Source organism: Thiobacillus sp. (assembly GCA_024235835.1).
Taxonomy (GTDB): Bacteria; Pseudomonadota; Gammaproteobacteria; order Burkholderiales; family Thiobacillaceae; genus PFJX01.
Genome location: JACKLQ010000004.1, coordinates 1 through 55,455, shown reverse-complemented (window position 1 = coordinate 55,455; position 55,455 = coordinate 1). Strand labels below are relative to the sequence as shown.

At 66.0% G+C, this 55,455-nt stretch carries 54 protein-coding genes and 1 pseudogene (1 of these 55 only partly in view); 22 read left to right on the top strand and 33 right to left on the bottom strand.

What is annotated here, in order from left to right; translation table 11 throughout:
* The 5 genes from H6935_15810 to H6935_15790 all read left to right on the top strand — a co-directional run.
* Positions 1-1,063: the 3' portion of a glucose-6-phosphate dehydrogenase gene (locus H6935_15810; protein MCP5279800.1), read on the top strand. It extends 419 nt beyond the left edge of the window; 1,063 of the gene's 1,482 nt are visible here — the last part of the coding sequence; its start codon lies off the left edge, out of view; the stop codon is at positions 1,061-1,063.
* Entirely contained in the window at positions 1,045-1,350 is a 306-nt protein-coding gene (locus tag H6935_15805; GenBank protein MCP5279799.1) for a hypothetical protein, read from the top strand. The genes H6935_15810 and H6935_15805 overlap by 19 nt, the downstream gene beginning before the upstream one ends.
* Positions 1,351-1,588: 238 nt before the next feature.
* Positions 1,589-2,440 carry a phosphate/phosphite/phosphonate ABC transporter substrate-binding protein gene (locus tag H6935_15800; GenBank protein ID MCP5279798.1) on the top strand — a complete coding sequence of 284 codons (852 nt, stop codon included), beginning with the start codon at positions 1,589-1,591 and terminating at the stop codon, positions 2,438-2,440.
* 2 nt (positions 2,441-2,442) lie between these two features.
* The gene (locus tag H6935_15795) at positions 2,443-5,757 is read left to right on the top strand and encodes a PAS domain-containing protein (GenBank protein MCP5279797.1); all 3,315 of its coding nucleotides are present in this window, start codon (positions 2,443-2,445) and stop codon (positions 5,755-5,757) included.
* Positions 5,750-6,667 (top strand): diguanylate cyclase, encoded by a 918-nt coding sequence (locus H6935_15790; GenBank protein MCP5279796.1) that lies wholly within the window; start codon positions 5,750-5,752, stop codon positions 6,665-6,667. The genes H6935_15795 and H6935_15790 overlap by 8 nt, the downstream gene beginning before the upstream one ends.
* 277 nt (positions 6,668-6,944) lie before the next feature.
* Here H6935_15790 and H6935_15785 read toward each other — a convergent pair whose 3' ends face one another.
* The 7 genes from H6935_15785 to H6935_15755 form a co-directional block, all read right to left on the bottom strand.
* Positions 6,945-8,846, bottom strand: a complete 1,902-nt coding sequence (locus H6935_15785) for a response regulator (protein ID MCP5279795.1) — start codon at positions 8,844-8,846, stop codon at positions 6,945-6,947.
* A 135-nt stretch (positions 8,847-8,981) separates the two neighbouring features.
* The gene (locus tag H6935_15780; GenBank protein ID MCP5279794.1) at positions 8,982-9,710 is read right to left on the bottom strand and encodes a cytochrome c biogenesis protein CcdA; all 729 of its coding nucleotides are present in this window, start codon (positions 9,708-9,710) and stop codon (positions 8,982-8,984) included.
* A 9-nt stretch (positions 9,711-9,719) separates the two neighbouring features.
* Positions 9,720-10,295 (bottom strand): thioredoxin family protein, encoded by a 576-nt coding sequence (locus H6935_15775; GenBank protein ID MCP5279793.1) that lies wholly within the window; start codon positions 10,293-10,295, stop codon positions 9,720-9,722.
* 26 nt (positions 10,296-10,321) lie between these two features.
* Positions 10,322-10,957 carry a response regulator transcription factor gene (locus H6935_15770; protein MCP5279792.1) on the bottom strand — a complete coding sequence of 212 codons (636 nt, stop codon included), beginning with the start codon at positions 10,955-10,957 and terminating at the stop codon, positions 10,322-10,324.
* A 51-nt stretch (positions 10,958-11,008) separates the two neighbouring features.
* The gene (locus H6935_15765) at positions 11,009-11,503 is read right to left on the bottom strand and encodes a DsrE family protein (GenBank protein ID MCP5279791.1); all 495 of its coding nucleotides are present in this window, start codon (positions 11,501-11,503) and stop codon (positions 11,009-11,011) included.
* Between the two features lie 75 nt (positions 11,504-11,578).
* Entirely contained in the window at positions 11,579-14,761 is a 3,183-nt protein-coding gene (locus tag H6935_15760) for a hypothetical protein (GenBank protein ID MCP5279790.1), read from the bottom strand.
* Positions 14,758-15,972 (bottom strand): outer membrane protein transport protein, encoded by a 1,215-nt coding sequence (locus H6935_15755; protein ID MCP5279789.1) that lies wholly within the window; start codon positions 15,970-15,972, stop codon positions 14,758-14,760. Before H6935_15755 ends, H6935_15760 begins: the two co-directional genes overlap by 4 nt.
* Positions 15,973-16,303: 331 nt before the next feature.
* On the opposite strand from H6935_15755, the gene H6935_15750 reads away from it, so the two are divergent.
* On the top strand, positions 16,304-16,618 hold the full coding sequence (locus H6935_15750) for a c-type cytochrome (GenBank protein ID MCP5279788.1): 315 nt from the start codon (positions 16,304-16,306) through the stop codon (positions 16,616-16,618).
* Positions 16,619-16,711: 93 nt separating this feature from the next.
* Here H6935_15750 and xerD read toward each other — a convergent pair whose 3' ends face one another.
* Both xerD and H6935_15740 read right to left on the bottom strand, forming a co-directional pair.
* The gene (gene xerD / locus H6935_15745) at positions 16,712-17,635 is read right to left on the bottom strand and encodes a site-specific tyrosine recombinase XerD (protein ID MCP5279787.1); all 924 of its coding nucleotides are present in this window, start codon (positions 17,633-17,635) and stop codon (positions 16,712-16,714) included.
* Positions 17,619-18,098 (bottom strand): methylated-DNA--[protein]-cysteine S-methyltransferase, encoded by a 480-nt coding sequence (locus H6935_15740; protein MCP5279786.1) that lies wholly within the window; start codon positions 18,096-18,098, stop codon positions 17,619-17,621. The genes xerD and H6935_15740 overlap by 17 nt, the downstream gene beginning before the upstream one ends.
* Positions 18,099-18,244: 146 nt before the next feature.
* Between H6935_15740 and H6935_15735 the strand changes: the two genes are divergently transcribed.
* A complete protein-coding gene (locus H6935_15735) occupies positions 18,245-18,478 on the top strand; it encodes a hypothetical protein (GenBank protein ID MCP5279785.1) in 234 nt (77 codons plus the stop codon).
* Positions 18,479-18,569: 91 nt separating this feature from the next.
* On the opposite strand, the gene H6935_15730 is transcribed toward H6935_15735, so the two are convergent.
* From H6935_15730 to H6935_15715, 4 genes are all read right to left on the bottom strand, one after another.
* Positions 18,570-19,676 carry an aromatic ring-hydroxylating dioxygenase subunit alpha gene (locus H6935_15730; protein MCP5279784.1) on the bottom strand — a complete coding sequence of 369 codons (1,107 nt, stop codon included), beginning with the start codon at positions 19,674-19,676 and terminating at the stop codon, positions 18,570-18,572.
* A 111-nt stretch (positions 19,677-19,787) separates the two neighbouring features.
* On the bottom strand, positions 19,788-20,582 hold the full coding sequence (locus H6935_15725; GenBank protein ID MCP5279783.1) for a ferritin-like domain-containing protein: 795 nt from the start codon (positions 20,580-20,582) through the stop codon (positions 19,788-19,790).
* A 10-nt stretch (positions 20,583-20,592) separates the two neighbouring features.
* Positions 20,593-20,952 (bottom strand): VanZ family protein, encoded by a 360-nt coding sequence (locus H6935_15720; GenBank protein MCP5279782.1) that lies wholly within the window; start codon positions 20,950-20,952, stop codon positions 20,593-20,595.
* Between the two features lie 8 nt (positions 20,953-20,960).
* The gene (locus tag H6935_15715; protein ID MCP5279781.1) at positions 20,961-21,584 is read right to left on the bottom strand and encodes an NAD(P)H-dependent oxidoreductase; all 624 of its coding nucleotides are present in this window, start codon (positions 21,582-21,584) and stop codon (positions 20,961-20,963) included.
* A 41-nt stretch (positions 21,585-21,625) separates the two neighbouring features.
* Here H6935_15715 and H6935_15710 point away from each other — a divergent pair, with 41 nt between their 5' ends.
* The 5 genes from H6935_15710 (at position 21,626) to mog (ending at position 25,948) form a co-directional block, all read left to right on the top strand.
* Positions 21,626-22,744 (top strand): M48 family metallopeptidase, encoded by a 1,119-nt coding sequence (locus H6935_15710; GenBank protein MCP5279780.1) that lies wholly within the window; start codon positions 21,626-21,628, stop codon positions 22,742-22,744.
* A gap of 20 nt (positions 22,745-22,764) precedes the next feature.
* Positions 22,765-23,457 (top strand): Crp/Fnr family transcriptional regulator, encoded by a 693-nt coding sequence (locus H6935_15705; protein MCP5279779.1) that lies wholly within the window; start codon positions 22,765-22,767, stop codon positions 23,455-23,457.
* Between the two features lie 11 nt (positions 23,458-23,468).
* Positions 23,469-24,173, top strand: a complete 705-nt coding sequence (gene sfsA / locus H6935_15700; GenBank protein MCP5279778.1) for a DNA/RNA nuclease SfsA — start codon at positions 23,469-23,471, stop codon at positions 24,171-24,173.
* A gap of 82 nt (positions 24,174-24,255) precedes the next feature.
* Complete coding sequence (locus tag H6935_15695; protein MCP5279777.1) at positions 24,256-25,371, top strand: methyltransferase domain-containing protein; 1,116 nt, start codon at positions 24,256-24,258, stop codon at positions 25,369-25,371.
* A gap of 25 nt (positions 25,372-25,396) precedes the next feature.
* Complete coding sequence (gene mog / locus H6935_15690; GenBank protein MCP5279776.1) at positions 25,397-25,948, top strand: molybdopterin adenylyltransferase; 552 nt, start codon at positions 25,397-25,399, stop codon at positions 25,946-25,948.
* Here the strand turns inward: mog and H6935_15685 are convergent.
* The 7 genes from H6935_15685 to H6935_15655 form a co-directional block, all read right to left on the bottom strand.
* A complete protein-coding gene (locus H6935_15685; GenBank protein MCP5279775.1) occupies positions 25,926-26,645 on the bottom strand; it encodes a tRNA threonylcarbamoyladenosine dehydratase in 720 nt (239 codons plus the stop codon). The two genes, mog and H6935_15685, sit on opposite strands and share 23 nt — an antisense overlap.
* Entirely contained in the window at positions 26,642-27,505 is an 864-nt protein-coding gene (gene ubiA / locus H6935_15680) for a 4-hydroxybenzoate octaprenyltransferase (GenBank protein MCP5279774.1), read from the bottom strand. Before ubiA ends, H6935_15685 begins: the two co-directional genes overlap by 4 nt.
* Positions 27,506-27,512: 7 nt before the next feature.
* Positions 27,513-28,034, bottom strand: coding sequence for a chorismate lyase (locus H6935_15675; GenBank protein ID MCP5279773.1), 522 nt, complete (start codon positions 28,032-28,034; stop codon positions 27,513-27,515).
* Between the two features lie 115 nt (positions 28,035-28,149).
* Positions 28,150-30,270, bottom strand: coding sequence for an ATP-dependent DNA helicase RecG (recG, locus tag H6935_15670; protein ID MCP5279772.1), 2,121 nt, complete (start codon positions 30,268-30,270; stop codon positions 28,150-28,152).
* 21 nt (positions 30,271-30,291) lie between these two features.
* A complete protein-coding gene (locus H6935_15665; protein MCP5279771.1) occupies positions 30,292-30,672 on the bottom strand; it encodes a RidA family protein in 381 nt (126 codons plus the stop codon).
* 76 nt (positions 30,673-30,748) lie between these two features.
* The gene (locus H6935_15660) at positions 30,749-31,387 is read right to left on the bottom strand and encodes a tetratricopeptide repeat protein (protein ID MCP5279770.1); all 639 of its coding nucleotides are present in this window, start codon (positions 31,385-31,387) and stop codon (positions 30,749-30,751) included.
* A 91-nt stretch (positions 31,388-31,478) separates the two neighbouring features.
* Positions 31,479-32,066: a superoxide dismutase [Fe] gene (locus H6935_15655; GenBank protein MCP5279769.1), complete on the bottom strand. Its 588-nt coding sequence runs from the start codon at positions 32,064-32,066 to the stop codon at positions 31,479-31,481.
* Positions 32,067-32,236: 170 nt separating this feature from the next.
* Here H6935_15655 and H6935_15650 point away from each other — a divergent pair, with 170 nt between their 5' ends.
* Positions 32,237-32,569 carry a TusE/DsrC/DsvC family sulfur relay protein gene (locus H6935_15650; protein ID MCP5279768.1) on the top strand — a complete coding sequence of 111 codons (333 nt, stop codon included), beginning with the start codon at positions 32,237-32,239 and terminating at the stop codon, positions 32,567-32,569.
* Positions 32,570-32,620: 51 nt separating this feature from the next.
* On the top strand, positions 32,621-32,908 hold the full coding sequence (locus H6935_15645; protein ID MCP5279767.1) for a hypothetical protein: 288 nt from the start codon (positions 32,621-32,623) through the stop codon (positions 32,906-32,908).
* Between the two features lie 59 nt (positions 32,909-32,967).
* Here the strand turns inward: H6935_15645 and H6935_15640 are convergent, their stop codons facing one another.
* The 3 genes from H6935_15640 to moaC all read right to left on the bottom strand — a co-directional run bounded on the left by H6935_15640 (position 32,968) and on the right by moaC (position 34,798).
* Positions 32,968-33,333, bottom strand: a complete 366-nt coding sequence (locus tag H6935_15640) for a TusE/DsrC/DsvC family sulfur relay protein (protein MCP5279766.1) — start codon at positions 33,331-33,333, stop codon at positions 32,968-32,970.
* A 116-nt stretch (positions 33,334-33,449) separates the two neighbouring features.
* Positions 33,450-34,322, bottom strand: a complete 873-nt coding sequence (locus H6935_15635; GenBank protein MCP5279765.1) for a formylglycine-generating enzyme family protein — start codon at positions 34,320-34,322, stop codon at positions 33,450-33,452.
* A complete protein-coding gene (moaC, locus tag H6935_15630) occupies positions 34,319-34,798 on the bottom strand; it encodes a cyclic pyranopterin monophosphate synthase MoaC (protein MCP5279764.1) in 480 nt (159 codons plus the stop codon). The genes H6935_15635 and moaC overlap by 4 nt, the downstream gene beginning before the upstream one ends.
* 160 nt (positions 34,799-34,958) lie before the next feature.
* Here moaC and H6935_15625 point away from each other — a divergent pair, with 160 nt between their 5' ends.
* The 8 genes and pseudogenes from H6935_15625 to H6935_15590 all read left to right on the top strand — a co-directional run bounded on the left by H6935_15625 (position 34,959) and on the right by H6935_15590 (position 44,649).
* Positions 34,959-36,350 (top strand): M48 family metallopeptidase, encoded by a 1,392-nt coding sequence (locus tag H6935_15625; protein MCP5279763.1) that lies wholly within the window; start codon positions 34,959-34,961, stop codon positions 36,348-36,350.
* Positions 36,351-36,542: 192 nt separating this feature from the next.
* Positions 36,543-36,911 carry a sulfur oxidation c-type cytochrome SoxX gene (gene soxX, locus H6935_15620; GenBank protein MCP5279762.1) on the top strand — a complete coding sequence of 123 codons (369 nt, stop codon included), beginning with the start codon at positions 36,543-36,545 and terminating at the stop codon, positions 36,909-36,911.
* A gap of 23 nt (positions 36,912-36,934) precedes the next feature.
* The gene (soxY, locus tag H6935_15615) at positions 36,935-37,402 is read left to right on the top strand and encodes a thiosulfate oxidation carrier protein SoxY (protein ID MCP5279761.1); all 468 of its coding nucleotides are present in this window, start codon (positions 36,935-36,937) and stop codon (positions 37,400-37,402) included.
* Between the two features lie 52 nt (positions 37,403-37,454).
* Positions 37,455-37,769 carry a thiosulfate oxidation carrier complex protein SoxZ gene (gene soxZ, locus H6935_15610; protein ID MCP5279760.1) on the top strand — a complete coding sequence of 105 codons (315 nt, stop codon included), beginning with the start codon at positions 37,455-37,457 and terminating at the stop codon, positions 37,767-37,769.
* Between the two features lie 69 nt (positions 37,770-37,838).
* A complete protein-coding gene (soxA, locus tag H6935_15605) occupies positions 37,839-38,666 on the top strand; it encodes a sulfur oxidation c-type cytochrome SoxA (GenBank protein ID MCP5279759.1) in 828 nt (275 codons plus the stop codon).
* Positions 38,667-38,843: 177 nt separating this feature from the next.
* A complete protein-coding gene (gene soxB / locus H6935_15600) occupies positions 38,844-40,565 on the top strand; it encodes a thiosulfohydrolase SoxB (GenBank protein MCP5279758.1) in 1,722 nt (573 codons plus the stop codon).
* A 427-nt stretch (positions 40,566-40,992) separates the two neighbouring features.
* Positions 40,993-42,356: pseudogene (ltrA, locus tag H6935_15595) on the top strand (group II intron reverse transcriptase/maturase).
* Positions 42,357-42,543: 187 nt separating this feature from the next.
* Positions 42,544-44,649: a response regulator gene (locus tag H6935_15590; protein MCP5279757.1), complete on the top strand. Its 2,106-nt coding sequence runs from the start codon at positions 42,544-42,546 to the stop codon at positions 44,647-44,649.
* Between the two features lie 21 nt (positions 44,650-44,670).
* Here the strand turns inward: H6935_15590 and egtB are convergent, their stop codons facing one another.
* The 10 genes from egtB to H6935_15540 all read right to left on the bottom strand — a co-directional run bounded on the left by egtB (position 44,671) and on the right by H6935_15540 (position 55,198).
* The gene (gene egtB / locus H6935_15585; GenBank protein ID MCP5279756.1) at positions 44,671-46,020 is read right to left on the bottom strand and encodes an ergothioneine biosynthesis protein EgtB; all 1,350 of its coding nucleotides are present in this window, start codon (positions 46,018-46,020) and stop codon (positions 44,671-44,673) included.
* A gap of 88 nt (positions 46,021-46,108) precedes the next feature.
* Complete coding sequence (locus H6935_15580; protein MCP5279755.1) at positions 46,109-46,816, bottom strand: glutamine amidotransferase; 708 nt, start codon at positions 46,814-46,816, stop codon at positions 46,109-46,111.
* A gap of 154 nt (positions 46,817-46,970) precedes the next feature.
* Positions 46,971-48,155: a radical SAM protein gene (locus tag H6935_15575; protein ID MCP5279754.1), complete on the bottom strand. Its 1,185-nt coding sequence runs from the start codon at positions 48,153-48,155 to the stop codon at positions 46,971-46,973.
* Between the two features lie 172 nt (positions 48,156-48,327).
* Entirely contained in the window at positions 48,328-49,260 is a 933-nt protein-coding gene (locus H6935_15570; GenBank protein ID MCP5279753.1) for a TauD/TfdA family dioxygenase, read from the bottom strand.
* A gap of 439 nt (positions 49,261-49,699) precedes the next feature.
* Positions 49,700-50,539, bottom strand: a complete 840-nt coding sequence (locus H6935_15565) for a DUF3365 domain-containing protein (GenBank protein ID MCP5279752.1) — start codon at positions 50,537-50,539, stop codon at positions 49,700-49,702.
* A 263-nt stretch (positions 50,540-50,802) separates the two neighbouring features.
* The gene (locus H6935_15560) at positions 50,803-51,519 is read right to left on the bottom strand and encodes a methyltransferase domain-containing protein (protein ID MCP5279751.1); all 717 of its coding nucleotides are present in this window, start codon (positions 51,517-51,519) and stop codon (positions 50,803-50,805) included.
* Positions 51,520-51,649: 130 nt separating this feature from the next.
* Positions 51,650-52,786, bottom strand: coding sequence for a cysteine desulfurase (locus H6935_15555; GenBank protein MCP5279750.1), 1,137 nt, complete (start codon positions 52,784-52,786; stop codon positions 51,650-51,652).
* Complete coding sequence (locus tag H6935_15550; protein ID MCP5279749.1) at positions 52,783-53,562, bottom strand: class II glutamine amidotransferase; 780 nt, start codon at positions 53,560-53,562, stop codon at positions 52,783-52,785. Before H6935_15550 ends, H6935_15555 begins: the two co-directional genes overlap by 4 nt.
* A gap of 6 nt (positions 53,563-53,568) precedes the next feature.
* Positions 53,569-54,741: an aminotransferase class I/II-fold pyridoxal phosphate-dependent enzyme gene (locus tag H6935_15545; protein ID MCP5279748.1), complete on the bottom strand. Its 1,173-nt coding sequence runs from the start codon at positions 54,739-54,741 to the stop codon at positions 53,569-53,571.
* Positions 54,742-54,778: 37 nt separating this feature from the next.
* Positions 54,779-55,198, bottom strand: coding sequence for a DsrE/DsrF/DrsH-like family protein (locus H6935_15540; protein MCP5279747.1), 420 nt, complete (start codon positions 55,196-55,198; stop codon positions 54,779-54,781).
* Positions 55,199-55,455: the final 257 nt, after the last annotated feature.

The following is a 55,455-nucleotide window of genomic DNA, read 5'->3' as shown; positions in this document are numbered from 1 at the left end:
CAAACCCCGGGGCCTGCATCGCATCGTGGTGGAAAAGCCCTTCGGCGTGGACATCGAATCCGCCCAGATGCTGAACCAGCTGCTGCACCGGTATTTCGACGAGTCCCAGGTGTTTCGCATCGACCATTACCTGGGCAAGGAGACGGTGCAGAACCTGCTGGTATTCCGCTTCGCCAACACCCTTATCGAGCCCCTGTGGAACCGCAACTTCATCGACCACGTGCAGATCACCGTGGCGGAGGACGTGGGCATCGGCAAGCGCGCCGACTACTACGACAAGGCCGGCGCCCTGCGGGACATGCTGCAGAACCACCTCATGCAGCTCCTCACCCTCGTGGCCATGGAGCCGCCCCCTGCCCTGGAGGCGGACGCCCTGCGGGACGAGAAGGTGAAGGTGCTGCGCTCCATCCGCCCCATCGCCAAGCGTTCGATCCATGCCCATGCCTTCCGCGCCCAGTACAAGGCGGGGCTGGTGGCAGGCAACCAGGTGCCGGGCTACCAGGACGAGATGGGGGTGGAGCCGGACTCGGTCACCGAAACCTTCGTGGCCGCCAAGATGTACGTGGACAACTGGCGCTGGCGGGGCGTGCCCTTCTACCTGCGCACGGGCAAGCGGCTGAAGGACCAGCTCTCCATGATCGCCATCCGCCTGCGCCACCCGCCCCAGCAGCTGTTCCGGGAGACGCCCCTGGAGGTGCTGGAGCCCAACTGGATCGTGCTCTCCATCCAGCCGGACGAGAGCATGCACATGGAGATCCACGCCAAGCAGCCGGGCCTGGACATGAACACCCGGGTGGTGAAGCTCAACGCCAGCTACCGCACTGCCGACGAGAATCCCCTGGATGCCTACGAGGCCCTGCTGCTGGACGTGATCGAGGGAGATCGCACGCTCTTCATCCGCTTCGACGAGGTGGAATGGGCCTGGCGGGTGGTGGATCCCATCCTGAAGTACTGGGCCCAGGAACGGGACTTCATCCACACCTACCCGGCGGGCACCTGGGGGCCCCACGAATCCAATCGCCTGTTCGACGCCGAGGAGACGGAGTGGCGCAACAAGGTGTGAAGGTTTTGGCCTGCTGCCTTGCCCTTTTGGTGGCACCCGTCGCCCGGGCCGGCTGGGTGGCCGCGGGCCAGGGAGACTGTCCCGGCCCCCAGGTGTGGGGCAGCGCCGGCGAGCAGCCCGAGGCGGAGCGCTGCACTCCCGATTTCGCCGGCAAGACGGCCTTGTGCTTCACCCAGGTCTGCTACCCCGGCTGCCAGTACATCGATGTGCCCACGCGGGAATGCCGGGGCGGCGCGGAACTGGCCCACGTCTACACCTGCGTGCCTGAACAGGTTGGGCCACGCTGATCAGCGTCATACGGCGGCGGATCGGTCCAGGCCCAGGGGTCTTGCAGGCGGCCGGACAAGGCATGGCGGGGGGGCTGCACCTGGCCTGGCCAAGTGGATATCAGCCCGTGGGCAACCGGGTGGAGGTGCCCGGAGACGGGCTGCCGGTACGATCAAGTTATTGCCCCGGATGCCGATAATTCCTTGCAGGGCCCAGGCCTGGGCGCCCAATCCACTTGTTCTTTGCACGGAGGCAAAAGTGCGCATCATTCCTCGATTCCTGCTGGCCCTGGCTGTAGTGATCGTGGGCGGGTTTCAGGCCGGCACGGCCATGGCGGAGGCCTATTCCTTCGGCGTCCTGTCCCAGCGCAGCGCGGTCCTAACCGCCCAATACTGGAATCCCATCCTGGACTACGTTCAGCGCAAGACCGGGCTGGTGTTGGCCCTGAAGGTGGCCCGCACCGCGCCGGAATCCAACGATGCCACCGAGCGGGGTGCCTACGACTTCGTGTATTCCAACACCATCTTTCTGCCCAAGATGGCCCAGGCGGGCTATCAGGTCATCCTCAGGCCCCGGGCAGAGGCTATCACGGGCCAGATCGTCACCCTGGCAAACTCGCCAATCACGAGCCTGGCCCAACTGGAAGGCAAGGAAGTGGGCTTTCCCTCCCAGGCAGCCTTCGTCGGCTATGCGGTGCCCATGGACCAGTTGCTGCGCCAGGGCATCGGAGTGACGCCTGTGTTCGGGGGCAACCAGGAGGGCATCATGGGGCAGCTCAAGGCAGGGCGGGTCATCGCCGCCGGGGTGAACAATCAGGTCATGCGTGCATTTGCCCACCGGGAGGGCATGAAATTCCGGGTCCTGTGGGAGTCCGTTCCCTTTCACAACCTGCCCATTTCCGTGCATCCCAGGGTGCCCAGGGACGTGGCGGACAGGGTGAGGAGTGCCATCGACGGCATGGAGAACGACCCGGAGGGTGCGCGCATCCTGGAACAGACCGGCCAGTCTGTCGGCCAGAAGCCGCCCTATGGCTTTCGTGCCTCCGGCCAGGCGGACTACCGCAGCTACTCGGATTTCTACAGGAACACCCTGGTGAAGGACATCAAGTAGCCATGAGCGCGGTGCCGGGGATTTGGCAACGTCTGCCGTTCATCGGCCGGTTGCTGGTCACCGCCAGTATCGCGCTGCTTGTGGCGGGCAGTGCCATGCTCATGCTTTCGGCCCGCCAGGAGGCACGGGAGGTCGAGGCCGATCTGAAGAGCGTTCTGGCCACCGAACTGGAAACCCTGCCCGCAGCCCTGGCCGAGACGGTGGTGATCGGCGATTTTTCCACCCTGCAGCAGACACTGGACCGCTATGTGGGACGGCCCCTGATTGCCTCGGCCCAGTTCGTGGACCTCACGGGCACCACCCTGAAAAGCCAGGACACCCGCGTCCCCGCCATTGCGCCTGGCTGGTTCATGGCGATGTTCCGCTTCCAGGATGTCCAGGGCACTGCCCGTGTGGTGGTGGGGGGACGCACCTACGGCGAACTGAGCCTGACCCTCACGTCCCAGCGGCTGGCGAACAGGGCCTGGTCCCACCTCACTCGCCATCTGCAGATTCTCATGCTTGCCGTTCTGCTGGATTTCGTCGGCATTTGGCTGGTATTGCGCCAGGGGCTGGCGCCCCTGCGATTGGTCGAGTCAGGCGCCCAGGCCATGGCGGCGGGCCAATATGACGTGCAATTGCCCTCCCTGGGCAGTGCCGAACTGCGGTCGGTGATAGAAACCTTCAACCGCATGGCGGCCTCCATCCGTCAGGCCCAGGCGGACATCAGGGATTCCCGGGAGCGATACCAGCTGGCCATCGCCGGTTCCAACGACGGGATATGGGATTGGGACCTGCGCACCAACGAAACGTATTTTTCGCCCCGCTGGAAGGAGATGGTGGGCTACCGGGACGACGAACTGGAAAACCATTTCGCTACCTTCGCACGCCTGCTCCATCCCGACGATGCCCCACGGGTCAATGCCGCCATCGAGTCCTACCTGGGCGGGCAATCCCCAGCCTACAGCCTGGAATTCCGCTTCCACCACAAGGATGGTTCCTGGCGCTGGATACTGTCCCGGGGCGTGGCGGTTCGCGACCCCTCCGGCAAGCCCTACCGCATGGCCGGATCCCATACCGACATCACCGAGCGCAAGCACCAGGAGGAAGAACTGGCCCTGGAGCGCAGGCGCCTCTCGGACATCATCGAGGGCACCCGGGTAGGCACCTGGGAGTGGAATGTCCAGACCGGCGAGGTGATGTTCAACGATCGATGGGCAGAGATCACGGGTTACACCCTGGAAGAACTGGCCCCCCTGGGCATCGACACATGGCTCAACATGGTGCATCCGGAGGATCTGGGGCGCTCGGGAGTGCTGCTGGAGCAGCATTTTGCAGGGGAGTTGGATTACTACGAAATCGAAGCCCGCTTGCGCCACAGAGACGGCCATTGGATCTGGGTGCTGGATCGGGGCAAGGTATCCACCTGGACGGAACAAGGCCAGCCCCTGCTCATGTCCGGCACCCATCAGGACATCACCCTGCGCAAGCAGGCCGAAGAGCGGCTGCTGGAAGCGGAACAGCTGCTGCGATCCAGCATCGAGACCATAGGAGAGGCCTTCGTCATCTACGATCCCGATGACCGGCTGGTGTTCTGGAACGATGAATATGCCGACATATATCGCACCACGGCGCCCGTCATCGAGAAGGGGCGCACCTTCGAGGAGATCGTTCGCTACGGCGTCGAGCGGGGCCAGTATCAGGCGGCCCTGGGCCATGAGGAGGAGTGGATTGCGCATCGCCTGGAACTCCACCGCCAGGGCAAGACGGAACTCCTGCAGAAACTGGACGATGGCCGTGTGCTGAAGATCAGGGAAAGGCGGACACCCACCGGCCACATCGTCGGCTTCCGGGTGGATGTCACGGATATGATCCAGGCCAAGGAGGCCGCGGAGGCTGCCAACATCGCCAAGAGCCGCTTCCTGGCCACCATGAGCCACGAAATCCGCACGCCCATGAACGGCATCCTGGGCATGGCCCAGGTGCTGCTGCAATCCGATCTGGACAAGGCCGAGCGGGATGACTGCGTGCGGACCATCCTGCATTCCGGCCAGGCCCTGCTGACGCTGCTCAACGATATCCTCGACCTGTCCAAGGTGGAGGCCGGCAAGCTGGAGCTGGAAAACGTGACCCTGGCCCCGGATCAGATCATGCACGAGACCCGTTCCCTCTTCTCCGGACCGGCCGGGCTCAAGGGCCTGGAACTGGAAGTGGCATGGGAAGGGCACCACCAGCGCTATCGAGGGGACCCCCATCGTCTGGCCCAGATGCTTGCAAACCTGGTGAGCAATGCCATCAAGTTCACCAATCAGGGCCACGTGCGTATAGAGGCACGGGAGTTGAACCGCACCGGGCCCATCGCCCAGGTGGAGTTCTCCGTGCGGGACACGGGCATCGGCGTGGACCCGGAGCGGCAGCACATGCTGTTCCAGCCCTTCTCCCAGGCGGACAGTTCCACGACCAGAAAATACGGCGGCTCAGGCCTGGGCCTTTCCATCGTCCGCAGCCTGGCCTTGGCCATGGGCGGCGAGACGGGCGTGGAGAGCCAGGCGGGAAATGGCGCCCGGTTCTGGTTCCGCGTGCCCCTGGCCCTGGAGGAGGCAGGCAGTGATGCCCGTCTGTTGCCCCGGCCTGCGGAAGCCAAGGGGAAAGCCGCCGCCCAGCGCGGCGGCTTGTCCGGTCGGGTGCTGCTCGTGGACGACGACGCCACCAACCGCAAGGTGGCCGGCATCATGCTGGACAAACTGGGCTTGAGCGTCCACGCGCTGGAGAACGGGGCCCAGGCCGTGGAAACGCTCGGGAGCGGGGATGCGGCCGACCTGGTGCTCATGGACGTGAACATGCCCATCATGGATGGCCTGGCCGCAACCCGGCAGGTCCGGGCATGGGAGCAGGTTCATGCACGCCCCCGCCTGCCCATCATCGCCCTGACGGCGGATGCCTTCGAGGAGGATCGACAGCGCTGCCTCAAGGCAGGCATGGACGACTATATTGCCAAGCCGATGTCGCTGGCCGTCCTGCAGGAAAAACTCACCCTGTGGCTGCCCAGGAAGGGTCAGGCTGGCGATGACGGAGGAGGTGGCGCGAAGGTCCAGGGCTCCGGCGACACGTCCACTATCCGGAGGCTGATGGCCGGCCTGGAGCCCTTGTTGGAGCAACGGAAATTCGACGCCATCAACCATTTCAAGACCCTGCTGGCCGCTGCGGCAGGCACGCCTCTCAGCGAGGAGGTAAAGGCCATGGACTACCTCATGGCCGATCTGCAATTCGCCTCGGTATTGGATAGACTGCGTGCTCTGAGACGGTCCCAAGGCTGGGAAGACACGACACATGAGTGATACAAGGCCGAGGATACTCGCCATCGACGATACCCCCGCGAACCTCATGACCCTGGGGGCGGCGCTGGCATCGGACTATGACCTCCAGGTCGCCACCTCCGGTGAAGCCGGCCTCGAATTGGCGGCTGCCCGGCCACCCGACCTGATCCTGCTGGACGTGATGATGCCCGAGATGGATGGATACGAGACCTGCGGGCGCCTCTTGGCCGATCCCCTTACCAGGGATGTCCCAATCATCTTCATCACTGCCCAGAACAGCCCGGAGGACGAAACCCGAGGCCTGGAGGCCGGAGCGGTGGATTACATCACCAAGCCCGTGAACCCGGCCGTGGTGAAGGCCCGCGTGCGGGCCCACCTGACCTTGAAGCTGCAGGCCGACCAGTTGCGTGCCATGGCATTCCTGGATGGACTGACCGGGCTTGCCAACCGCCGCCGCTTCAATGAAGCCCTGGACAGCGAGTGGCGGTTTGCCCGCCGCACCGGTGCCCCCCTGTCCCTGATCCTTACGGACATCGATCATTTCAAGCCTTTCAACGACACCTATGGCCATCAGGCAGGAGATGCCTGCCTCCAGGCCGTTGCCCAGGTGTTGATGCGAAGCGTGACCCGCTCCCATGACCTCAGCGCCCGGTATGGCGGGGAGGAGTTCGTGTGCCTGCTGCCGGGGACCGGCCTGGCCGGCGCCCAGGCCAAGGCCGAGTCCCTGCGGCTTGGCGTACAGAAATTGCAGATTCCCCATCATGCTTCGGATGTAGCGCCGGTGGTGACAGTCAGCCTGGGGGTGGCCACGGTGTCACCCCGCGAGGGCATCGACTCCGCAGCGCTGGTGGGTCTGGCCGATGCACAACTCTACGAAGCCAAGCGGAAAGGGCGCAATCGGGTCTGCGCCATGGAGATTTCCTCCGTCTAGCCGCTGGAGTGGTGCTGGTCCGGGTGCGCAACCACATGGCTTTGGCCCAGGCACGAAGGGAACTGAAACACCACAACCGGGAACCGGGCCGGACGGCGTAGGAGAGTACCCAGGAGGTGGGGCGAAAGTCGGAGGAACTGGCCCATCGCTCATGTCAGGTTATCTCCGCCCAACAGGCCACCACCACCGTCATGTGTGTCCTGGTGCAATGCCGGGGCGGCGTGGAACTGGCCTACGTGTCCACCTGCGTGCCTGAACAGGCGCGGGGTGCGTTGTCTCAAATACGGGAATTCTTGACTGAATAGGCGTTGAGCAGCAGGCGAGTGACCAGGGCGCGCAATCTGGCGGGGCGTACCGGCTTGTGCAGCACCGGGTAACCGCTGGCTTGCAGGAGTCGCACGTTTTCGGGCGAGGTGTCGCCGGTGATGACGATGACCGGAAACTCCGTCCCGGTCCAGCGGTCGCGCAGGGCCTGCGCCAATGCCAGACCGTCCCGATCCGCCAGGCGATAGTCGGTGACGAGCAAGTCGGGCGGGGATTCCAGTTCGGCGAGCGCCGTCGTGCTGTTGCTCCTTGCTATCACCGTCAAGCCCCAGATGGTCATGAGAGACGTCAGCGCGTCCCTGACCGCGATGTCGTCGTCAACCAGCAGCACCAGGCCTTTCAAACGGGTAATGTCCTCCAGGGCGGGCACGTCCGGCATGGCTTCATCCGTCGCGCCGGAGGCGAGGGGCACATCCAGGCTGAATACCGTACCCTGGCCGGGAACGGAACGGAGCGACAAGTGATGGCCCAGCAGCCGGGCCAGCCGCTCCACGATGGCAAGGCCCAGCCCCAGGCCTTTGGAACGGTCGCGTTCCGGGTTGGCGATTTGCACGAACTCCTGGAAGACCCGCTCCTGGTCCTCCGCGCAAATGCCGATGCCCGTGTCCCAGACCTGGAGGCGCAGGGTTTGGCCCCTGCGTCTGGCACTCAGCAGCACACCCCCCTCTCGCGTGTAGCGCAAGGCATTGCAGATCAGGTTGCGCAGGATGCGGTCCAGCAGAATGGGGTCGCTCATCACCCAGGCTGGTGGGGAATGCAGGCGCAATTTCAGGTCCTGGGCCTCGGCCTGAAGGCGGAAATCTTCCTTCAGGTGGTCTAGCAGGGCCTGGATATCCAGGTCCTGAAACTTGGGCCGGATAGCCCCTGCATCCAGGCGGGATATGTCCAGGATGGCATCGAGCAGACCTTCCATGGCGCTCACGGAGGCATCCAGCTTGTCCAGGGTGTACGCTGCTTCCCTCCCCCGCAATTTCGGCTTCAATACGGCGGCATACAGGCCGATGGCGTGCATGGGCTGGCGCAGGTCATGGCTGGCCGCCCCCAGGAAACGGGTCTTGGCCAGGTTGGCCGCCTCGGCGGCCTGCTTCTGGCGCGCCAGTTCCGCCGTTGCGGCCTCAACCCGCCGCTGCATATCTTCATGGAAAAACTGCAGCGCCTCCCCCATTGTGTTGATGCCTGCCTGCAGGGTCTGGATTTCGCCCTTGGCGTTGATCGGCATGCGTACCCGGAAATCCCCCCCGGCCACACGGCGCACTGCGTCGATGATGTCCATGAGGGGGCGGATGCCCACGCGGGCCAGCCCCCTGGCAAGGACGATGGCGAATGCCAGCCCAAGCAGCGTGATGCCGATGCTGGTGAGCAGCATGTTACGGACCTTGGCCTGGTTCTCCTCGAGGCTGAAGATGATCTGAACCCAGGCGATGGGGCGGGGGGTGATGGAGGTCTGGGACACCATGAAGGGGTCGTGCAGTTCCAGGGGGGACAGCACCACCGGCAGGGTGGTGACCAGGTGGCTGCCCGTGTCCGTCACGCCCTTGGCCAGGGGTGTGGGAAAGTCGTCCGGCAGGCGCCCGGCGATTGTGAGGGGGGTGCCGTCCGCCTTGAAGACCCCGGCGAAGGCGGCCTTCTGGCTGCGTACCGACCAGCGCACCATTTCCGCCAGATGCTCGTTGTGGCCGGTGAACAGGGCGTACTCCACCCCCTGGGCGACGTATCGCGCCAGGGTTTCGCTGCGTGCCCCCAGGGCGGTGCTCAGGTCATGCAGGCGGCTGTAGCTGACATGGCTTCCCAGGATCAGGGCCACCAGCATGGCCGGCAGCATGCCCAGCAGGTAAGCTCGGGCGCGGAGGTTCATGGGTTATGGACGCAAAGTCGCGAAGCGGCTCTCGAAACGCCCCTCGCCCGCTTGCGGGAGAGGGGGTGGGGGAGAGGGGGAAGGGGCTTGGCCTTCATGCACAGGCGCGTATTCATATTCACAAAGCCAGGCCCGTCAAAGACGGGTGGTCAGCGTCACCAGCCAGGCCGGCATGGCGTCCAGGGTCCAGGCCTCGAAGCGCTTGTCCGCCCCCGTCAGGATCATCACGCCCAGGGCCAGCAGCATGCCGCCCAGCAGTTGCTTGCCCCATTTGCCCGTGGCTACCAGCCTGCCGCGCACCCGCCCCAGGGCCTGGCGGGAGAGCAGGCCGATGAGAATCACGGGCAGGCCCGCGCCCAGGCCGAACAGCAGCATCACCAGACTCGCCGCGGCCAGGTCCCGGCCCTGGCTGGCCAGGGTGATGGCGGCGCCCAGGGTGGGGCCCACACAGGGGCTCCACACCACGCCCAGCAGCAGGCCCAGGGCGAACTGCCCGGTCAGGCCGGTGAGGGCGAGGCGGGCCAGCAGGGAGTTGCCCGCCCCGGCCAGGCCCGAGGCTGCCCGGGCAAAGGCGGCCTGGAGACGGGTGGAGAGCAGGATCAGGGCGAAGCCCATCAGCAGCACGGCGGCCCCGTTGCGGAAATGGGTCGGGTCCACTTCCAGGGAGGCCCCCAGGGCTGCCAGGACGATGCCCATGGCGGCGAAGGACAGGGAAAGCCCGCCGGCAAGGACCACGGGGCCCAGGGCATGGACCGCCAGGGCGCTGCCCAGGAGGATGGGTATCAGGGGCAGCACGCAGGGCGACAGGGTGGACAGGGCGCCGGCGGCAACGGCCATGGCATAGGTGCCTGCGCCAATGTCCATGACCGCGCCTCAGAATGCGGCGCGCAGGAACTCGAGGATGTCCTCCCGGTAGGTTCCGCCCAGGGAACGTCCCACTTCCTTGCCGCCATTGAAGAGGATGAAGGTGCCCTGCCGGATGGCGCGGAACTTCCGCACCTCCTTTTTCTGCTGGTCGAAATCCACCCGCAGGACGGTGAGCCGGCGCAGTTCGGGCAGGGTGACGAGTTCTCTCAGGATGCCGTCCTGGGCCCTGCAGGTGGGGCACCAGTCCACATGGAACCACACCAGCACCGGCCGGCCTTCCTTCATCAAAGCATCGAAGCGTGTCTGCTCATAAGGCAGGCCCAGGGCGGCAAATGCCGCCGGAACCAGGCACAGGGCAGCGAGGAGCAGCGCGCCTACAGCGCGCAGGGCGGGCCACCATGGCCGCTCGATCCGGCCCAAACGAGATGTCTTTCCGGCCCAGGCCGCAATCCGGCCGAACGCCTTGCGCCCGCCCACAGGCTGACCTGGCCCCCAGCCCGCGCCGGGGTGGCGTTGCGAAAGACCCCGCAACGCATCCGTGGCAGGTCCCGGCGCCGCATCCGCGCGCCGAGGATCGTCCATTTGGACTAGGCCGTATGCCATGGCCCTTACCCGATGATCCCCAGGCGGCGTGCGGCCCCGGCCGCCTCGGTGCGGTTCCTCACGTCCAGGGCGCGGAAGATGGCCGCCAGGTGGGCCTTCACCGTGCCCTCACCCAGGCCCAGTTCGCGGCAGATCTGCTTGTTGGGTTTGCCGTCGGAGATGAGGCGCAGCACGTCCATCTGCCGTTCCGTCAGCGCGGCATGGCCGGACCGGGCGCCGGGCTCCGCGGTGCGGGCGGGGACATCGAAATCCAGGAACTGGGGCGGCACGTAGACGCCGCCGGCCAGAATCAGCCGCAGGGCGGAAATCATCACCTGGGGCGAGGCGGACTTGGGGATGTAGCCCGCCACGCCGGCGCTCAGCAGCGCCATGACCTCCTCCCGGCACTCCGCGGCAGACAGGATCACCACCGGCAGGTCGGGATGGGCACGCATCAGCGCCTTGACACTGTCCTGGCCGTGCATGCCCGGCATGTTCAGGTCCAGCAGCAGCAGATCCGCGTCCGGCTGGTGCTGGATCTGCATCAGGCAGTCGTCCAGATCAGCGGCCAGCGCCACCTCCGTCCCCGCCTGCATCTGCTTGAGCAGCAGGGCGAAGCCTTCCCGGAAGAGGGCGTGGTCGTCGGCAAGAATGGCTTTCATGTCAGGGATCTCATGTGATGGTTGCAGGCTAGTACATTTATACAGGCATGCTCAGAAAGTGACGGCCTGGCCCCGCATCAGGGGTTCCATCAAGGCGGCCATGCCCTGGATCTGTGCCCCGGCGCGTCGCCTGAGGGGGCGATCCGAGCCCCCGGAGGCATGGCACAGCACCTGGTCGCAGGTGGAGCAGATCGCCAGAGAGCCCCCCAGGAGCACGAAACTGTCCAGCAGTTCCTCCAGGGCGGGAAAGCCCGCCACCTGGATGCCGTCCGCATGGCCCTCATAGGCCCAGTAGCTGCCATCCCCCACCAGGAACAGGTGGGTGCGCAGGTCCATGGACAGGGCCGTGCAGGCCATGGAGGCCGCCAGGGTGGCGCGTTTGCCGCCGTCTTCGGCGCCGCTGGTGAGGATCACGGTGTAGTGGTGGCCCCCGGGCGGGGCGTCCCGGTGCCCGTCCAGGCCCGGGGACTGATGGCCGGCATGAAGCATGTCCGCATTACGCCAGGGCGTTTCATCCAGGGTGTTGGCGTGGGAAGTGGCGGTCATGGCGTCCTCCTCGTTGATGCTGTGCTTGGATTGTTCCCGTTCCGTCTTTATGGCGAAGGGTCGCCTACGGATGGCCTACCGATTCGCTGATGGGACTTCCCGGGACGCGCGCATGAGGGCCTCGGTCTCCGCCGCCGGGGCCACGCCCAGGACGATGGACAGCAATTCCCGGCAGCGGCGGTAGCAGACCAGGGCCTCGGCGTGGAGGCCCTGGCGTTGCAGGCACAGGATGAGGCGGCGGTAAAGAAACTCGTTGAGGTTGTCCTGCTCCAGGGCCCGCCGGTAGAGCTCCGCGGCCCCTTCCCAGCGGCCGCAGGCTTCGTGGTGCCGCCCCAGGTCGGCCACCAGGCGCTGGTAGCGGCTCAGGGCCCGATCCCGGGCCGGCAGCAGCCAGGCGCTCTCCTCATCGGTGGCGAGAAAGGTACCCGTGTAAAGCCGCAGGGCCCGGGAGGCATCGTGCTCCATGGCCATCGTGTCCACCGGCTCGGCACGCAGCGCGTCGGTGGCCCGTTCCGCGGCCTGCTCGAAGGCCCACAGGTCCACCCGGCACACCTGGGGGTTCAGGGCCAGATGGCTGTCGCGCAACAGTACGGCGTCGTCCCGTCCCAGCAGCTTGCGCAGGCGATGCAGGGTGATGTCCAGGGCCTTTTTCAGCCCGGTTCCCTCCGCATCCGGCCACAGCAGGGCGGCCAGTGCCAGTCCGGGCGCCCCGCCGGGGCCCTGGGCGGCCAGGGCCTTGAGCAATTCCAGTGGGCGCTTCTGGGGCTTGCCGCTCTGGCGCACGGTTTCCCCGGCACAGGCCAGGCGGAAACCGCCCAGGGTGAACACGCGCACCGGCCAGGGCCAGCACTCGCCGGCATCCGCCGGTGGCGGTATGTCGCGCGCCTGGATCAGGCGGCGCACGTAACAGACCTCGATGTCGGCGTCCAGGGCGAAGGCGCACAGGCGGCCCTCCGCCTCGGGGTCCGCGTAGAGGAAAAGATGGCCATAGCCCCACCGGGCGCCCAGGGCCAGGCCCTCCCGCAGCGCTTCCGCTACCGCCTTTGAGTCCCCCCCTTCCTCGTCCCCCGCGGCGGCCGCGTCCAGGCCCAGGCGCGCGCGGGTGAGCAGGATGGCCGCCGTGTAGAGGTCGCAGCGGGCCTCCCGCGCCTGCCCCAGCAGTACCTCCAGGGCTGATCTCGCCGCGGCCATGCGGCCTTCGCGGATGTCCAGGTGGGCAAGGAACAGCCGGCTGTGGATTTCCAGCAAGGGCATGCCCTGGCCGCCGATCAGCAGGATGGTGTTGTTCACCCCGGCCCGCGCCCGGGCCAGGTCGCCCCGCAGCAGCGCCAGGCCGGCCTCAAGATACGCCTGGAATGACCGCTCCAGCCAGCGTCCCGGCATGAGACACGGCCGCGCCATGTGGATCAGGGCCTCCATGCGGTCGGCGTCACCCTGGGCCAGGGCGGCCAGGCCGGCGTTCTGGATGAGGGGGGCGTCCATCACGTGCACGCCGTGTTCCGCGGAAATGGCCAGGGTGGCGACGAAGGCCGCCTCCACGCCGGCCGCGTCGCCGCGGAAATTGGCCAGCACCAGTTCCAGCAGGCCCAGCAGGATGCGCCCCAGGGGCGGCATGGGGGCGTCGGCGGTGCGCGCCGCCTGGAGCACCGCGTCCAGGGCCTGGGTATGGCCGCGCCACATGTGGAAGAAGCCGGCAAAGTGGGCGAGGCTGGCGGTGTGGGGCACGGCCTGCCGGCCGCGGACCAGGGTCAGGGCCCGTTCGGCCCACGTCTGCAGCAGAGGATGGTCGGGGCGGCGGAACAACAGGGCCACGCCGCCGGCCAGGGCCCTGGCCTCGATCTCCGGTGAGGGAAAGCCGCGCTGCCTTTGGCGCAGGGATTCCAGTTCCTCGATCCAGGGGTCGAAACCCGCCAGGCTGTCCCAACCGAAGACGAAGGTTTCGGCGATGCCTGCCCAGCACAGCCATTGCCCCGCCAGGTCGTCGGCCTTCTGGAACAGGCCATAGGCACGCACGAATTCCCCACGGGCAGCGGCGGGATCCAGCATCACCTGGCAGGCCGCCGACCAGAATGACAGCCACGGCGAGGTTTCGCGCAGGGCGTCTGGCAGGCGTCCGAGCCACTCCATCACCACGGCGAACTGGCCGCTGGCCAACAGCGTCGGTGCGTGGGTGCTGATCAGGCGGGCGAGTTCATGCCATGCGCCGGCCCACGCCCAGACCTCGGCGGCCTGGTGCAGGCTGTCCGCCTGCTCCAGCGCCAGGGCCACAGGGCGCGCGAGTTGTGCCCGGGCGGAGGCATCCGGTTGCGCGTCGATGCGCCGGCGCAGGAAGGCATGGAACAGGGGATGGAAGCCATAGGCCGGTTCCGCCTGGGGGTGAAGGGTGACGAACAGTCGTTCCCCTTCAAGTTCCCGCAGCCATTGCATGCCGCTGGCATCGCCGGTGATGGCGGTGCAGAGGGATTCGGTCACCACCGGCAGCATGCCCACCCGCATCAGGAAATCCCGCGCTCCGGCGGGCAGGTGGTCGAAGAACTCGTTGGCGATGAAATCGAACACCGCCTGGGGCGTGGGGTGCGTGTCGATGGACCCGTCCCGATCGCCCGGCGCATGGGTGGTGAGCACGATGCCGGCCGCCCAGCCCCGGGTGGCGGCCTGGATGGCCGCCGCATCGCCCCCGCCCTGTGTCGCCAGCAACTGGGCGGTTTCGTCCAGGGTGAAACGCAGGGCCTCCCAGTCCAGCACCGTGCCACCCGCCCAGGCGCGGGCCAGGGGCGGCGGCGGCCCGAGCCGGCTGGCGGCCAGCAGGGCTGCGCCGGGCGGCAGTTCTTCGGCGAGGATGGCCATGAGGGCGTGCAGGGGCGAGTCGGCGCGGATTTCCTGGTAGTTGTCCAGGACCAGGACAAAATCCGGTGGCAGGGACTCGAACAGCAGGCGGCAGAAGCGCCGCGTGAAGGTCGCCAGGCCGGGCAGGTACTCCGGCGTCAGGGCAGGCAGGTCGGTCCGGTGGCCTGCCGCGAAGCGTGCCAGGTAGTGGAAGAAGGTGGCGGGGTCGGCATCGTCCGCGTCGACGCGGTACCACAATGGCTTAAGGCCTCGCGCGCCGATCCAGCTGGTGGCCAGGGACGTCTTGCCGGCCCCGGCGGGCGCGGCGATCCACATGAGCTGATGCGCATGCGCCGCGTCCAGCCGTGCGAACAGGCGCTCGCGCGGCACCAGGCGCGCGGCCGAGGGCGGTGTGAGCTTGGCCAGGCTCACCAGCGTCTCCCGAACACCGTATGCAGGGCGACGCTTTCATTGCGCTCCCGGGCAGCCCCCAAGGGCAATTCGGCATTGGTGAAGGCCACGCTGTTGCGGAACTGGTATTCGGCGGCCAGGGTGAAGGACCACTCCCGCCCCAGTAAGCGCTTGAGCCCGAGGGTCAGGTGGCGTTCGCCGATGGGTGCGAGGAGGGGACTCAGGTGGGCGGGGGGGATGGGGTTGCGTGCCAGGTTGAGGCCGGCGTACAGCGTGGTGCGCGTATCCAGGCGGTATGCCGCGCCCAGGGCGAGCACCAACTGGTCGTGCCAGTCCAGGGTGGAAGTGACGCGGATGTCCGGCGCTGCGGGGTGGTCCGGATTGCGTGCGGTGAGGGTGGAGCGGGTGGCCGCCTTGGACCAGTCCAGCCAGGTGAGCTCCGCCGACACCATCCATTCCTCCACTGGCCGCCAGGCCGCGCCGAAACTCACTTCGGTGGGTAGCGCCAGGCCGTCGATCGCGACGTCGCTATAGGTCACCAGCCCCCGGCCTGCGACGGTCTGGTTGGAAAGCAGGCGCCCATCGCGCAGGGGCAGCTTGATCTTGGGGGTGAAGCTCGCGCCCAGAGTTAGCGTTTCCGAGACAGGCGCGAGTACGCCCAGCTTTACCGTGGCCCCCCAGCCACGGGCTCCCTTCAGGTCGGAGCCCCAGAAGGGCCCCGCGGACGTGGCGGGAAAGACCTTCTGGCGGATGTCGGCGTGGTTAATGGCCAGGGCGGCCCCCAGCAGGACCCCTCCATCCGTCTCGCAACCGATGCCGGGGCTCAGCCGGGCGATGCGCACCAGGGAGGACAACTCGTCCACCGTGCCGAACGCGGTGTTCAGGTCGTCGTAGACGAAACCAGCTCCCCCCTGGCCGAAGAACGCCACCCCCCAGGCACACCGGGCACCGGCCGGACGGCTCGCGTAACCGATGCCGCCCAGGGGAATGAAGCGGTTGGAGACCGAGCGGTCATTGCCCAGGCCATCCGCATGGGACACGTCCAGGGCGTGGGCGACGGCGTTGTACAGGTCCAGGCTGCGCGGTCCCAGGCGGGCGATGCCCGCAGGGTTGGTGTTGAGGGCCAATGTGTCGCCTGCCACGGCCACGTCGGCCCCGCCCATGGCCACGGACTCGGCGCCGTAGCCGATGAGGTTGAGACCGTTGCTGGCCTGCGCGGCCTGGGCAAGCATGGCAAGCACTCCTACCAACCCCGCACGCACCATCGACCTCCCTTCGGGTCTCGCCCAACCGGCTGTTGTGCTTACTAGTACAGACCATGAAGAGAGAGAGGTCGATATATCTTTGTGGGTATCAGTGTCGTGGCGGTGTCCTTGGCCTAGACCGGATGGCCTAGCGCATCTACCTGATTTATTCCCGGCGTAGCCGGACGAGAATGAAACCAGCCAGCGGACACCGGGTCGTCAGAGAAACGGACTACCCAGGGCCGGGTGGTGACGTTCCGCATCCCGTGGCTTCGAACCAGGTACGGGAACGATGACAAACTATTACAGGAGAGTAGCCATGAACAAGAAGCTTCATTTCATCGCCATGCTGTTTTGCATGCAACCAATGTTCTCGAATGCGGCGGATGTCACGGAAGGCGAGAACCTGTTTGCCCAATTCCGCTGCGCGGACTGTCACGGCGTGGACGCCCGCACCCAGGTCTCCAAGACCTCGCGGCCCATCGCCGGCATGAATCCCGACCAGATCTACACCAAGACCAAGCGCTTCATCGAAACCCGGGCCCACGACAATGTCATCACCGGCTGCGGTGAGCCCCCCAGCACCATTCAGATCAAGAAGATCGCGGATTACCTGGCCACGTTGCCGAAGTAATCGACAGGGGGCAATCGTCCTCCAGCTATTGCCCTCCTTCCCGCCCATGGAACCCCTGGTCCGCATGGGCTTTTTTTCAGGGCGGGGGCACTGCTATCCCCTGGGATGGTGCTGGGCGTGTAGGTTCTTCAGGCGTTCGCGGGCCACATGGGTGTAGATCTGAGTGGTGGCGATGTCCGCATGGCCCAGCAGCATCTGCACCACCCGCAGGTCGGCGCCGTGGTTGAGCAGATGGGTGGCGAAGGCGTGGCGCAGGGTGTGGGGCGAGAGGTGGGCGGTGATGCCGGCCTTTTTCGCGTGGCGCCTGATGAGGTACCAGAACATCTGCCGGGTCATGGGGCCACCCCTCTCGGTGACGAACAGGGACTCGCTGCCTCGTCCCTTAAGCAGCACCGGGCGCGCCTCCCGGGCGTAGCGCTGGATCCATTCCTGGGCCACTTCCCCCAGGGGCACCAGCCTTTCCTTGCCGCCCTTGCCGAAGATGCGGGCCACCCCGTCAGTGAGGCTCACCGCCGCCACGGGCAGGGCCACCAGTTCCGAGACGCGGAAGCCGGCGGCATACAGGGCCTCCAGCATGGCCCGGTCCCGCAGGCCCAGGGGCGTTTCCACATCCGGCGCCGCCAGCAAGGCCTCTACTTCCCCTTCCGACAAACTCATGGGCAGGGGCTTGGGCAGGCGGGGGGCATCCACGGTGAGGGTGGGGTCGTCCGGCCGGCGGCCTTCCCGCAGCAGCCAGCGGTGATAGCGCTTGATGGCCGTGAGCTGGCGCGCCAGGCTGCGGGCGGCCACTTTCATTTCCAGGGTACGGTGGGCCAGGAAGGCCTGGAGGTGGTCGCGCCGTGCAGCGTCCGGTGCCAGGCCGCGTTGCCCCAGCCAGGCAAAGAGCTGGGCCAGGTCCCGGCGGTAGCTTTCCAGGGAGCGGGGGGAGAGGCCATCTTCCAGCCAGAGCGCGTCGCAGAAGCGGTCCAGCTCCGTGTCGAAAGGCTGGTCGCTCAGGGTCTCAGATGACGCGCTCATGGCCCAGGAGCCAACGCTTGATGTCCTGGGAAAAGCCCACCAGACTGTGGTTGAAGCCTCCCAGGCTGCCATCGGCGGACACCACCCGGTGGCAAGGGATGATGATGGGGATGGGGTTGTCGCCCACGGCCTGGCCCACGGGGCGGGGCGCGGAATCCACACGCCGGGCCAGTTCGCCGTAGGTGATGGTCTGGCCCGGGGGGATGGACAGCAGGGCGGCCCACACCCGCTGGCGGAAGGTTGTGCCCACGGGTGCCAGGGGCAGGCCGAAGGCGTGGGCGGGATCGGCGTAGTAGGCCTCGAGTTCGGCGGACACCTGGCGCAGGAAGGCCGTGGAGGGTGGTTTGACGGGGGTGCCGGGGGGCAGGAATTCCAAGCCGGTCAGGCGATCCTGTTCCACGGATACACCCAGGGCGCCGAAGGGGGCATTGAGGATGGCATCAAAGGCACGAGGCGCTTGCATGGACGAATTGTGGTCTTGCCCGGCTTCCCCTGGCAAATGCGCTGAATTCCCTAGTAATTTTGTCGACATATATCCGGACGGTCTATATTGATAGCGCCTGGCATGACCGGCAAAGACCTGGGGAGAAACGGATCAAGGAGATAGCGATGACTGATCATATTGCCGATGTGATGGTGCACGTGAACGAAAGCCTGGACGAGGCAACCCTGCGCGCCTTGGAGGACGAGATGTTCGATAACGTGGGGGTCGTGGCGGTAGGGCACAACCCCCGGCGCCCCCACCTGATGCTGGTGGCCTTTGACCCGGAGGTGGCCATGCCCGCCAGTTTCCTGCAGCCCCTGCGCGGCCACGGGCTCCATGCCCAACTGGTGGGTTTCTGATTCGGCTGGCCGACGCGAGGCCTGATTCGCGATCACATGCCCACTAATGCCGAGGGCCCGCGCAGCGGGCCCTCGGCATTGCTGTCGCCGCCTAAAGGTGGGGCTCGATCATGCGCCGCAGCCATTCGTGGAAGTGCACCATGCCGTCCTCCATGGGTGACTGGTAGGGACCTTCCTGGCTGATGCCCTGCTCGTACAGGGCCTTGCGGCCCTTGTGCATGCCGTAGCAGATGTCGTCGTCCTCGATGGCGGTCTCCCGGTAGGCTGCCTGCTCCGCGTCGATGAACTCCCGCTCGAACAGGGCCACGTCCTCGGGGTAATAGAACTCCACCACGTTGAGGCAGGAATCGATGCCGGTGGGGATGATGTTGCTCACCACCAGGGTGTGGGGATACCACTCCACCATGAGGGTGGGGTAGTAGGTGAGCCAGATGGCGCCGTGGGCCGGGTCCTTGCCCTCGCCGTAGCGTTTCACCTGTTGGTGCCAGCGGTTGTACACGGCGCTGCCGGGCTTGGCCAGGTGGTTGTTCACGCCCACGGTCTGCACGGAATACATCTCGCCGTATTCCCACTTCAGCTCGTCGCAGTTCACGAACTGGCCCAGGCCCGGGTGGTAGGGCACCACGTGGTAGTCCTCCAAATACACTTCGATGAACGTCTTCCAGTTGAAGTCGTACTTCGTGATGTGGGTGCTCTCGTACAGGAAGCCGGAGAAATCCAGGTCGGCCTGCACGCCCAGCCTGGCCAAGTCAGTGTGCACGTCCCGGGGGCCGGCGAACAGCAGGCCGTTCCAGTTCCGCAGGGCGGTCTTGTTCAGGTGCAGGCAGGGGTTCTCGGGGAAGTGGGGCGCACCTAGCAATTGGCCCTGCTTGTCGTAGGTCCAGCGGTGGAAGGGGCAGACGATGTGCTGCGCATTGCCGCGACCCTGGAGCATCCGGGCCTGGCGGTGGCGGCACACGTTGGACAGCAGTTCCACGCCATGGGCGTTGTTCACGAGCATCTTGCCGCCGTCGTGGAGCCAGTCGAGGACGTGATAGTCCCCCAGGTTGGGGGTCATCAGTTCGTGGCCGATATAGTTGGAACCCTTCCTGAACAGGAGCTCCATCTCCAGTTCATGGATCTTCGGGTCGAAATACCAGTGCACTGGCAAGGCGGGGGAAACCTTGTTGAGCAGTGCGGAAGCGTTGAGTTCGGACATGATCCCCAATCCCTCCGAAAATCCAGAAAAAACAAGGAGAAACCTAGAAGAACGAGGGATTATGCCCGGGGGGCTTTCCCCGGGCAAGCCGACAATTGTGTCTTTTTATTGTTACAGCTGTGCCAGCTCTGATGCGCTGAAACCCGCTGCGATGCGGGCACTTTCATTGAAGGGCCGGCGGGGCCTGGGCACGCCCGGCGCGGCGAGCAAGTCCCGGTAGGTGGCCTCCGCGTCCAGGCCTCGTTCCGCGCACAGCCAGCGGAACCAGCGGTCGCCGGCAGCCACGTGCGTGATCTCGTCCCGCAGGATGATGTCCAGGATGGCGGCTCCGGCCTTGTCGCCGAAGCCGGTGAGCTTGCGCTGGATATCCGGCGTCACGTCCAGGCCCCGGGCCTCCATGAGGCGGGGCACCAGGGCCATGCGGGCCAGGGGGTCCTGGGCGGTCTTGCGGGCCAGTTCCCACAGGCCTGCGTGGGCCGGGAAGGAACCATAATCATGGGCCCCAGGGGTCTTGCCCAGGGTGCGCAGGTGATCCCGCAGCAACTGGAAGTGATAGGCCTCTTCCGCCGCCACGCGGAGCCAGTCGCCATAATAGTCCGGCGGAAATCCCGGAAAGCGCTGCACCGCGTCCAGGGCCAGATTGATGGCGTTGAACTCGATGTGGGCCAGGGCGTGGATGAGGGCGGCATGGTTGTCCGGGCCGCTGAGCTGGCGCCGGGGCATGGCGCGGGGGTCGTCCAGGACGGGCCGCTCGGGGATGCCCGCGTCGTCGATGGGCGGCGCGAAGGGAACCATGGCCAGATCCCCCGCCTGCCAGCTTGCCCAGAGCCGGGCCGCGGCGGCCAGCTTGGTGGCGATGTCCCGTTCCGCCAGGGCGGCCTGGGCGGCTGCCTGCAGGTAAGTCATTGCGGGGGGTTCATGGGGCCAGGCGCCGTTCCAGGCCCCTGAGCCAGCCTGGCCAGGTTCGGGTGGCCACCCAGCCCAGCAGCGCGCCGGCGGTATTGGCGAGCAGGTCCAGGAAACTCGGCTGCCGCTCGGGGGTCAGGCCCTGGATCACCTCCAGGCCCGCACCCATGAGCACGAAGAGCAGCAGCAAGCGGTTGGTCCGGGGATGCAGCTGGCCCCACCAGGCCATGAGGCTCAGATAGGCCAGCACGTGGCCGACCTTGTCTCCCTGGTCGATGCCGGATTCCACCGGTCTGGGCGTGAGGGAGAGCCAGCAGACCGCCGCCACCAGCAGCCAACCCAGGGCGAGCCAGCAGGTACGGCAGTTCATGGGTCGGGCTAACGGTATTCCGCGAGTTCCCGCAGGGGCAGGCGCAGTTTCTCGCCGGCGGCCTGGGCGCAGACGCCCAGGGCCAGGACCAGGGCGACTTCGTAGTGTTCGGGGTCGATGTCCAGCAAGGCGCGGACCTGGTCAGGCAGGAATCCGCCGATGGCGCAGGAGTCTATGCCGATGCCGGCGGCGGCGGTCATCATGTTGGCGGCGGCGATGTGGCACTGGCAGGTGCTCCAGGCCTTCACGTCGGTGATGGCGTGGAAGCCCCGGTAATTCTCCAGGGCAGGGGCGAACGCGATGCCGGGGTATTCCCGCTCTAGCAGTTTGCGGGCATAGGGATGGTCCGGGTGCAATTCCGCCAGCTTGGCCAGAATCACCACCAGGGCGCTGGCGCTGCCCACCTGGGGCTGCTGAAAGCAGGCGCCCTGCATGGCCGCCTTGTGCTCGTCCGAAGTGAGCACCAGGAACTTCCACTGTTCGAGTCCGAAGGACGAGGGGGAGAGGCGGCCTGCCTCCAGGATGAATTCCAGGTCCGCGGGGGCAAGGAGCAGGCCGGCCTTGAACTCGTGGCAGGCGTGGCGGCGCAGGAAGATGTCGGAGAGCTGGTTTTTCATTTTGATATGCTTCATGGGAGATGGCATTGTAGCCGTCCACTTCAAACACGGACCATATGCGTCTTCCCAACCCGGAATTCAATATCCTCCTCTTCGGACCCGGGATGCCCGCCTCCGGAGTGTCCGGTCGCGCCCATTTCGAGGACGGCGTACTGGTGCTCCACGGCCAGGGCCACTGGTACACGGCTCCGTCCACGGACATCCGGCTCAAGATGGGAGGCTTCGACGGACGCCAGTGGGTGGTCGAGTGGGCGAGCCCCGTGGGGGTGTTCACGGCCATTCTCCAGGGCGACGAGGCGGTGCGGCAGTTCATCGCCGAGGCGCCCGAGCCCGTGGCCCACCGCCTGCATGCTGCCCGCAAGGTCCACACCAAGCGGGGGTTTAATTTCCGCCTGGCCCTGGCGGCGATGGTCGCGGTGGTGTTCCTGCCGGTGTTCTCCCTGGTCTGGTTCTGGCTCAACGCAGACAGTTTCAGCAAGTGGGCAGCGGATCAGGTCAGCCTGGAACAGGAGGTCAAGCTGGGAGAAATGGCCCTGGCGCAGATGCGCGGCGGCATGGAGTTCCTGCCCGAGGACGCGCCGGCCGACGAGGTGGTTGAGCGCATCGGCGTGCGGCTCACCGCTGGCTCGAAATATCCTTTCCACTTCTATGTCGTGCGGGACCCCAGGGTGAACGCCTTCGCTCTGCCCGGCGGACCGGTGGTGGTCTTCACGGGCCTGCTGGAGGCGGCCCACGGCGCCGACGAGGTGGCGGGAGTGCTGGCCCACGAGGCCAGTCACGTGGAAAGGCGCCACGTCCTGCGCAACATGATCCACGCCCTGGGCCTGCGCGCGGTGATGGCGGTGGCCCTGGGGGACTTCGCCGGAGGAATCTGGGGCGACATGGCGGGGCGGTTGGCGGAACTGTCCTATGGCCGCGACCTGGAGCGGGAGGCGGACCTGGATGGGCTGGACCTGTTGCGCAAGGCGGGGCTGCCCGCGGAGGGCATGGCCAGCTTCTTCGAGAAGATGGCGGCCCGGGAGGATGGCAGCATCGAGTTGCTGTCCAGCCACCCTGCCAGCGAGGAGCGGCTGCGGGCCTTGCGTGAGGCCATTGCGGCCCGGGGGCCCTATCTGCATCTATCCCTGGACGTGGACTGGGATGCAATCAAGAAGTCGCTGCAAGACAACTCTTAGGCCAGGATCCGGGTATCCCCATGCAGATCACCATCCAACAACTGAAGCATCGAAGTGCCCTGTTCACTGGTCTGGACGACGCGGACATCGCCGCGATCCTGGCGCTGGCCCACGACGAACGGCAACCGGCCAGGCACGTGGTTTTCCATGAGGGCGACAAGGGTGACCAGTTGCTGGTGCTGCTGGAAGGCCGGGTCAAGGTCAGCCTGGCCTCCCCGGAAGGCAAGGAAGCCATCCTCAGCATCCTGGAGCCCGGCCAGCTCATCGGCGAGATGTCGCTGCTGGACGGCGGCCCGCGCAGCGCCACCGTGACCACCATGGACGCCTGCCGCTTCCTGGTGATCCGGCGTCAGGATTTCATCGGTTTTCTCGAGCGCAGCCCCCACGTGGCCTTGTCCCTGTTGCAGGCACTGTCCCTGAGGCTGCGGGCCACCAATGACATGGTGGGCAACTTAAGCTTTCTCAACCTGCCGGCCCGCCTGGCCCGCATTCTCCTCAACCTGGGCCAGCAGTACGGCAAGCTCACCGCCGAGGGCATCGTCATCGGCCTCAAGCTTTCCCAGGAGGAACTGGGCAACCTGGTGGGGGTCTCCCGGGAGAGCGTCAACCGTCAGGTGCGCATGTGGGTGGAAATGGGCATCCTGGACTACGCCCATGGCATCCTCATCCTCAAGGACTCGGACGCCCTGTTCAGGGAGGCCCTGGCGGCCTGACCACTGATCCTATGCAATTCCCCAGGCCCCTGGTCACCGGTACCCTGCTGCGCCGCTATCAGCGTTTCCTCGCCGACGTGCGCCTGGATTCGGGCGAGCAAGTCACCGCCCACTGCCCCAACACCGGCTCCATGCTGGGCCTGAAGGACCCGGGCAACCGGGTCTGGCTGTCGCCGGCGGACAAGCCGGACCGCAAGCTGGCCTGGACCTGGGAGATGGTGGAGGCTGACGGCGTCAGCGTGGGCATCCACACCGGCCGTGCCAATGGCCTGGTGCGGGAGGCCCTGGAAGCGGGGCTGCTGCCGAAGCTGTCCGGTTTCACCTCCTGCCGCGCCGAAGCCCCCCTGTCGGCCCGCAGCCGCACGGACCTGCTGCTGGGTTTTCCCGCCGGCCCCTGTTTTGTGGAGGTGAAGAGCGTCACCGCCGCAGTGGCGGATGGCGTGGGCTTCTTCCCCGACGCGGTGAGCGACCGGGCTGCCAAACACGTGCGCGAACTGGCCGAGGCCGTCTCGGGTGGCGCCCGGGCCGCTGTGGTGTTCTGCGTGCAGCGGGGCGATGTGAACGAGGTGCGTCCCGCCGGCCATATCGACCCGGTCTTCGCCCATTCCTTGCGCCAGGCCGTGGGCCAGGGCGTGGAGCTTTATGCCCTGGGGGCCTCGGTGAGCCAGGCCGGTATCCGGTTGGAGCGGCCCCTGAACGTGAACCTGGAGGGGTGATGGGCGCGACTGCCAGGCCGTCCGTAGGGGGCGCTTTCCCTCCCCTGGGGAGGATGTCACTCCGTGACTGGAAGGGAGTCCAGTGAGCATCGAAGCCTGCCTGGAGTGGTCTTGCCCCGTGGCCCGGCACAGGGACCGACTGGTGCTGCGGGAGGCCGCCCTGCAGGCCAGCGGGCGCTGGGCGGCGGCGGCAGCCGAATTGCGCGACCAGGCCGAAGTGGCCAGGGACGCCATGCCCTGGTGCCAGCCCGGTGGGCTGCCTCCGGCGGATCTGCCCAGGAGCCATTTCCGCCTGCGCACGGAGCCGGTGCCGGGCCGTTTCTATCCCCGCATGGCTTTTTCCGACCTGGCCCAGGGGCCCCGGGACCTGTTCCCCGTGCGCCTGCTGGACGTGGTCGGCGACCGGCTGCGGGTGGACCCCAATCATCCCCTGGCCGCCCGCGCACCCCGGCTGGTCTTGCGGCCGTGCGTCGGGGAACCTGCGCCTGGAACCCGTATGGCCGACCTGTTCGAGGGCCCCGGCCTGCAACAGCCTCCGGCCGATCCGGAGCGGGCCTACTTCGCGCTGGAATCCCTGTCCCGCCCGGACGAGGCACCGGATGATCTTTTCTATGCCGAGCCCCGCATGGTGCACCACCTGGATGCCGCCTGCCGTGGCGAGATCAGCCGGTTGTATGGACGCTTTCTCCAGCCGGGCATGCGGGTGCTTGATCTCATGGCCAGCTGGACCAGCCATCTGCCGACGGCACCCGCCGACCTCTTCGTGGCGGGCCTGGGCTTGAACGCGGCTGAACTGTCCGCCAACCCGCGCCTGTCGGAACAGGTGGTGAAGGACCTGAACACCCGGGACGGCCTGCCCTGGGGTAACGGCGTGTTCGACCTGGTACTGTGCACGGCCTCCATCGAGTACCTGATCCGGCCCCAGGGGGTCATGGCGGAGGTGAAACGGGTACTGCGTCCCGGCGGTACTTGCGTGGTCACCTTCTCTGACCGCTGGTTTCCTCCCAAGGCCATCAGGATCTGGGGGGAGATCCACCCCTTCGAGCGGGTGGCCCTGGTGCTGAGCCTGTTTGCCGAGGCGGGCTTCAGTGGCATGCAAACCGAATCCCTGCGCGGCCTGGCCCGGCCGGCGGACGACAAGTACATCGACCAGCGCCTTTCGGCTGACCCCTTGTTCGCCGTGCGGGGCACGGCCTGATTTATTCCGCTTTACAGGAGCCACCATGCACGAACCCGCCACCATCGGCATCGTTTCCATCAGCGACCGCGCCAGTACCGGCGTTTATGAGGACAAGGGACTGCCGGCCCTGAAGGAATGGCTGACCGCCGCCCTGCAGAATCCCTTGATCTTCGTGGAGCGGCTGATCCCCGACGAGCAGCCAGGCATCGAAGAGGCACTCAGGGACCTGGCCGGACGGTGCTGCCTGGTGCTGACCACCGGCGGCACCGGCCCGGCCCCCCGGGACGTGACTCCGGAGGCAACCCTGGCGGTGGCAGACAAGGTCCTGCCGGGCTTCGGCGAGCAGATGCGGGCCGTGAGCCTGAAGTACGTGCCCACGGCCATCCTTTCCCGCCAGGTGGGGGTGGTGCGTGGCGCCTGCCTGATACTCAACCTGCCGGGCCAGCCCAAGGCCATCAAGGAAACCCTGGACGGCGTGTTCGGCGCCGTACCCTATTGCGTGGACCTGGTCGGCGGCCCCTACCTGGAGACCCGGGAGGATGTGGTGAAGGCCTTCCGGCCGAAGTCCGCCCTCAGGCCGCCAGCAGGCGGTTGACCACCGCACCCGCCAGCATCAGCCCGAAAAGGGGGGGCAGGTAGGAAATGGTGCCGTTCACCGCCCGGGGGCGGCCCTGAGGCGTAGGTTCCGGGGGCTTGGGCGGCCGGCCGGGTTCATCTGACCAGATGCACAGCACACCCTTGCCGACGCCTCGGCGCTTGAGCCGGGTGCGTACTTCACGGGCCAGGGGGTCCACCTGGGTCTTGGAGATATCGGACACCCGCACCCGGGTGGGGTCCAGCTTGTTGCCGGCCCCCATGCTGGCGGCAACGGGCAAACCCCGGGACAGGGCAGTTTCGATGAGGGCCAGCTTGCAGTTGAGGGAATCGATGCAATCCACCACGTAGCGCGCATCCCCGGGCAGCAGGTCCGCCACGTTATCGGGGGTGATGAATTGTGTCAGCACTGTCAGGCGGCAGTCCGGGTTGATGTCGCGGATGCGTGCCGCCATGACGTCGGTCTTGAACTCGCCCACGGTGGAGAGAGTGGCGGGCAATTGCCGGTTGATGTTGGAAGTGGCCACCCGGTCCATGTCCACCAGGGTCAGCCGGCCCACCCCCGCCCTGGCCAGGGCCTCGGCGCACCAGGAGCCCACGCCGCCCAGGCCCGCCAGGAATATGTGGGTGTCCGCCAGGCGGGCCAGGCCCGCCTCGCCGATGAGGATCTCCGTGCGTTCGAACTGGGGCAGCGTCATGCGTAGTTGCTGGCCACCATGCCGGCGAACACCGCAGCGCCGAACCAGTTGTTGTGCAGGAAGGCCTTGAAGCAGCGGGCCGGTTCCCGGTGGCGGATGAGGGTGTAGTGGTAGCCGGCGACGCCGGCGGCGACGGCCAGGCCCAGGTAATACGGCCAATGCAGTTGCAGGGCATGGCCCGCCCAGGCCAGCAGGCCCAGGGTGATGGCATAGCAAAGCATCACCGCCGTCACATCGTGGCGTCCGAAGGTAATGGCCGAGGTCTTGATGCCGATCTTCAGGTCGTCGGCCCGGTCCACCATGGCGTATTCCGTGTCGTAGGCGATGGCCCAGAACATGTTGGCCACCAGCAGCAGCCAGGCGATGGAGGGCACGGCTTCGAGATGGGCGGCGAAGGCCATGGGAATGCCGAAGCCGAAGGCAATGCCCAGGTAGGCCTGGGGGATGGCGAAGAAGCGCTTGGTGAAGGGGTAGGTGGCAGCCAGGAAGGCGGCAGCGAAGGATAGCTTGATCAGGAGCCAGTTCTGCAGGGGCAGGATGAGCAGGAAGGCCAGCAGGGCCAGCGCCGCCGCCAGGATGAGGGCCTCCTTCTCGCTTATGCGGCGGGCGGCCAGGGGCCGGTTCTTGGTGCGTTCCACGTGAGGGTCGAAGTCCCGGTCGGCGTAATCGTTCACCACGCAGCCGGCGGAGCGCATCAGCACCACCCCCAGCAGGAACACCCACAGCACCGCCCAGTCCGGCTGGCCGCCGCCGGACAGCCACAGACCCCAGAGCGTGGGCCAGGCCAGCAGCAGGATGCCGATGGGCTTGTCCAGGCGCATCAGCTTCTCGTATTCGTTGAGGCGTTCGGTCAGGGTCATGGCAGGCTTATGGAAGGTGCAGGGTCTCGGGCAGGAACACTTCGGTTACCAGTATGGAATGGCCTTGCAGGGTGAAGCGGCAGCGACGGCTCCATAGGTTGAGCGGGACCTCGTCCAGGTGGGCGGTGGCCTTGCGGTACAGGGGGTGGCGCCGGTCCAGGCGCCTGAACTCCAGGGGGTGCCGCTGAATGCGGGGGTCGGAGAACAGGGCGGCCCCCAGGGGGCGGTTGCCCAGCCCGGACAGTCCCACCCAGGGACCCTGCAGTCCGGCCATGGGGATCACGCTGTGGGCGAACACCAGGGGTTTCTGGCCGCAGCGCAACAGCACTTCCCGGATCATGGCCAGGCGCCGGTGGGAGAGCCTCATCAAGTCTTCCTCGTCCAGATGGGCGGCCCCCCCCCTCTGGCTCAGGCGCACCATATTGAATGCAGGGCAGCGATGCATCAGGGCATGGGTCAGGGAACCCCGGACCTGGAGCCAGTGACGGTAGGGGGTGTTGCTGATGAGGTGGGGTTGCCAGCGGTCCATGAGTAGGGCCAAAGAAAAACCTCAAAATTATGCCACCGGCCAGGGACCGGCGACGGTCTAATCAGCCTGGACGCGGCGACCCGCATCCGGACGCCTGGGACAGCTGGCTGGATGCTCAGGCCTTGAGATAGTCCAGGCCCCGGGGCAGCCAGCGCCCCAGGTGCCGTCGTACCGCCTCGGGTTCCCGGTCCAGCAGGGTCTCTGCAGCGTTCCGGGCTGCTTCCAGCAATTCCAGGTCCGTCTCCAGGTCGGCGAAGCGCAGCATGGGCACGCCGCTCTGGCGGGCCCCCAGGAATTCCCCGGGTCCCCGCAGGTGCAGGTCCTCCCGGGCGATGGCGAAGCCGTCGGCGTTGTCCTTGATGATCTTGAGGCGTTGCTTGGCGGTGTCCGAGAGGGGGTCGCCATAGAGCAGCAGGCAGGTGGATTCCCGCTGGCCCCGTCCCACCCGGCCCCGCAACTGGTGCAGCTGGGCAAGACCGTAGCGCTCCGCGTGCTCGATCACCATGAGGGCGGCGTTGGGCACGTCCACGCCCACCTCGATGACCGTGGTGGCCACCAGCAGGTGCAGTTCACCGGCCTTGAAGGCGGCCATGACGGCGGCCTTCTCCTCCGCCGACTTGCGGCCGTGCACCAGGCCGATGGCCAGTTCCGGCAGGATGGCCGTCAACTCCGCGAAGCTTTCCTCCGCCGCCTTGAGCTGGAGCTTCTCCGATTCCTCCACCAGGGGGCATACCCAGTAGGCCTGGGCCCCGGAGAGACAGTAGTCCCGCAGGCGGCCGATGACCTCGTCCCGCCGGGCCAGGGAGATGACCTTGGTGGCGATGGGCGTGCGCCCCGGCGGCAGTTCGTCAATGACGGACACGTCCAGGTCCGCGTAGTAGCTCATGGCCAGGGAGCGGGGAATGGGGGTGGCGGACATCATCAACAAATGCGGAACCCGACCTGCAGTAGGCAGTTCGCAGTCGGCTGTCGGCAGTGGAGGCGTGGCATCGGCATTGGCAGCTATTTCTGTCGACTGTGGACTGACGTCTGCCAACTGTCCTTTCTCGCGCAGCGCCAGGCGCTGGCCCACACCGAAGCGATGCTGCTCGTCCACCACCGCCAGGGTGAGATTCTTGAATTCGACGCCGGCCTGGAACAGGGCATGGGTTCCCACGGCCACGTCCACCGTGCCGGCGGCGATATCCGCCAGGGCCTGCTTCTTGGCTTTGCCCTTGAGGGCCGCCGCCAGCCAGGCTACCTTGAAGCCCAGGGGCGTGAGCCATTCGTGGAATTTGAGAAAGAGCTGTTCCGCCAGGATCTCCGTGGGGGCCATGACCGCCGCCTGGCTGCCTGCGGCCAGGGCCGGAAGCACCGACAGGACCGCCACCAAAGTCTTGCCGCTGCCCACGTCCCCCTGTAGCAGGCGGTTCATGGGCAGGGGCCGGGCCAGGTCGCGGAGGATCTCGGTAAGAGCGCGGCGCTGGGCGGCCGTGAGGGGGAAGGGCAGGGCGGCCAGCAGGCGCGCTGCCAGGCCGCCGTCGTCGGCCAGGGGCGGCGAAGCCAGTTCGTGGCGATGGCGTGCGGCCAGGCGCAGGGAAAGCTGCTGGGCCAGGAGTTCGTCGAATTTCAGTCTTCGCCAGGCCGGGTCATGGCGGCTTTCCAGGGCCAGGGTGTCCACCTTGGGCGGCGGTGTGTGCAGTCGCGCCAGGGTGGGGCCGAAGGGAGGCAGGGCCAGGTCGCGCAGCAGGTCCTCGGGCAGGGTCTCGTCCAGGTCCGCCTCTGCCAGGGCGGCGCCGACGGCCTTGCGGATGGCGTTCTGGGAAAGCCCCGCCACGCTGGGGTAGACGGGTGTCAGGGCCGCGGGCAAAGGCGTGCCGGGCTTCACCACCCGCAGTCGGGGGTGGACCATTTCATTGCCGAAGAAGCCGGGCCGGACCTCGCCGAACAGGCGCACCCGTACGCCGGGTTTAAGCTGGGTCACCTGGTTGGGATAGAAATGGATCAGGCGGCAGAACAACAGGTCGCCGGCATCGTCATGCAGTTCCAGCACCAGTTGCCGCCGGGGCCGGGGCTGGACCTCGGCATGGGCCACGGTGCCTTCCACCTGCACCGTCTCCCCTGGGCGGGCGCCGCGGATGGGGGTCAGGCGGGTCTCGTCCTCATAGCGCAGGGGCAGGTGCAGGATCAGCTCGGCCGGGTCGCGGTAGCCCAGCTTGCGGGCCACCGCCTCCGGGCCGGCTATGGCAGGCGGCATGGGGGCGGGTCAGTCCGAGGTTCAGCCCAGCACCATCACCGCGTCGGCCTCTACCAGGGCACCCTTGGGCAGTTCCTTCACGCCCACGGCAGCCCGGGCGGGATAGGGGGGCTGGAAGTACTGGGCCATGACCTCGTTGACCTTGGCGAAGTTGGCGAGGTCGGTGAGGAACACGTTCAGCTTCACCACGTCGACCATCTTGCCGCCGGCAGCCTCGGCGACGGCCCGCAGGTTCTGGAACACCCGGTGGATCTGGTTCTCGATGCCGTCCACCATCTGCATGGAGGCAGGGTCCAGGCCGATCTGGCCTGATAGGTACACGGTGTCGCCCACCTTGATGGCCTGGGAATAGGTCCCGATGGCCTGGGGGGCGTTGGGGGTGGAAATGATGGTCTTGCTCATGCGGGCTCCATGGAAAATGGCAGGGGATCGCAGCGAAGCCTACCAAAGATCGCGCCTGCCTAGATGGGGGAGGGAATCAGACGCCTTCCAGCAGGATGGCGAACATGCGCTCCCGCTGGGCCGGGGCGAGATCCCCCAGGACCCGGATGGCCGCCTGTTCCACCCGGGCGCTGCGGGTGACCGCATAGGTGGCGGCCAGGCGGCGCCATGCCTCCGCCAGTGCCGGGTCCGAAGCCTGGAGCCGGCGAAGTGCCTGGGCCACGCCGGCCGGGCCTTTCAACAGGTAGAAAGTCTGGCCCAGGTTGCGCCAGGCCAGGAGGTAGTCGGGCTCCGCCCGCACGGCGTCGTGGTAGGCGGCCATGGCTTCCCGGTGGCGTCCCAGGGCGTGGTAGCTGTTGCCCAGGTTGTTGTAGGCGTAGCTGTCCGTGGGGTCCACGCGCAGATTCTGGCGATAGGCCTCGATGGCCTCGGGGTAGCGCCTGAGTTCCCCATAGGCCCGGCCCAGGGTGAACCAGGACAGCGGGTTTTGGCCTTCAGCCTGGCTCCACCGGTGGCCCAGGTGCAGCAGGGCAGGCCAGTCGCCCTGCTTTTCCAGGGCCTGGGCCCGGTCAAGCCAAGGGGACTTGATGTCCCGGGCCTGGGCTGTTGGCAGCAGGAATATCCACTGGAGCATCAGCACCAGCGCGAATCGGGAATGGAAAATCGACCACTGCATGGTTGGTGTGCGCCTGCCGGGCAAACAAAAAGGGTGTCTTCGCAGACACCCTCTTACCGTCATGTCGCGCGGGGCGCAACAGGATACGTGCTCAGCCGGCGTAGTTGGCGGCGGCGAAGTCCCAGTTCACCAGGCTGTTCAGGAAGGTCTCCACGAACTTGGGACGCAGGTTGCGGTAGTCGATGTAGTAGGCGTGCTCCCAGACGTCGACGCAGAGCAGGGGCTTGTCGGCGGTGGTCAGGGGTGTGCCGGCGGCGCCCATGTTGACGATGTCCACGGAACCATCGGCCTTCTTCACCAGCCAGGTCCAGCCGGAACCGAAGTTGCCCACGGCGCTGGTCTGGAAAGCCTTCTTGAACTCGTCCAGAGAACCCCACTTGGCGTTGATGGCGTCGGCCAGGGCACCGGCAGGGGCGCCACCGCCGTTGGGCTTCATGCAGTTCCAGAAGAAGGTGTGGTTGGAGACCTGGGCGGCGTTGTTGTAGATGCCGCCGGCGGGGGCGGTCTTGACGATGTCCTCCAGGGACTTGTTCTCGAAATCCGTGCCCTTGATGAGGTTGTTCAGGTTGGTGACGTAGGCCTGGTGGTGCTTGGCGTAGTGGTACTCAAAGGTTTCCTTGGACATGTGGGGCTGCAGGGCGTCCATGGCATAGGGCAGGGCGGGCAGTTGATGTTCCATTGTCAATCTCTCCTGTTGTTGGGTGTCCCGAATAGACCAGCGAATTTTAGGGGCGAGCTGTGACAGGGGCAATACTTGACTTTAATACTCAAGAATTGATAGACTGATTCCAACTTGATGACTGTGGTCATCGGTCAATCACATACAACCGGGTGAAGAGAGGAAAAACCATGGAACTGAATATCAACGGCCGCACGGTGGAAACCGATCCCGAAGGCTATCTGGTGAACCTGTCCGACTGGGCGGAGGACGTGGCCGAGTTCCTGGCCGGCCAGGACAAGCTGGAACTCCGGGAAAACCACTGGAAAATCATCAACTACATGCGGGACTACTTCAACGAGTACGGCACCGCTCCCAACCTTCGCATTTTGCAGAAGGCTCTGAAGGAAGAGTTTGGTTCGGAATGGGGCGACAAGAAGTTCCTGTTCGACCTGTTCCCCTACGGTCCGGCCAAGCAGGCAGGCCGCTATGCAGGCACCCCCAAGCCGACTGGTTGTGTTTGACTACTTCCTTTGTACTACACTGGCCCCGTTTTCATACGGGGCTTTTTTTATATGCGCACCTTCGCCGCGATTCTGTTCCTGACCCTTGCCGGTCAGGCTTTGGCGTTTCCCTGGTACGCCGGGGGAGATAACCTGCGCGGTGCCCAATTCCTGACGCCGGATGAGCGCAAGGCCCATGTGGCCCGCCTGCAGGGCATGCAGAGCTTCGACGAGTGCCGCACCTACATGCAGGCCCATTACCTGGAACTGGACAAGCGCGCCAAAGAGAAGAACATGGCCCTGCCTCCCGTGCAGGGGGACCCCTGCGAGGTGATGCGCACCATGGGACGATTCCGTTGATTCAGCCCGTCCCCAAGCAAACGGCCCGCCTGAGCGGGCCGTTTGCTTCATGGCGAGGCTTAGTGCACGCTGCCGAAGGAAGGGTCTGCATTGCCGCTGGGCGTGGGCAGTCCGGCCAGACGGCAGCCCTGGGTGACCGGCCCCCGGGGAAACAGCTTGTACAGGAACTTGCGCCCGCCCTGGTCGGCATAGGCCGTTTCCATGGACTTCAGCAGGGCGCGGGCATTGGGCGCCTGGCCGCACTGGGAAAATTGGTCCCGCAGGTAGCAGATCACGTCCAGGTGGGTGTCGGACAATTCCATGCCCTCTTCGAGGGCCATCTGGCGGGCCTGGTCCTCGTTCCAGGGCTCCAGGTCGTTGAGGTAGGCGTCAGCCTCGCAGGGGGCCAGGTTCTCCGCCATCACCAACTTGTTGATATCCAGCATTTCCAATCTCCTCTAGGTTGAAGGGTCCCGCCCAGGGAACAGCGCGGCCTGTCATCATCTCTAGCAGCCCCGGGATGAATTTCAACCTATTGAATAAATTGGATTAAACCATCCTTTTAAGGAGTCTCCCGCAGTACGCGGAAACCCAGGTTCATGTCCAGTTCGTTGATCCGCCGGGGCTTGCGGGCGGCAGAACGGGCCTGCCAGGCCGACTCGAACCAGGAACCGCCCTTGGTCACGAACCAGAGCCCATCCCGTCCTGGTTTGGCGGAATGAAGCGCGTCGATGGGACCCACCCAGGCATCGCTTGTGAACTCCCAGACATTGCCATGCATGTCGTGTAGACCCCACAGGTTGGCGGGGTAGCAACCCACGTCGATGGCCTGGTAGAGCGGTGCGCAGAAGGGCAGGAAGCGCCGCCATCCCTGGCTGCTGCGACCTTCCAGCCGGAAGGAGCCGGTGTTGGCTTCGCCGCAACCCAGTTCATCGCCGAAGCAGTAGCGGGTGGCGGAGCCCGCCCGGCACGCGTATTCCCACTCCGCTTCCGTGGGCAGGCGGTAACGATGTCCCGCTTCCGTGCCCAGCCAGTCCAGGTAGGCCTGGGCCTGGGCCCGGTCGATATTGGTGACGGGCTGCCTGCCCTCGGTGCGGATGAGGTGATCCGACCACGAAAATCCCGTGGCCTTCGCGAAGGCGTGGAATTCCTCGGCGGTGACGCAGAACCTGCCCAGGGCAAAGGGGGCGTCGATGGTCACGTGGCGGCGGGGCTGCTCGCCGAATCCCCGCTCATCATCGACGGCACCCATGTCGAACACGCCGGGGGGGACGATCACCAGTTCGGGCCCGGGCGAACCGTCGGCAAGGGTGTCGCGAAATGCCGTCTCCAGTCCCAGGATGGCGGCGACTTCGGCCTGGTGGGCCCGCAACCGGGCCGGGGAAAGCTCATGCACGTAGGGCTTTTCCAGCACGGCCTGAACCTGGGACATCATGCTTCCGCCTTCCAGTGGCCCGATTTTCCGCCGAGTTTTTCCTCCAGGCGCACTGACTCGATCACCATGCCCCGGTCCACCGCCTTGCACATGTCGTAGATGGTGAGGAGGGCGGCGGCGGCGGCGGTGAGGGCTTCCATCTCCACGCCCGTGCGGCCCACGGTCTCCGCCCGGGCATTGCAGCCGATGGCATGGCCGGCTTCGTCGGCTGTGAAATCCACGCTGACCTTGGTGAGGGCGATGGGGTGGCAGAGGGGGATCAGGTCCGGCGTGCGCTTGGCCGCCATGATGCCCGCCAGCCTGGCCACGCCCAGGACGTCACCTTTCTTCGCGCTGCCCGCCAGAATCATGGCAAGGGTTTCTGGTTGCATGGTGATGCGGCCGGAAGCGATGGCCACGCGGTGGGTCTCGGTCTTGGCTTCCACGCCCACCATCACGGCGCGGCCCTGTTCGTCAAAGTGTGTGAACTGGCTCATGGTTCGAGGAACTGATGGAGAGGGCGGCTATCATAGCCGCATGCACTTATCACGTCCCTTTCCCGCCTTGTGGCTCTCAAGTAAAAAACGAAGGGCCGCCCCGAGTTTGGTTGACCCCCACGGAGGCCGGACTGGGCGCAGCCCGACCCTGGCGGCGCTCATGGCCGCCGTGATGTGTTTCACCATTTCCGCGCACGCCCTGGACCTGCCGGACCTGGGGGAGGTGTCCCGCACCAGCCTTACCGAGTCCAACGAGGACCGCATCGGCCGGGAGATCATGCGCCAGATACGGGATAGCGGCGATTACTACGACGATCCGGTGATCCTGGAATACCTGACGGGCCTGGGGGAGCGGCTGGGCAGCGCGTCGCCGGAACCTGGCATGCGCTTCGAGTTCTTCGCGGTGCGTGATCCCACCCTCAATGCCTTCGCCCTGCCGGGCGGCTATATCGGCGTGCACACGGGACTCATATCCGCCACCCGCAACGAGTCGGAACTGGCGGGGGTGCTGGGCCATGAACTGGGCCACGTCACCCAGAAGCACATCGCCCGCATGGTGGACAACCAGAAGAACGCCAGCCTGGTGTCCATCCTGGCGCTGGCAGTGGCCATCCTGGCCGCCCGTTCCAACAGCGACGTCACCCAGGCGGCCATTGCCACGTCCCAGGCCTACAGCATCCAGAACCAGCTGAACTTCACCCGGGAGAACGAGCGGGAGGCGGACAGAGTGGGCCTGCAGACCCTGGCTTCCGCAGGTTATTCTCCCCAGGGCATGTCCAGTTTCTTCGAGCGTCTCCAGGCCCAGGGGCGCCTCTATGAGAACAACGCACCAGGTTATCTGCGCACCCACCCCCTTACCTATGAACGCATCGCGGACATGCAGAACCGGCTGAGCCAGATGCGCTACCAGCAGCGGGAAGACAGCCTGGAATACCTTTTCGTGCGGGCCCGGGTGCAGGCCGAGGAGGGCGAGGCAAGGGATGCCTTGTCGCGCTTCGAGGCCCGGGTCAAGGAACAAGGTGACGCGGGCAACTGGTACGGCCTGGCCCGGGCCGCGCTGCGCGCCAATGAGTTGGTCCGTGCCCGGGCCGCCCTCCAGGCCCTGGCCCCCTACGAAGACCGCTCGCCCCTGGTTCCGTTGCTGCAAGGCGAGATCCTGCTCGCGGAGAACCGGGCCGGCGAGGCTGTCCAGGCTCTGGAGGCCGCCGCCAGGCGCTTCAGCAGCTACCGCCCCCTGGCCTATCTGCACGCACGGGCGTTGCTTCTTGCCCAGCGTCCCGCCGAGGCCATCGCATTGATCCGCCGACAGCAGCAGATCTGGGCTGCGGACATCCGCTTCCTTACCCTGTCCGCCGAGGCCCACCAGGCCTTGGGCCAATGGGCCCAGGGCCACCTTGCCCAGGCCGAGGCCTATGTGCTCCAGGGCCGCGAGAGCGCGGCCATCGATCAGTTGCAGCAGGCGCAAAAACACAGAAACAGCGACTTCTACACCTTGTCCATCATCGATGCACGGTTGCGGGAACTGAAGGAACAGCAAAGCAAGGAAAAGTAAAGCCCAAGTAGTTGCTTCCAAGGGCAATCATTGGCTTGGTAACAAAGTACCTGAGACCCAATCTATCGTACTAAAGTTATACCAACGCTCTTGTGTGATCGGTCCGTAGGGGGCTAAGGTTCGCCGGTCCATTAGGGATACCACCCACATTTCGTGGTTGTATTAGCACTCAACGAGGAAGGAGACGAGGAGATGAAAAATCTCGCGCGGAAACGTGCTTCCGTTTTGACCGGCTTGCTAGCTGCTTTGCTCGCCACCGGTGCCATGGCACAGGGCGCCAAAAAAGAAGAGTCCGGCAAGGACATCGCCTACAACCGTTCCAAGGGCAACTGCCTGGCCTGCCATGGCTTCCCCACGCTGCCCGATGCGGAACAAACCGGCAACAGCGGCCCGCCCCTGATCGCCATGCAGGCCCGCTTCCCCGACAAGGCCGTGCTGCGCGCCAAGATATGGGATGCCACCGCCACCAATGCTTCCAGCATGATGCCCCCCTTCGGCAAGCACCAGCTGCTGACCGAGCAGGAGATCGACAAGGTCATCGACTTTATCTACGGCCTGTAAGCCGACCGATTCGAGGAGAACACATGAATACTCTGCGTAGAAACGTATTGAAGGGCGCTGGCTCTGCTGGTGTGGTGGGCGTTGCCGTGATGGCTGGCCTGCTGAAGCCCGGCATGGCCTTCGCTGCCTGGAACAAGGCTGGGTTTGAAGCCAAGGACATGGGCGGAGCCATGGGCGCCATTGGTGGAGGCGGAGCTGCTGCCAGCGGCGACATCCAGGTGAAGGCCCCTGACATTGCCGAGAACGGTGCGGTGGTGCCGGTGGAGATCACCAGCAAGATTGCCGGGACCGATGGCATTGCCATTCTGGCGGAGAAGAACGGCTTCCCCCTGATTGCCGACTTCAAGCTGATGAACGGTGCGGAAGGGTACGTCTCCACCCGCGTCAAGATGGGTGCCACGTCCAACGTGGTGGCGGTGGTCACTGCGGGCGGCAAGACCTACAAGGCCCACAAGGAAGTCAAGGTCACCATTGGCGGCTGCGGCGGCTAAAAGCCCTGAACCCCTGAGACCTAGACCTTGAACTGAACACAGGAGAAACAACATGGCAGAACCCATGAAGATCCGCGCCTCCCTGAAGGGCGATGTAGCCGAAGTGAAGTGCCTGATGAACCACGTGATGGAGACCGGCCTGCGCAAGGACGCGAAGACGGGCCAGATGGTGCCTGCGCACCACATCACCAACGTGACGTGCACGGTGGGCGGCAAGCAGGTGATGGACGCCCAGTGGGGCGGCGGCATCAGCAAGAACCCCTACCTGGCGATCCGCGTGAAGGGTGCCAAGGCGGGCGACAAGGTGGTGGTGTCCTGGACGGACAACAAGGGCGACTCCAACACCGCCGACGCCACTATCAGCTGATTTTGGCCCAGGAGTCCCGGGCCTGCCCGGGACTGCCTCGCAAATCTGTATCCATCATTGGAGGACGGCATGAAGAAACTGTTGCTAGCCATGGCAGGGATCGGCCTGCTGACCGGGGCGATCGCCGCCAACGCGGGCCCGGAAGAAGACCGCACGAAACTGGTGAACTATTTCACCCAGAAGTACCCTGACGTGAAGATCGAGAACTATGTGTATGGTGCCCTGGCCTTCGACCCCGATGCCAAGAGCCAGTACGACGCCATCATGGAATTCCCGCCCTACACCTCTCAACTGGAGAAAGGCGAGAAGCTGTTCAAGACTCCCTTCAAGAACGGCAAGACCTACGCCGACTGCCTGCCCAACGGCGGCAAGATGATCGCCGGCAATTACCCCATGTTCGACGAGGCCAAGGGCAAGGTGGTGACCCTGGAAGACGTGGCCAACGCCTGCCGGGTGGCCAACGGGGAAGCCGCGCTGCCCCGGGGCGACAAGAACTTCGAGCTGTCCATGGCCTATCTGCGCACCCTGTCCGACGGCATGAAGATGAACATCAAGGTGGATGGTGCGGGGGCCATGAAGGCCTTCGAGGACGGCAAGAAGACCTATTATTCCCGCTCCGGCCAGTTCAACTTCTCCTGCGCTTCCTGCCACGTGGAAGGCGCCGGCAACCGCCTGCGTTCCGAGCTGCTCTCTCCCGGCGTGGGCCAGGCCGTGCACTGGCCCGTGTTCCGGGGCGGCGAGAACCTGGTCTCCCTGCAGAAACGTTACGAAGGCTGCTTCAAGAACGTGCGCCAGGTACCCGATAAGGCCGGCACCGCCCGCATGAACAACCTGGAGTACTTCCACTCCTACTTGAGCAACGGGTTGGAGATGACGGCCTCCGTTTTCCGGAAGTAAGACGGTTACGAGGTTCTTGAAAAATCCGGGCTTCTGCCCGGATTTTTACTTCCAGGGTCAGTCCGGACAAGTGTTTTGAACCACCTGTACTGGCCCATCGTTACCATTTACTGAGCCGTGGGGGCTGGGGACAATGCCGCACCACGCCGAACAAGCTTCTTTGAGGAGAACACAAGCATGTCCATGACCCGTCGCGAATTTATGCAAGTGCTGGCCGCTGCCGCCGCCACCGGCTTTGCCCTGGATAGCAAATCCGCCCTGGCCGGCAACGCCCCCGCCGGCTACTACGACGTGCCTGCCTTCGGCAACTGCTCCCTGATGCACATCACCGACTGCCATGCCCAGTTGATGCCGGTGTACTTCCGCGAACCCAACGTGAACCTGGGCGTGGGAGATGCCGTGGGCAAGGTGCCCCATCTGGTGGGCGACCATCTGCTCAAGCATTTCAATATCAAGAACGGCACCATCGACGCCCACGCCTTCACCTACCTGGACTTCGAGGCGGCCTCCCGCACCTACGGCAAGGTGGGAGGCTTCGCCCATCTTAAGACCCTGGTGGATCGCGTGCGCTCTCAGCGTCCCGGCTCCCTGCTGCTGGACGGCGGCGACACCTGGCAGGGTTCCGCCACCGCCCTGTGGACCAATGCCCAGGACATGGTGGACGCCTGCATAGCTCTGGGCGTCAACGTCATGACCCCCCACTGGGAAATGACCTATGGCGCCGAGCGCGTCATGGAGATCGTCAATGGCGACTTCAAGAAGGCCGGCGTGGATTTCGTTGCCCAGAACGTGGTCACCAACGACTTCGGCGACCAGGTGTTCAAGCCCTACACCATGAAGAACATCAACGGCGTGCAGGTGGCCATCATCGGCCAGGCCTTCCCCTACACCCCTATCGCCAACCCCCGCTGGATGGTGCCCGACTGGTCCTTCGGCATCCGCGACGATGGCATGCAGAAGTGGGTGGACGAGGCCCGCGCCAAGGGCGCCCAGGTGGTGGCTGTGCTGTCCCACAATGGCATGGACGTGGACATCAAGATGGCCAGCCGCGTCACCGGCATCGACGTCATCTTCGGCGGCCACACCCATGACGGCGTGCCCAAGCCCGTGGAAGTGAAGAACGCCGGCGGCATGACCCTGGTCACCAACGCCGGCTCCAACGGCAAGTTCCTGGGCGTCATGGACTTCGACGTCAAGGGCGGCAAGGTCAAGGGCTGGAAGTATCGTTTGCTGCCCGTGTTCTCCAACCTGCTGCCCGCCGATCCCGGCATGGAAGCCCTCATCAAGAAGATCCGCACCCCCTTCGAGGCCAAGCTGAACGAGAAGCTGGCCGTCACCGAGGGCGTGCTCTATCGCCGGGGCAACTTCAACGGCACCTACGACCAGCTCATCTGCGACGCGCTGATGAAGGTGAAAGGTGCCGATGCCGCCTTCTCCCCGGGATTCCGCTGGGGCACCAGCCTGTTGTCCGGCGACGTCATCACCATGGAGCGGCTGATGGACCAGGTGGCCATCACCTATCCGGCCACCACCCTCAACACCATGAAGGGAGAGCAGATCCACACCATCATGGAAGACGTGTGCGACAACCTGTTCAACGCCGACCCCTACTACCAGCAGGGTGGCGACATGGTGCGCGTGGGCGGCATCCAGTACACCATCGACCCCAACAAGACCATTGGCAAGCGCATCACCAACATGATGATGAAGGGCAAGCCCGTGGACCCCGCCAAGTCCTACAAGGTGGCCGGTTGGGCCCCCGTGGGCGAGGGCGTCCAGGGCGCTCCCATCTGGGACGTGGTGGCCGAGTACCTGCGGGACCAGAAGGTCATCAAGCCCGTCAACCTCAACCAGCCCAAGGTGTTGGGCATGGGCAACAACCCGGGCATGGTGCTGTAAGCCACCCGCCCGACCGATGCCAGGGGCCCTGCGGGGCCCCTTTTTCATGCGCGCCCGGCACGGGCGCACTCTTGTGGGTGCAAGTCCCACCGTAAGTTGATCACAGCGAACGAAGCGAAGCGCAGCTGCATGAGGGCGACCGAGTGTGGGGAGGAAGCGTGGAGCGAAGCTGCGAACCGATGGACAAGAACCGGATAGAAGGCGTTGCCGAGCAGGGCGAACGGGCATGAAACCGAGAAGCTCTCGTGATCAAGGCGAGGCGGCGTAAATCCGGCGGTTGTGCATTGAAGGAGTGCGTTCTTACCCGGGGAGATCTCGCCTTACGCCTGAAAGGGCGACGCCGGAAGGCGGAGCGAGAAGTCAGCAGAGGCCGTAGTAGCTGCCAGTCAAGGAGCGAATGGCCGAACGAGGAGAAGTGTTCGAGGCCATGTCGATGTTGAACGCCAGGCGTCAGAAGTCCGCGCAAGCGGAGCGGGCGGGGGGAGCGCACGGTGAAGCCGGACGCGATCCTGTCAGCGACGAAGCGGCCAACCCGCGACGGGACACCGAGAGCACAGGGTCAGGGCTGCTCGCTGCGGCCCTGACGAGAGACAACCTGCGGCAAGCGTGGAAACGAGTCAAAGCCAACAAAGGGGCGGCGGGGGTGGATGGTCTGGACATCGAGCAGACCGGACGCCACCTCGTCACGGCGTGGCCGGAGATAAGGGAACAATTGCTGCGGGGGACGTACCGGCCCAGACCGGTACGACGGGTAACGATTCCGAAACCGGACGGCGGCGAGCGTGAGCTCGGCATCCCGACGGCCACGGATCGGCTGATCCAGCAAGCCCTGCTGCAAGTGCTGCAACCGATACTGGACCCCACCTTCAGCGAACACAGCTACGGCTTCCGGCCGGGACGGCGGGCACACGACGCGATGCTTGCGGCGCAGGGCTACGTCCAATCCGGCGGAGGAATGTGGTCGATGTCGATCTTGAGAAATTCTTTGATCGCGTCAATCACGACATCCTTATTGACCGTTTGGGGAAACGCATTGACGACGCCGGAGTGATCCGGCTGATTCGGGCGTACCTGCCCAGCGGCATCATGAGCGATGGCGTGGTGCTGGATCGGTACCAGGGCACGCCCCAAGGCGGGCCGCTGAGCCCGCTGCTGGCGAACGTGCTGCTGGATGACGTGGATAAGGTATTGGAGAAGTACGGCCATTGCTTTGCGCGCTATGCCGACGACTGCAACGTCTATGTACGCAGCCGGAAGGCAGGCGAGCGGGTGATGGCGCTACTGCGGCGGTGTTACGCCAAGCTGCGGCTCAAGGTCAATGAGGCCAAGAGCGCGGTGGCGAGCGTGACGGGAAGGAAGTTCCTGGGCTACAGCTTCTGGTTTGCCAAGGAAGGGATCAAGCGCAGGGTGGCCGACAAGCCGATGGCGACGTTCAAGCAAAGGGTCAGGCAACTGACCCGGCGCTCGGGCGGACGCAGCATGGCCGAGGTCATCGACAAGCTCAAACCTTACCTGTTGGGATGGAAAGCCTACTTTGGGCTGGCGCAAACACCGAAAGTCTGGCGGACGCTGGACGAATGGCTTCGGCACCGGCTCAGGGCGATCCAACTCAAGCACTGGAGGCGGGGTAGCACGATCTACCGGGAACTGATCAACCTGGGCGCAGCCGGACAGGTAGCAAGGCGTGTAGCGGGCAATTCCCACTGCTGGTGGAGAAACAGCGATGGCGACATCAAACGGGTGCTGACCATTGCCTACTTCGACAAACTCGGCGTACCTCGACTCTCATGACCTCAACTTCTCGAACCGCCCGGTGCGGACCCGCATGCCGGGTGCTGTGGGAGGGGCCCGGTCAGGTAACCTGACCGCCCCTATCCCGATTGGCCGCGATGCCAGCCATGGCATGGGTCGTGATTGGAGCCCGGAGCGCATTTTGGTGGTAACTTCATGGTTCCAAATCCCCGGGGAGACGTCGGCAATGAACGACCAACGTGCGCTGGTGGTGGATGACTCCAAGGTGGGCCGTCTGACCATGATGAAGAAGCTGGAGGCCATCGGCTTCAAGGTCGACCTGGTGGAATCCGGGCAGGAGGCCCTGGACTACCTGGACCGTCAACGGCCCGACATGATCTTCATGGACCACATGATGCCGGACATGGACGGCTTCGAGACGACCCAGCGGATCAAGGCCGCTCCCGCCACCCGGGACATTCCCATCATCATCATCAGCGGCAATGACGACGAGGACTTCGTGCAGCAGGCTCGCTCCATCGGTGCCCTCAACGCCATCAGCAAGCCGCCGGCCCCCGGGGTGCTGGAAGCCCTCCTGCGGGACCTGCCTCACCTGGCGGCTGCCCCTGCGCCAGCGGTCCCCACCACCAAGGCCGCACCCCAGGCAGCGGAGAAGCCCAGGGCCCCCGCCCTGGACCAGGCGGCGGTGCATGCCTTGGTTGAACGCATGCTGGGCGAGGCCATGGACCATCTGCACCACGACCTGCTGGCAGACCTGGGCAAGCAGATGGAGGTGGCCTTCGCCGACGAACGCAAGACGCAGCAGGACTGGAGCGAGGGCTGGCGCCTGCAACTGGACCAGGCCACGGCAGGGATGGACGAACTTCGCAAGGGCGCGGTGGCGGCCGAAGATCTGGGCCGGCGCCTGCAGGCCCTGGAACAAAGGCTGGCGCCGCTGGAAGCGGAGGCCGGCCAGCCCCAACCCGACATGGACGCCCTGGGCAAGACATTGGAGCAGCGTTTTGCTGCCCGGCTGGATGCGCTGTCGGCAGAGGTGCAACAGCTCGGAGAAGGCGTCCAGTCCGACGAGGCGGGACTGGAGCATCGCCTGGCCGAGGCCGAGCAACGCCTGGTGACGCTGGAGGGTGTCGAGCCCCCCCCCGCACTGGACGGGGAAGCCATGCTGGCAGCCATGGAAGATCGCTTGTCGCCCAGGCTGGAGGAACTGCGGAATACCCTGTTCACACATGTGGAGGAGCGTTCGTCCAGCGTGCTGCAAGAGGCCCTGGGCGCCATCGAGCCCACGGAGGCCGTGCCCGGTCTGGATGCGGATGCGATCCTGGCGGCCGTGGACGAACGCATGAACGCCAGGCTGGCGGATATGCGCAACGATTTCCTCGGCCAGATGGATGAACAGTCATCCAGGTTCCAGGAAGCCATGGGGGATGCCAATTCGGCTCTGGAGCAACGCTTCGCGGACATGGCGCAGCGGCTTGAAGCCATGGAGAGCGCCCAGTCCGAGGCGGACCAGGAGGAGCGCGCGGAAACCATCCTGGCTGCCCTGGATGAACGCATCGACACCAGGCTGGACGCCATGCGCAATGTGCTGCTGGCCAAGTGGGAAGAGCAGCAGCCCGCGCCCCCGGATGCTGCTGCCCTCGACGCCCTCGTGGCGCCGCTGCAGGAGCAGCATCAGGCCCTGAAGGGCGTGTTCGATGGCCAGCAGGCGCGTCTTGAAGCTTATGAGCAGGCCCATGCCGCCCTGCGGGAGGAAATGGCGGCCCAGGGCGAGGCAATGGGGGGGCGCATCGCGGAGGAGGGCGAGCGCATCCTGGCCCGCCTGGACGCGCAACAGGCCCAATTGGCGGCCGACCTGGATACTGAACGGACCCGGATGGAGGCCTGGGACGACGGCATGGCCCGCATCCTGGCCCTGGAGGAAAGGTTGCAGGCCCTGGACCAGGGCGGGTTGGACGCCAGTGCCCAGCGGGCGCTGGAGCAGCGCTTTGCCCAGATGCGGGAAGTGATCGGTGCGGTCCTGCAGCCGTCCTATCCCGGCCTGGATGCGGCTGCCGGCCTGGGCAGCGCGTCGCTCAAGGCCATGGAGAGCGAGATGGGGGAATTGCGGGAGCGCGTGAGCGAGACCCGGTTGCGTCAATTAGTGGCCGAGACCGTGGGCAGTGTCCCGGCGGTGACTGAGCCAGGCGCGACCCAGGCTGCAGCCCTGTCCCAGGAACGCATGCAGACCGAGGTGGATCAGCTCAAGGGCAAGGTGAAGACCCTGACCATCCTCCTGGCCGTAGGCGGGGTGGCCCTGCTGGCGGCCATGGGCCTGATGCTCCTGGGCGGGTGAGGATTACCTTCAGGCCAGGTATCAACGGGCGCATGTGCGGAAGCCCACGAACACGTCCCGTCGCTGGGGCAGGTAGGCCTGGCGGTAGCTGGCGCGGATGAGGCCCGACGACGTGGCAAAGGCGCCGCCCCGGGTGGTCTTGTGGGTGCCGAACTGCAGGGTGGACATGTAGGGGTACATGTCGTGGGTGAAGCCGGCGTAGGGCAGGAACGGGCTGGCGGTCCATTCCCAGGCCGTACCCAGCATTTGGCGGCAGCCGAAGGGGCTGTCGCCCGCCGCCAGGGCGGTGACCGGGGGCCGGGTGAGGCGGGCGGCGTCCATGTCCACCCGCGAGCTTTCCATGGCGTCCCCCCACGGATAGCGCCGCCGGGGATCGTCCGCTCGTCGCCCCGTGGCAGCGGCTTCCCATTCGAATTCCGTGGGCAGGCGCCGGCCCGCCCAGGCGCAGTAGGCTTCCGCCTCCCAGTAGCTCACGTGCATGACCGGTGCGTCGGTGTCCAGGGGCAGCCAGCGGTCGAAGTGCCGCTCCAGCCAGGCGCCGTCGGCCTTGCGCCAGTAGATGGGACAGGCGGGCGGTCCGGAGGTACCGGGCCGGGTGGGGTCCGGATCCTTCGGCGCCAGGGCCCGCAGCCACTTGCGCCCGCCCCAGCTCCACCATTCCGGGGTGCCGTAGCCGCCGGCCTCCACGAATGCCAGGAACTGGCCGTTGCTCACCAGTGTGCGGGCGATGCGGAATGCGGGCAGGTCCATGGAAAAACCGGGTTTCTCCGCGTCGAAGGCAAAGTCCTCGTCCGCCTGGCCGTTTGCCGGGCCGGTGATGGCCATGCCCATGGCGTAGCGGCCGGCGGGGATGTCCACGTCCCCCTGATTCCCCTCACCCGGGGGCTCGGCGGCGGATGGCGTCTGCGCGTCCATGAAAGGGGGCGGCGGGTAGCCCAGGGTCTGGCGCGCCCAGGTCATGGACTCGATATGCATGTGCTGGTGGGCGACGGCATAGCGGTACAGATAGCGGTCCCGGGGCGTCAGGGGGCGCCTGTCCAGGCACTCCAGCACCAGGTCCCGTACCCGGTCTATGTAGGCCAGGGTGGCCGCCCGTTCCGGCACCACGCCGGGGGCCCAGCGGTCCTCGTGGTCGATGTCGAAGGAATCCCACACCGGGTCCAGGCCGGGCATGAGGGGCGGCCGCCCCAGCCAGGGGCGCAGCAGGAAGGTTTCGTAGAAGAAGGCCGCGTGGCCCCCTTCCCACAGGGGCGGATTGATGCCCGGGTGGTAGGGCATGGCCTGTTGCCCTTCGTCGAGGCTGTCAATGAGGGCCACCTGGCGGGAAAAGGCCGATTCCACGGCCTGCTGGATGTTCCGGGGGGTGCGCATGGAGAATGTCTGGTATTGCGGGGTTGCCAGCAATTGTCCTGGTTTGGCGGGCCTTGCGCAGCCTACCCGACGTGCGTGGCCCGGCGCATCACCCCTGCCGCTCCAGCCAGTCGGAGAGCAGGGCCTTGCCCGCCGCGCGCAAATCCGGCCCCATCTCCTGGCTGCGCGCCCTCAGGCCGGGAATGTCGATGCCGGCGGCGGATAGCTCCCCCGTGTGGCCGATGAGCCACTGTTCGATGCGCCGGCTGTCCACCTCGGCGTGGAATTGCAGGGCCAGGGCGTGGTGGCCCAGGGAAAAGGCCTGGTTCGGGTAGAGCTCCGTGCTGGCCAGCAGGGTGGCATCAGCCGGCAGGTCGAAGGTGTCGCCGTGCCAGTGCAGCACCGGCTGTCCGGCCAGGTGGGCCAGGGGCGACGCGCGGCCGGCCTCGGTCAGCTTCACCTCGCCCCAGCCCAGTTCCTTGCGTCCGCCGGGGTACACCCGCGCCCCCAGGGCGGCGGCCATGAGCTGGGCGCCGAGGCAGATGCCCAGGGTGGGCCGGCCCGCCGACAGACGTGCTTTCAGGGCGGCGAGTTCGTCGTTGAGGAACGGGTAGCGGTCGGCTTCGTAGACGCCGATGGGGCCGCCCAGCACCACCGCCAGATCGGCGTCGCCGAGGGGGGCGGCCAGGTCCTCCAGGCCGGCTTCATGGTAGGTGACCTGCCAGCCCGCGGCGGCAAAGACGTCGCCGAACAGGCCCAGGTCCTCGAAGGCCAGGTGGCGGATGGCTGCCACGCGGCGGGTGGGGGGGGTATGCATATGGGTTCTCCCTAAAGAATGGTTACCGCGAAACAAGCGGGGAGGAGGCCCGCTTGCGGGCCGAATGGGTTCGCGCCGCAAGTGGCGCGCCTACCCGTGATTTCATGACACACAGGGGGTGACAATTCGCCATGCCCGTCAGGATGCGCGCCCGTCAGGGCATGATTTCCACGTACTCGTACACTTCATTGTCCACCAGCCGGCGCCGCACCGGCACGCTGAGACGGGCGAACCAGGCGTGGGGGTCGTGGCGGTCGATCTCGCGGCCCATGAAGCGGATCAGCTCGCAGATGGGCTCCACCACGCTGGCGCGGTAGCGCAGGTCGTTCTTCACGTAGCCCAGCCAGAGGTTCTTCATGCAGTTGCGCCGGCACCAGGAGAAGGCCTCGCAGGTCTCGCAGGGCATCTCTGGGGTGGGCTGCAAGGGGCTTTTCTTCAGCCAGTTGCCCTGGATCTCGCCCATCTTCATATCGCGGACGTACATCATGTCCGGGCAGGGGTAGATCTCGCCGTTGGGCATGACGTTGATGAGGTGGCTGGACACCCGGCACTGGGTGAGGCCCGCGTAGAGTTCCTGGCCGCGGTTGGGCAGGAGCTTGTTCCTCACCATGCCCATCACCGGGATCAGCGGGTAGAGCGTGTCGGTGGAGGCGAAGAACCGGTCGATGAGTTTCACCAGCACCGCCTTGCGCTTTTCCACCGAGTCGTCGGCGTACATCTCGTCGGCCACGAACTGCCAGTAGAGGTAGTCGATGGCCTCCAGGGAGGAGGCCAGTTCGTCCAGCTCCTCGAAGGTGGTGTCCGGGTTGCCCCAGGTGACCCGGGCGGTGATGGTGCCGCCCACCTTGTGGTGCACCTTGTCCAGGTTGCGGATCACCTGGCGCCAGATGCCCCGGCCCCGGTAGCCGTCGGTGGTTTCCTCGCCACCGTCGATGGACACCAGGATGTTGGAGAGCCGGCCCAGCATCCAGTCCGGCAGGTCGTCCAGCAGGGTGCCGTTGGTCTGGAGCTGGAAGCGGAACTCCGGGAAGCGGCGCATCACCGCCTCCATCATGTCCCGGTTCAGGGTGGGTTCGCCGCCGTAGAAGGTGACGTACACCTCCTTGCCCTTCAGGTGCCGGTCCACGAAGGCCGCGAGCTGGTCGATGTCGTACTTGAGCTCGGTCTGGGAGCCCAGCACCTCCCCCACCCCCAGGGAGCAGTAGGTGCACTTGAGGTTGCATTTCAGGGTGGTGAGGAGTTGCAGCTCCACCCGGCCCCCCAGGATGGGGTCGGGGTCGGATGCGGGGCTGGAGAAGGGCGCGGCGGCGGGGATGAAATCCAGGGTGTGGGTGGTCATGACAGTCCGTCTGAAATGGAGAAGCCAACCCGGCAGGGACGCCGGGGTCCAGGGGGATCAGCGGACTCAGGGGGGCGGGGCGGTCTTGGGCTGGGCCATGGGACCGAAGCGCAGCCAGCCCGTGGCCGCCTCCGGCACGAGCAGACAGGCTGCGCGTCTCGGTGAGCGGGTGCTACAGCCCATATACCTCGGCCACGCCGGTGCCCGCCAGGCGGTCGAAATAGCGCGCCCGGTAGTAATGGCGCTTGTGGGTGGCATCGTCGGTGAAGGCGGCCCGGTCATGCAGCACGTTGTTGCTCACCAGGCCCATGCCGGACTCCAGGCGGCCCCGGTAGACGTAGGGCGAATCGCCCGTGAGCAGGCTGTGCAGATAAGTCAGCGCCTCCCGGGCTACTGGCTCTTCGGTCCAGATGACGTTGTGGGCGCGGGCGGTGTAGCGCATGTGCAGGTCGCCTTCAGGGGTGATGCTGAACACGGGACCGGGTTCTTCCTGGCGTCCCACCGTGCCACCTTCGTCGATGCGGGCGGGGATGGTCATCACGTTGGGGGCCATGAGGGCGCGGATGTAGTCCGGGTTCTTCTCGCGCAACAGGAGGTAGGCCATCTCGTGGTCCATCAGGGCGTTCTCGCCGCCCGTGGCGGCCTGCTGCACCACATGCAGGTTGAGGCCGTGGATCTGCTTGTCGGCGGTGTTGTAGTAGCCGTCGGTGTGCCAGTGGATGGCACGGTTGGTATAGGGAATGTAGTGCTGGCGGATGCCTTCTTCCCGCACCGTGAGGGAAGTGAGACCGGTCTCGTCGGCCAGCCAGTTCTTGTTGATGTCCTGCAGGCCGAAACGGCGGGCCAGGGAAAGGGGAATCTCCGGGTCGGGGTCGGCGCCGGTCCTGCCGACATACAACGCCATGTTGGCCTTGCGGCAGCGGGCGAGCAGGGCATCGTGCTCCGCCTCGGTGAGGGTGCGGGGGTCGTTGATCTCCACCAACAGATCGCCGAGGCCCGTGGGGTAGTCCTTGAGTTTCGCGTCGCGCCAGCGCGGGTACAGCGCATCGTCATCGGGGTGGAAGGGGCTGGGAACGGCTGCGAATTGCTTCAGCGGTTGATTCATCGGCGGGCTCCGGTCATTGAATGGAGGATGTCTGCTTCATGCCCCGCGCCCCGGCAAGCGGGGACGGGGGCGAGGATCTGCTGCAAGGCGCCCGCAAGCGTACCTCCTCCCCCCCATGTCGAGAGGAATGGGAGGGGATTCCACATGCCGGATGCCCCGCATCGGGAGAAAGGACATACCAAGGGCGATACCTTATGCATTTGCCCGCGTGCCCTCCTTGACCAAGGGCAAGCCCCTGGGGGCATGGCTCCCCGCCCTTGCACGGGTAAGGCGCCTCACAAGGAAACGCCGGGCCGCCCCGAGTTTTCTTGACCCCCTCGGGGGGCGGGCTGGGCGCAGCCCGGCCCTGGGGGCGCTCAGAAACAAACGCCCTGGGTGGCGCCGGGGACGCGCAGGTGGGGGGACCGGCTTGCGCGCCGGCGGCGGCCTTGCGCCAGGCTCAATCTCCCACGGCGATGGAGACGCTCATCAGGCCGATGACGTCATCGACTTCCAGGCCATCCTTCTCGAAACCTACGATGTCCCGCGCGCCTTTTGGTTTGCCGTGGCAGGCGAGGCAAGGCTCCATGAGCCGGATCGGTTCCATGTGACGGAACACCTTCTGCTTTCCCCATTGTTCTGTCGTGGTCACCGGCGCATTCTCGCTGTGGCCGGCCTTTACATAGTGAATCAGCGCGGCGCGTTCCGTATCGTCGGGCACATTCACCGGACTGCGATAGGCACGCCCGGGCTGCTTGATGATGATGCCGGTCTTGGCGGCGAACACCTGGCCCATTTCGCGTTCCCATTTGGCCGGCAGGAAATTCTTCCAGCCGACACCCTTGGTGTTGATGCGGTCCTGGTTGTTCTCCATGACCTGCCGTCCGGCCTGGATCAGCTTCTCGATGATTCGCTTCTGGGTGGGCGTCGCATCGATCAGTTCGGCCTCCAGCGACGTGCGCCACGTCCTTTCGAAGAATTCGCCCGACAGGCCCTTGTCTCCCAGGGTGGGGTCAACGATCTTTCCCGCGTAGGCGAAGATGATCATCCTTGCGGCTATGACCGCCCTTGCCAGCTTTTCCGCCGTGGCCCGGGCCTCGGCGGCTGGAGATTTTTCCAGGAAGAAGGACTCCGCGTGGCCCCCCTTGGCGCGCACGCCGATCTGTTCTTCCGCGATGCCGGGCGTGGCCGACAACAGGGCCAGCACCCCCAGGGCCAGCGCGAGTCGTTTTATCAATCCGGGTGATTTGTCCGACGAACAATCCGGGCTCAACGAGCCCGCCGCTGCATGAACGGTCATGATGTGTCTCCTCGTATGGTGGTGTGTCCCTGGCCCGTTCCATTGCGGATAACCGGATCACGAGACAGCTTCATTCTGATCTCTTTTTTTTTGGGCAGGACCATCCCAGGATCGAACTACCTACAAAGTGGTAAGGGGGATTGATTGCGCGTTTTCCCCTGGTTGCCGAGGTGGGCGTGGTGCCATGGGGCAGGCCAGTTGCCGGGCCGGCACTGCGCAGGGCGGAAACGCTCGGCAGCAGGGCTGCGGGGGCCTGGGGGGCCTCAGGAGGAAGGCGTCTCGGGGCGGTGCCTGGCCCCGGCGGTCCGGGGCATGGAGGGCTGGCCCTCCGGGCGACCTGCCTGCACGGCCAGGAAGCCCCCCCAGGGCAGCGCGTTGGGCAGGCAGCGTTCCAGGGCACGGGCGACCAGCGCCCCCCCCGGAATAAAAACGGCCGTGCGCACCCGGATGTCTTGCAGCCCCAGGGATGCGAATGCTCCACGCACCTGGTCCGGGAGATGCCAGCTCGCGCCACGATAACCGCCCATGCCGCCGTTGCGGCCCTTCTGGCGCCACAGCAGACTGTGCCGGTTGAGCAGGCCCACCACCAGTCGCCGCCGGGCCACCCGGGCCATTTCCGCCAGGGCCCCTTGCCAGTCCGGCACGAAGCAGAGGGCGGTGACGGAGACCACCACGTCAAAGGCGCCGTCGGCGAAGGGCAGGGCGGTGGCATTGCCCTCCAGGTAGCCTTCGCCCCGGCCATGGGCCCTGGCGAAGGCCAGGCGCGCCGGGTCCAGGTCCAGGCCCATGACGGCCGAGGCCGGCTCGTCCCCCTCAAGGGCGGCGAAGCGGCGGGTGAACCAGCCGGTGCCGCAACCCACGTCCAGCAGGGTCTCGCCGGGCTGCCAGTCCAGCAGGCGGCGCAGCAGGCGGAATTCCGTTTCCCCCACCCATCGGCCTTGGGGCGTGTCGTACCAGGCGTCGTATTCCGCCGGGGTCATCGGCTCAGCCTGAAGCAACCGGGCAGGCGGCCCGCTTGCGGGCCGAACCGCGGAGCGCATGGATACGTACGAAATTCGGCCCGCAAGCGGGCCTCCCACGGCTGGTTTCATTCATCGAAATGGCCATCGCTCATGACCGTCTGGTGGCTTGCCAGGCGGCGATGAGGGCCCCGGCGGCCAGGTGGATTTCAGACTCCGTGGTGAAGCGGCCCAGGGACAGGCGCACGGCGCCGGCGGCCCGTTCTGCTGACAAACCCATGGCCCCCAGCACGCCGCTGGCGGCATGATGCCCCGCATGGCAGGCGGAGCCGGTGGAGGCGGCCACGGCTGTCGTGGTTGCCAGCAACTTCCAGCCCGCCACGCCGGGGAAGGAAACGTTGAGGGTATTGGGCAGGCGCTCCTTTTCATGACCGTTGAGGGCCAGGCCGGGAATCGCTTGGGCCAAGCGTCGGTGGAGGTTGTCCCGTAGCGCGTGGATGCGGGGGAACTCCGTGGCAAGTTCCTCCAGGGCCACCTGGGCCGCTTCCCCCAGGGCAACGATGTGGGGCACGTTCTCGGTGCCCGGGCGCAGGCCGCCCTCGTGGCCTGCGCCGAACTGGATGGGACGGATGGGCGTGCCGGCGCGCACATACAGGGCACCCACCCCCTTGGGGGCGTACATCTTGTGGCCCGCCAGGGTGAGAAGATCCGCGCCAAGTTCGTTCGCATCAACGTGTATCTTTCCCGCCGCCTGGGCAGCGTCCACGTGCATCAGGGCCCCGGCGGCATGGGCCGCGTCAGCGATGGCGCGGATGGGCTGCAGGGTGCCCACCTCGTTGTTGGCCAGCATCACTGAGACCAGGGCGATGTCTGGGGGTATGACCAGGGCGTCGGCCGTCACCCGGCCCGTGCCGTCCACGGGGATCACCTCCCCACGCCAGCCCCGGCCGGCCAAGTGCTGCATGGGTTTGGCCACGGCGGGGTGCTCCACGGCGGAATACATCAGCCCGGTGCGGCCGGACCCTTCCAGGGCCGAGGCCACCCCCAGGATGGCCAGGTTGTTGGCCTCGGTGGCACAGGCGGTGAACACGATCTCGCCGGGGGTGGCGCCGATGAGGGCGCCCACCTGGGTCCGGGCAGTTTCCACCGCGGCCTTCGCGCGCTTGCCATGGGCGTGGTCCGAGGAGGGGTTGCCGAAGCCTTCCCCGAGCCAGGGCAGCATGGCTTCCAGCACCCGGGGATCCACTGGGGTGGTGGCGTTGTAATCGAGATAGATGGGGGCGTTCATGCCAAGGAGGGCTCCGTGTTGTCGCTGGGTGCGGGGGGATGGGTAACGATGCGCTCCACTCGCCTCCCGGCACGGTAGATGCGCAGTTCGCCCGGTTCGAATTGCCTCCAGTCAGCATCGCCGGTCAAGGGTTCGGTGGCGATCAGCACCAAATGCTCCGGGCCTGAGTATCTTTCCAGGGCATGCAGGCGGTCGTGGCCGTATGCGGCCAGATAGTGGCCGTCGCTGAGCAGGAAGTTGAACTTGCCGTGACGGGCGATTGCTTCGCCGATATTACCCAGCATTGCCAGTCGCACGGTGTCACCGGCGTGCGCGTCATGCTGCCGCGTCATATGGCCGAGCAGATGGCAGAAGGCGAATTCCGAATCAGTCTCGCCCTCGGGCCGGCAGACGCGCGCCCGGCTGTCCGTTTCCAGTGCAACGATGTCCGGCACCATGCCGTTGTGGGCGAAGGCCCATTTCCGGCCGCAGCACTCATGCGTGAAGGGGTGGGTGTTGGCCAGGGTATTGTTGGGCGGAATACGTGCCTTGCGCACGTGGGCGATAAGCAAGTCGGCACGCACGGTGTCGATCAGCGCGGCGAAGCGCACGCTGGCGGAACCGGGCGCGGGTTCCTTGTCGAGCCGGAAGCCATCCGGGTGGCCCGCTTCGCGCCAGGCGACACCCCAGCCGTCCGGGTTGTCGGCCGTCGCGCCACCATGGCGGCGGAACTCGGCCAAGGGTACCTCGCGCCCCGCGATGGGACGGCTGGAGGAAAGGCCGAACAATTCGCACATGGCCGGTCAGCCCAGCGCCTGTTCCAGGTCGGCGATCAGGTCTTCCGCGTCCTCCAGGCCCACCGACAGGCGCAGCATGGCGTCGGAAATGCCTCGTCGGGCGCGTTCCTCCGGCGTCAGGCCGTGGTGGGTGGTGGTGCAGGGCTGGGTGACCAGGCTCTCGACACCGCCGAGCGACGGGGCCAGGGCGAACAGTTTGAGCCGGTCCGCAACGCGGGTTGCGCTGTTATTTCCACACTCGCCGCCGCCCTGCACTTCAATCGTCAACATGCCGCCGAAGCCTTCCATCTGCCGCTTGGCCAGCGCATGGCCGGGAAAGTCCGGCAGGCCGGGATAGAGCACCCGGGCAACCTTGGGATGCGCTTGCATGGCAAGGGCGAGCTTCATGGCCGTGGCGTTCTGCCGTTCCACCCGCACCGGCAGGGAACGCAGGCTGCGGGCGAGCTGGGCGGCGATCTCCGGAGCGATGGTCTGGCCCAGGTTCTTGCGCCAGTTCCACACCGGCATGACCAGCTCCTTGCCGCCCATCAGCGCCCCGGCGGTGAGGTCGGAATGGCCGCCCAGGTACTTGGTGGCGGAATGCACCACGAAATCCGCGCCCAGGGCCAGGGGAGTCTGGTTCACCGGCGAGGCGAAGGTGTTGTCCACCGCCACCAGGGCGCTGTGGGCATGGGCCAGGTCGGCGATGGCGGCGATATCGAACAGTTCCAGGGCCGGGTTGGTGGGCGTCTCGAAGAACACCATGCCCACGCCCTGTTTCAGGAGGTCCGGCAGACGCGCCATTTCGTCGCCCAGCAGCAGATGGGTGGGAATGCCCAGTTCCGGCAACTGGCTGGCGATCAGTTCCAGGCTGCCGCCGTAGGCGTCGCCCAGGCAGACGATGCCCCGGCGTCCGTGGGTGAGGAACAGGGCCGATTCCGCCGCCATGCCGGAACAGAAGGCCAGCGCGGCTTCCGCGCCCTCGATGGCGGCCAGCTTCGCCTCCAGAGCCTGGATGGTGGGGTTGAGGCCGTAGCGGGTATAGAGCGCGCCGGCCTTGCGACCCTCCACCACGTCCAGGATGGCGGCGGTGGAAGGGAACTTGAAGGTTGTGGTGGTGTAGATCGGGGTATGCGGCGAACCGTGCGGATCGACGATCTCGCCGGCGTGGACGCAGCGGGTTGCGAGGTGTTCGTTCATAGGGATGAGTATCGTGGTGTTGGAAGGGTATTTTGTTTCAGAAAGTGAGGTTCATGTCCGCCCGCATCACGACTTCCTTGTAGTAGCGGGCGGGCTCGGCCAGTCTGGCGCCGTCGATCAGGTTGCTCTCGCTCATGCCGAACAAGGGCACGTTCAGGGGGCAGGCCAGCACCTGGCCGCCTTCGTGGGTGAACATGAAGAACAGGTCTTCCACCGAGGGCACGTCCAGTTCATCCATGCGCTTCATCACCGCTTCGCCCACTTCCGGCTGATCGGGCAGGCAGGCCAGCGCGCCCACCCTGTCGCGGTGGACCGCGTTGACGCCGCGGGAACCGAAGTACACCGTCACCTCCGCCCCCTCCCTGAGCAGGGACAACGCCGTCATCATGGCGTTGAACACCTGGCACAGCTCGTCGTGGAAGCACATGACCGAAACCACCTTCTTCGTCGTTTCCATGATGTCTCCTTTTTAACCTGAGAACCTCGGTTGAACGCGCCCGAAGGCGGGGTTGCGCGCGTGTCTGGCACGAAGCGACGACGCCGCAGGGTCGTTCCCTGCAAGGAGGAGCGACACAGCCAGGCGCCCGCACAGACGCGAAAGCGGGCGTGTAGCGGGTTCACCCGAATGGTGGGCGCGACCGAAGGCACGTACTTCAGCAACCATGCGGCTTCACGAAGGCAAAATAGCGGTCAACCGAGGAATCAAGGTTAAAT

What these genes read in the sequence shown, in the direction of transcription:
- H6935_15795 (MCP5279797.1), top strand. Translation starts at nt 2,443, where the DNA reads ATGAGCGCGGTGCCGGGGATTTGGCAACGTCTGCCGTTCATCGGCCGG.
- H6935_15790 (MCP5279796.1), top strand. Translation starts at nt 5,750, where the DNA reads ATGAGTGATACAAGGCCGAGGATACTCGCCATCGACGATACCCCCGCG.
- H6935_15785 (MCP5279795.1), bottom strand. Translation starts at nt 8,846, where the DNA reads ATGAACCTCCGCGCCCGAGCTTACCTGCTGGGCATGCTGCCGGCCATG.
- H6935_15780 (MCP5279794.1), bottom strand. Translation starts at nt 9,710, where the DNA reads ATGGACATTGGCGCAGGCACCTATGCCATGGCCGTTGCCGCCGGCGCC.
- H6935_15775 (MCP5279793.1), bottom strand. Translation starts at nt 10,295, where the DNA reads ATGGACGATCCTCGGCGCGCGGATGCGGCGCCGGGACCTGCCACGGAT.
- H6935_15770 (MCP5279792.1), bottom strand. Translation starts at nt 10,957, where the DNA reads ATGAAAGCCATTCTTGCCGACGACCACGCCCTCTTCCGGGAAGGCTTC.
- H6935_15765 (MCP5279791.1), bottom strand. Translation starts at nt 11,503, where the DNA reads ATGACCGCCACTTCCCACGCCAACACCCTGGATGAAACGCCCTGGCGT.
- H6935_15755 (MCP5279789.1), bottom strand. Translation starts at nt 15,972, where the DNA reads ATGCTTGCCCAGGCCGCGCAGGCCAGCAACGGTCTCAACCTCATCGGC.
- H6935_15750 (MCP5279788.1), top strand. Translation starts at nt 16,304, where the DNA reads ATGAACAAGAAGCTTCATTTCATCGCCATGCTGTTTTGCATGCAACCA.
- xerD (MCP5279787.1), bottom strand. Translation starts at nt 17,635, where the DNA reads ATGAGCGCGTCATCTGAGACCCTGAGCGACCAGCCTTTCGACACGGAG.
- H6935_15740 (MCP5279786.1), bottom strand. Translation starts at nt 18,098, where the DNA reads ATGCAAGCGCCTCGTGCCTTTGATGCCATCCTCAATGCCCCCTTCGGC.
- H6935_15735 (MCP5279785.1), top strand. Translation starts at nt 18,245, where the DNA reads ATGACTGATCATATTGCCGATGTGATGGTGCACGTGAACGAAAGCCTG.
- H6935_15730 (MCP5279784.1), bottom strand. Translation starts at nt 19,676, where the DNA reads ATGTCCGAACTCAACGCTTCCGCACTGCTCAACAAGGTTTCCCCCGCC.
- H6935_15725 (MCP5279783.1), bottom strand. Translation starts at nt 20,582, where the DNA reads ATGACTTACCTGCAGGCAGCCGCCCAGGCCGCCCTGGCGGAACGGGAC.
- H6935_15720 (MCP5279782.1), bottom strand. Translation starts at nt 20,952, where the DNA reads ATGAACTGCCGTACCTGCTGGCTCGCCCTGGGTTGGCTGCTGGTGGCG.
- H6935_15715 (MCP5279781.1), bottom strand. Translation starts at nt 21,584, where the DNA reads ATGAAGCATATCAAAATGAAAAACCAGCTCTCCGACATCTTCCTGCGC.
- H6935_15710 (MCP5279780.1), top strand. Translation starts at nt 21,626, where the DNA reads ATGCGTCTTCCCAACCCGGAATTCAATATCCTCCTCTTCGGACCCGGG.
- H6935_15705 (MCP5279779.1), top strand. Translation starts at nt 22,765, where the DNA reads ATGCAGATCACCATCCAACAACTGAAGCATCGAAGTGCCCTGTTCACT.
- sfsA (MCP5279778.1), top strand. Translation starts at nt 23,469, where the DNA reads ATGCAATTCCCCAGGCCCCTGGTCACCGGTACCCTGCTGCGCCGCTAT.
- mog (MCP5279776.1), top strand. Translation starts at nt 25,397, where the DNA reads ATGCACGAACCCGCCACCATCGGCATCGTTTCCATCAGCGACCGCGCC.
- H6935_15685 (MCP5279775.1), bottom strand. Translation starts at nt 26,645, where the DNA reads ATGACGCTGCCCCAGTTCGAACGCACGGAGATCCTCATCGGCGAGGCG.
- ubiA (MCP5279774.1), bottom strand. Translation starts at nt 27,505, where the DNA reads ATGACCCTGACCGAACGCCTCAACGAATACGAGAAGCTGATGCGCCTG.
- H6935_15675 (MCP5279773.1), bottom strand. Translation starts at nt 28,034, where the DNA reads ATGGACCGCTGGCAACCCCACCTCATCAGCAACACCCCCTACCGTCAC.
- recG (MCP5279772.1), bottom strand. Translation starts at nt 30,270, where the DNA reads ATGCCGCCTGCCATAGCCGGCCCGGAGGCGGTGGCCCGCAAGCTGGGC.
- H6935_15665 (MCP5279771.1), bottom strand. Translation starts at nt 30,672, where the DNA reads ATGAGCAAGACCATCATTTCCACCCCCAACGCCCCCCAGGCCATCGGG.
- H6935_15660 (MCP5279770.1), bottom strand. Translation starts at nt 31,387, where the DNA reads ATGCAGTGGTCGATTTTCCATTCCCGATTCGCGCTGGTGCTGATGCTC.
- H6935_15655 (MCP5279769.1), bottom strand. Translation starts at nt 32,066, where the DNA reads ATGGAACATCAACTGCCCGCCCTGCCCTATGCCATGGACGCCCTGCAG.
- H6935_15650 (MCP5279768.1), top strand. Translation starts at nt 32,237, where the DNA reads ATGGAACTGAATATCAACGGCCGCACGGTGGAAACCGATCCCGAAGGC.
- H6935_15645 (MCP5279767.1), top strand. Translation starts at nt 32,621, where the DNA reads ATGCGCACCTTCGCCGCGATTCTGTTCCTGACCCTTGCCGGTCAGGCT.
- H6935_15640 (MCP5279766.1), bottom strand. Translation starts at nt 33,333, where the DNA reads ATGCTGGATATCAACAAGTTGGTGATGGCGGAGAACCTGGCCCCCTGC.
- H6935_15635 (MCP5279765.1), bottom strand. Translation starts at nt 34,322, where the DNA reads ATGATGTCCCAGGTTCAGGCCGTGCTGGAAAAGCCCTACGTGCATGAG.
- moaC (MCP5279764.1), bottom strand. Translation starts at nt 34,798, where the DNA reads ATGAGCCAGTTCACACACTTTGACGAACAGGGCCGCGCCGTGATGGTG.
- H6935_15625 (MCP5279763.1), top strand. Translation starts at nt 34,959, where the DNA reads ATGGCCGCCGTGATGTGTTTCACCATTTCCGCGCACGCCCTGGACCTG.
- soxX (MCP5279762.1), top strand. Translation starts at nt 36,543, where the DNA reads ATGAAAAATCTCGCGCGGAAACGTGCTTCCGTTTTGACCGGCTTGCTA.
- soxY (MCP5279761.1), top strand. Translation starts at nt 36,935, where the DNA reads ATGAATACTCTGCGTAGAAACGTATTGAAGGGCGCTGGCTCTGCTGGT.
- soxZ (MCP5279760.1), top strand. Translation starts at nt 37,455, where the DNA reads ATGGCAGAACCCATGAAGATCCGCGCCTCCCTGAAGGGCGATGTAGCC.
- soxA (MCP5279759.1), top strand. Translation starts at nt 37,839, where the DNA reads ATGAAGAAACTGTTGCTAGCCATGGCAGGGATCGGCCTGCTGACCGGG.
- soxB (MCP5279758.1), top strand. Translation starts at nt 38,844, where the DNA reads ATGTCCATGACCCGTCGCGAATTTATGCAAGTGCTGGCCGCTGCCGCC.
- H6935_15590 (MCP5279757.1), top strand. Translation starts at nt 42,544, where the DNA reads ATGAACGACCAACGTGCGCTGGTGGTGGATGACTCCAAGGTGGGCCGT.
- egtB (MCP5279756.1), bottom strand. Translation starts at nt 46,020, where the DNA reads ATGCGCACCCCCCGGAACATCCAGCAGGCCGTGGAATCGGCCTTTTCC.
- H6935_15580 (MCP5279755.1), bottom strand. Translation starts at nt 46,816, where the DNA reads ATGCATACCCCCCCCACCCGCCGCGTGGCAGCCATCCGCCACCTGGCC.
- H6935_15575 (MCP5279754.1), bottom strand. Translation starts at nt 48,155, where the DNA reads ATGACCACCCACACCCTGGATTTCATCCCCGCCGCCGCGCCCTTCTCC.
- H6935_15570 (MCP5279753.1), bottom strand. Translation starts at nt 49,260, where the DNA reads ATGAATCAACCGCTGAAGCAATTCGCAGCCGTTCCCAGCCCCTTCCAC.
- H6935_15565 (MCP5279752.1), bottom strand. Translation starts at nt 50,539, where the DNA reads ATGACCGTTCATGCAGCGGCGGGCTCGTTGAGCCCGGATTGTTCGTCG.
- H6935_15560 (MCP5279751.1), bottom strand. Translation starts at nt 51,519, where the DNA reads ATGACCCCGGCGGAATACGACGCCTGGTACGACACGCCCCAAGGCCGA.
- H6935_15555 (MCP5279750.1), bottom strand. Translation starts at nt 52,786, where the DNA reads ATGAACGCCCCCATCTATCTCGATTACAACGCCACCACCCCAGTGGAT.
- H6935_15550 (MCP5279749.1), bottom strand. Translation starts at nt 53,562, where the DNA reads ATGTGCGAATTGTTCGGCCTTTCCTCCAGCCGTCCCATCGCGGGGCGC.
- H6935_15545 (MCP5279748.1), bottom strand. Translation starts at nt 54,741, where the DNA reads ATGAACGAACACCTCGCAACCCGCTGCGTCCACGCCGGCGAGATCGTC.
- H6935_15540 (MCP5279747.1), bottom strand. Translation starts at nt 55,198, where the DNA reads ATGGAAACGACGAAGAAGGTGGTTTCGGTCATGTGCTTCCACGACGAG.